This is a genomic window from Variovorax sp. WDL1 (assembly GCF_001541225.1).
In the GTDB taxonomy this organism is placed as follows: Bacteria; Pseudomonadota; Gammaproteobacteria; order Burkholderiales; family Burkholderiaceae_C; genus Variovorax.
The window spans coordinates 27,824-73,481 of sequence record NZ_LMTS01000271.1 but is presented as its reverse complement, the minus strand read 5'-3'; the positions used below and the strand labels follow the sequence as shown (position 1 = coordinate 73,481).

The 45,658-nt window shown below is 63.9% G+C and carries 46 protein-coding genes; 25 read left to right on the top strand and 21 right to left on the bottom strand.

Annotated elements, in window-relative coordinates:
* From APY03_RS44910 to APY03_RS42910, 6 genes are all read right to left on the bottom strand, one after another.
* On the bottom strand, positions 1–1,225 hold a 1,225-nt coding region (locus tag APY03_RS44910; protein ID WP_269747413.1), incomplete at its 3' end, for an HAD-IC family P-type ATPase.
* A gap of 206 nt (positions 1,226–1,431) precedes the next feature.
* Complete coding sequence (locus APY03_RS33455) at positions 1,432–4,596, bottom strand: efflux RND transporter permease subunit (RefSeq protein WP_068684083.1); 3,165 nt, start codon at positions 4,594–4,596, stop codon at positions 1,432–1,434.
* Complete coding sequence (locus tag APY03_RS33450) at positions 4,593–6,251, bottom strand: efflux RND transporter periplasmic adaptor subunit (protein ID WP_068684081.1); 1,659 nt, start codon at positions 6,249–6,251, stop codon at positions 4,593–4,595. Before APY03_RS33450 ends, APY03_RS33455 begins: the two co-directional genes overlap by 4 nt.
* Before the next feature lie 2 nt (positions 6,252–6,253).
* On the bottom strand, positions 6,254–7,579 hold the full coding sequence (locus APY03_RS33445; protein ID WP_068684079.1) for a TolC family protein: 1,326 nt from the start codon (positions 7,577–7,579) through the stop codon (positions 6,254–6,256).
* 142 nt (positions 7,580–7,721) lie between these two features.
* A complete protein-coding gene (locus APY03_RS33440; protein WP_083944733.1) occupies positions 7,722–8,162 on the bottom strand; it encodes a hypothetical protein in 441 nt (146 codons plus the stop codon).
* A 136-nt stretch (positions 8,163–8,298) separates the two neighbouring features.
* Positions 8,299–9,135 carry a hypothetical protein gene (locus APY03_RS42910; protein WP_068684075.1) on the bottom strand — a complete coding sequence of 279 codons (837 nt, stop codon included), beginning with the start codon at positions 9,133–9,135 and terminating at the stop codon, positions 8,299–8,301.
* A 114-nt stretch (positions 9,136–9,249) separates the two neighbouring features.
* Here APY03_RS42910 and APY03_RS33430 point away from each other — a divergent pair, with 114 nt between their 5' ends.
* Positions 9,250–9,933: a TetR/AcrR family transcriptional regulator gene (locus APY03_RS33430; RefSeq protein WP_198161346.1), complete on the top strand. Its 684-nt coding sequence runs from the start codon at positions 9,250–9,252 to the stop codon at positions 9,931–9,933.
* A 492-nt stretch (positions 9,934–10,425) separates the two neighbouring features.
* On the opposite strand, the gene APY03_RS33425 is transcribed toward APY03_RS33430, so the two are convergent.
* Positions 10,426–11,163 carry a DUF305 domain-containing protein gene (locus tag APY03_RS33425; RefSeq protein WP_068684073.1) on the bottom strand — a complete coding sequence of 246 codons (738 nt, stop codon included), beginning with the start codon at positions 11,161–11,163 and terminating at the stop codon, positions 10,426–10,428.
* 628 nt (positions 11,164–11,791) lie between these two features.
* Here APY03_RS33425 and APY03_RS33420 point away from each other — a divergent pair.
* The 6 genes from APY03_RS33420 (at position 11,792) to APY03_RS33400 (ending at position 14,705) form a co-directional block, all read left to right on the top strand.
* Positions 11,792–11,998 (top strand): type II toxin-antitoxin system VapB family antitoxin, encoded by a 207-nt coding sequence (locus APY03_RS33420; RefSeq protein WP_068684153.1) that lies wholly within the window; start codon positions 11,792–11,794, stop codon positions 11,996–11,998.
* Positions 11,995–12,369: a type II toxin-antitoxin system VapC family toxin gene (locus tag APY03_RS33415; protein ID WP_068684071.1), complete on the top strand. Its 375-nt coding sequence runs from the start codon at positions 11,995–11,997 to the stop codon at positions 12,367–12,369. Before APY03_RS33420 ends, APY03_RS33415 begins: the two co-directional genes overlap by 4 nt.
* Positions 12,370–12,379: 10 nt before the next feature.
* On the top strand, positions 12,380–12,667 hold the full coding sequence (locus tag APY03_RS33410) for a hypothetical protein (RefSeq protein ID WP_198161345.1): 288 nt from the start codon (positions 12,380–12,382) through the stop codon (positions 12,665–12,667).
* A 23-nt stretch (positions 12,668–12,690) separates the two neighbouring features.
* Positions 12,691–13,821 carry a site-specific integrase gene (locus APY03_RS33405; RefSeq protein WP_083944732.1) on the top strand — a complete coding sequence of 377 codons (1,131 nt, stop codon included), beginning with the start codon at positions 12,691–12,693 and terminating at the stop codon, positions 13,819–13,821.
* A 26-nt stretch (positions 13,822–13,847) separates the two neighbouring features.
* Complete coding sequence (locus tag APY03_RS42025) at positions 13,848–14,240, top strand: hypothetical protein (protein WP_146039621.1); 393 nt, start codon at positions 13,848–13,850, stop codon at positions 14,238–14,240.
* A gap of 219 nt (positions 14,241–14,459) precedes the next feature.
* On the top strand, positions 14,460–14,705 hold the full coding sequence (locus APY03_RS33400; RefSeq protein ID WP_068684067.1) for a hypothetical protein: 246 nt from the start codon (positions 14,460–14,462) through the stop codon (positions 14,703–14,705).
* Between the two features lie 734 nt (positions 14,706–15,439).
* On the opposite strand, the gene APY03_RS33395 is transcribed toward APY03_RS33400, so the two are convergent.
* Complete coding sequence (locus APY03_RS33395; protein ID WP_068684065.1) at positions 15,440–15,619, bottom strand: DUF3606 domain-containing protein; 180 nt, start codon at positions 15,617–15,619, stop codon at positions 15,440–15,442.
* A 239-nt stretch (positions 15,620–15,858) separates the two neighbouring features.
* Positions 15,859–16,581 (bottom strand): hypothetical protein, encoded by a 723-nt coding sequence (locus APY03_RS33390; RefSeq protein ID WP_068684063.1) that lies wholly within the window; start codon positions 16,579–16,581, stop codon positions 15,859–15,861.
* A gap of 310 nt (positions 16,582–16,891) precedes the next feature.
* On the opposite strand from APY03_RS33390, the gene APY03_RS33385 reads away from it, so the two are divergent.
* The 8 genes from APY03_RS33385 (at position 16,892) to APY03_RS42010 (ending at position 24,828) form a co-directional block, all read left to right on the top strand.
* A complete protein-coding gene (locus APY03_RS33385; RefSeq protein ID WP_146039619.1) occupies positions 16,892–17,644 on the top strand; it encodes a helix-turn-helix domain-containing protein in 753 nt (250 codons plus the stop codon).
* Between the two features lie 182 nt (positions 17,645–17,826).
* A complete protein-coding gene (locus tag APY03_RS33380) occupies positions 17,827–18,579 on the top strand; it encodes a hypothetical protein (protein ID WP_068684054.1) in 753 nt (250 codons plus the stop codon).
* 216 nt (positions 18,580–18,795) lie between these two features.
* Positions 18,796–19,842 carry a hypothetical protein gene (locus APY03_RS33375; RefSeq protein ID WP_068684052.1) on the top strand — a complete coding sequence of 349 codons (1,047 nt, stop codon included), beginning with the start codon at positions 18,796–18,798 and terminating at the stop codon, positions 19,840–19,842.
* Between the two features lie 42 nt (positions 19,843–19,884).
* Positions 19,885–20,175, top strand: coding sequence for a nucleotidyltransferase family protein (locus tag APY03_RS33370; protein ID WP_068684149.1), 291 nt, complete (start codon positions 19,885–19,887; stop codon positions 20,173–20,175).
* Positions 20,176–20,398: 223 nt separating this feature from the next.
* On the top strand, positions 20,399–21,745 hold the full coding sequence (locus APY03_RS33365; RefSeq protein WP_068684050.1) for a hypothetical protein: 1,347 nt from the start codon (positions 20,399–20,401) through the stop codon (positions 21,743–21,745).
* Between the two features lie 71 nt (positions 21,746–21,816).
* A complete protein-coding gene (locus tag APY03_RS33360; protein WP_068684049.1) occupies positions 21,817–23,520 on the top strand; it encodes a hypothetical protein in 1,704 nt (567 codons plus the stop codon).
* A complete protein-coding gene (locus tag APY03_RS42015) occupies positions 23,517–24,410 on the top strand; it encodes a hypothetical protein (protein ID WP_146039617.1) in 894 nt (297 codons plus the stop codon). The genes APY03_RS33360 and APY03_RS42015 overlap by 4 nt, the downstream gene beginning before the upstream one ends.
* A gap of 250 nt (positions 24,411–24,660) precedes the next feature.
* Complete coding sequence (locus tag APY03_RS42010) at positions 24,661–24,828, top strand: hypothetical protein (RefSeq protein ID WP_157103494.1); 168 nt, start codon at positions 24,661–24,663, stop codon at positions 24,826–24,828.
* Between the two features lie 187 nt (positions 24,829–25,015).
* Here the strand turns inward: APY03_RS42010 and APY03_RS33345 are convergent, their stop codons facing one another.
* Both APY03_RS33345 and APY03_RS33340 read right to left on the bottom strand, forming a co-directional pair.
* The gene (locus APY03_RS33345) at positions 25,016–26,068 is read right to left on the bottom strand and encodes a competence protein CoiA family protein (protein WP_146039616.1); all 1,053 of its coding nucleotides are present in this window, start codon (positions 26,066–26,068) and stop codon (positions 25,016–25,018) included.
* A 136-nt stretch (positions 26,069–26,204) separates the two neighbouring features.
* On the bottom strand, positions 26,205–27,332 hold the full coding sequence (locus APY03_RS33340; RefSeq protein WP_083944731.1) for a DNA cytosine methyltransferase: 1,128 nt from the start codon (positions 27,330–27,332) through the stop codon (positions 26,205–26,207).
* Between the two features lie 737 nt (positions 27,333–28,069).
* Between APY03_RS33340 and ku the strand changes: the two genes are divergently transcribed.
* The 3 genes from ku to APY03_RS33325 are packed head-to-tail and all read left to right on the top strand — an operon-like array spanning position 28,070 to position 30,300.
* A complete protein-coding gene (gene ku / locus APY03_RS33335) occupies positions 28,070–29,008 on the top strand; it encodes a non-homologous end joining protein Ku (protein ID WP_068684040.1) in 939 nt (312 codons plus the stop codon).
* Positions 29,009–29,041: 33 nt separating this feature from the next.
* Complete coding sequence (locus tag APY03_RS33330) at positions 29,042–29,881, top strand: tetratricopeptide repeat protein (RefSeq protein ID WP_332112736.1); 840 nt, start codon at positions 29,042–29,044, stop codon at positions 29,879–29,881.
* Complete coding sequence (locus APY03_RS33325; RefSeq protein ID WP_146039614.1) at positions 29,878–30,300, top strand: hypothetical protein; 423 nt, start codon at positions 29,878–29,880, stop codon at positions 30,298–30,300. The genes APY03_RS33330 and APY03_RS33325 overlap by 4 nt, the downstream gene beginning before the upstream one ends.
* 21 nt (positions 30,301–30,321) lie before the next feature.
* Here the strand turns inward: APY03_RS33325 and APY03_RS33320 are convergent, their stop codons facing one another.
* The 4 genes from APY03_RS33320 to APY03_RS45770 all read right to left on the bottom strand — a co-directional run bounded on the left by APY03_RS33320 (position 30,322) and on the right by APY03_RS45770 (position 31,514).
* Positions 30,322–30,591: a hypothetical protein gene (locus APY03_RS33320; protein WP_068684034.1), complete on the bottom strand. Its 270-nt coding sequence runs from the start codon at positions 30,589–30,591 to the stop codon at positions 30,322–30,324.
* Positions 30,592–30,795: 204 nt separating this feature from the next.
* Positions 30,796–31,170 carry a hypothetical protein gene (locus APY03_RS33315; RefSeq protein WP_068684032.1) on the bottom strand — a complete coding sequence of 125 codons (375 nt, stop codon included), beginning with the start codon at positions 31,168–31,170 and terminating at the stop codon, positions 30,796–30,798.
* Entirely contained in the window at positions 31,167–31,286 is a 120-nt protein-coding gene (locus APY03_RS45775) for an H-NS family nucleoid-associated regulatory protein (protein ID WP_102906051.1), read from the bottom strand. Before APY03_RS45775 ends, APY03_RS33315 begins: the two co-directional genes overlap by 4 nt.
* 18 nt (positions 31,287–31,304) lie before the next feature.
* Complete coding sequence (locus APY03_RS45770) at positions 31,305–31,514, bottom strand: H-NS family nucleoid-associated regulatory protein (RefSeq protein ID WP_162487249.1); 210 nt, start codon at positions 31,512–31,514, stop codon at positions 31,305–31,307.
* Positions 31,515–31,651: 137 nt separating this feature from the next.
* Between APY03_RS45770 and ligD the strand changes: the two genes are divergently transcribed.
* The 4 genes from ligD to APY03_RS33290 all read left to right on the top strand — a co-directional run bounded on the left by ligD (position 31,652) and on the right by APY03_RS33290 (position 37,199).
* On the top strand, positions 31,652–34,129 hold the full coding sequence (ligD, locus tag APY03_RS33305; RefSeq protein WP_068684028.1) for a DNA ligase D: 2,478 nt from the start codon (positions 31,652–31,654) through the stop codon (positions 34,127–34,129).
* Positions 34,130–34,206: 77 nt separating this feature from the next.
* Positions 34,207–35,172, top strand: a complete 966-nt coding sequence (locus APY03_RS33300; RefSeq protein WP_162487250.1) for a helix-hairpin-helix domain-containing protein — start codon at positions 34,207–34,209, stop codon at positions 35,170–35,172.
* 173 nt (positions 35,173–35,345) lie between these two features.
* Complete coding sequence (locus APY03_RS33295; protein ID WP_083944729.1) at positions 35,346–35,597, top strand: hypothetical protein; 252 nt, start codon at positions 35,346–35,348, stop codon at positions 35,595–35,597.
* A 135-nt stretch (positions 35,598–35,732) separates the two neighbouring features.
* Positions 35,733–37,199, top strand: coding sequence for a S8 family peptidase (locus APY03_RS33290; protein ID WP_068684024.1), 1,467 nt, complete (start codon positions 35,733–35,735; stop codon positions 37,197–37,199).
* 348 nt (positions 37,200–37,547) lie between these two features.
* Here the strand turns inward: APY03_RS33290 and APY03_RS33280 are convergent, their stop codons facing one another.
* The 3 genes from APY03_RS33280 to APY03_RS33270 are packed head-to-tail and all read right to left on the bottom strand — an operon-like array spanning position 37,548 to position 38,844.
* Positions 37,548–37,775, bottom strand: a complete 228-nt coding sequence (locus tag APY03_RS33280) for a hypothetical protein (RefSeq protein ID WP_068684020.1) — start codon at positions 37,773–37,775, stop codon at positions 37,548–37,550.
* A gap of 3 nt (positions 37,776–37,778) precedes the next feature.
* Complete coding sequence (locus APY03_RS33275; RefSeq protein ID WP_068684018.1) at positions 37,779–38,126, bottom strand: hypothetical protein; 348 nt, start codon at positions 38,124–38,126, stop codon at positions 37,779–37,781.
* 16 nt (positions 38,127–38,142) lie between these two features.
* Positions 38,143–38,844, bottom strand: coding sequence for a hypothetical protein (locus APY03_RS33270; protein ID WP_068684017.1), 702 nt, complete (start codon positions 38,842–38,844; stop codon positions 38,143–38,145).
* A 137-nt stretch (positions 38,845–38,981) separates the two neighbouring features.
* On the opposite strand from APY03_RS33270, the gene APY03_RS33265 reads away from it, so the two are divergent.
* Together APY03_RS33265 and APY03_RS33260 are read left to right on the top strand one after the other, a co-directional pair.
* Complete coding sequence (locus APY03_RS33265) at positions 38,982–39,434, top strand: hypothetical protein (protein ID WP_232324507.1); 453 nt, start codon at positions 38,982–38,984, stop codon at positions 39,432–39,434.
* Between the two features lie 29 nt (positions 39,435–39,463).
* On the top strand, positions 39,464–40,423 hold the full coding sequence (locus tag APY03_RS33260; RefSeq protein WP_162487251.1) for an HNH endonuclease: 960 nt from the start codon (positions 39,464–39,466) through the stop codon (positions 40,421–40,423).
* A gap of 22 nt (positions 40,424–40,445) precedes the next feature.
* Here APY03_RS33260 and APY03_RS33255 read toward each other — a convergent pair whose 3' ends face one another.
* A complete protein-coding gene (locus APY03_RS33255; RefSeq protein ID WP_083944727.1) occupies positions 40,446–40,868 on the bottom strand; it encodes an FHA domain-containing protein in 423 nt (140 codons plus the stop codon).
* 192 nt (positions 40,869–41,060) lie between these two features.
* On the opposite strand from APY03_RS33255, the gene APY03_RS33250 reads away from it, so the two are divergent.
* Positions 41,061–41,618, top strand: a complete 558-nt coding sequence (locus tag APY03_RS33250; protein WP_068684004.1) for a hypothetical protein — start codon at positions 41,061–41,063, stop codon at positions 41,616–41,618.
* 19 nt (positions 41,619–41,637) lie between these two features.
* Here the strand turns inward: APY03_RS33250 and APY03_RS33245 are convergent, their stop codons facing one another.
* Both APY03_RS33245 and APY03_RS33240 read right to left on the bottom strand, forming a co-directional pair.
* A complete protein-coding gene (locus APY03_RS33245) occupies positions 41,638–41,961 on the bottom strand; it encodes a hypothetical protein (RefSeq protein ID WP_068683998.1) in 324 nt (107 codons plus the stop codon).
* A gap of 223 nt (positions 41,962–42,184) precedes the next feature.
* Complete coding sequence (locus tag APY03_RS33240; RefSeq protein WP_068683996.1) at positions 42,185–45,367, bottom strand: error-prone DNA polymerase; 3,183 nt, start codon at positions 45,365–45,367, stop codon at positions 42,185–42,187.
* Positions 45,368–45,658: the final 291 nt, after the last annotated feature.

Genomic DNA, 45,658 nt, shown 5'->3' with positions numbered 1-45,658 from the left:
TGGCCAGGCCGAGCGCACAGGGGCAGGCGATGATGAGGACTGCAACGGCGGAGATGAGTGCATACGACAAGGCCGGACTCGGCCCCCAAATGAACCAGGCAACGAATGTCAGGGCCGCAACCACGATCACCACCGGAACGAACCAGCCGGCAACCTGGTCTGCCATGCGCTGAATCGGCGCGCGGCTGCGCTGCGCCGACGCGACCATATGGACGATCTGCGCCAGCAGGGTGTCCGCTCCCACCTTTTCGGCGCGCATCACGAAGCCGCCAGTCTGGTTCAGGGTTCCTGCCGTGACCTTGGAGCCCGGCGCCTTGGCCACCGGAATCGGTTCGCCGGTGACCATCGACTCGTCGACCGTTCCCCTGCCCTCTACTACTTCGCCATCCACGGGCACCTTTTCGCCCGGTCGAACCCGCAAGTGCTCGCCCACGGCGATGGTGTCGATCTCGACCGTTTCATCGGACCCGTCGCTCTTCACGCGTACCGCCGTTTTCGGCGCGAGGTCGAGCAATGCGCGTATCGCTCCGGATGTCTTTTCACGCGCTCGCAGTTCCAGCACCTGCCCGAGGAGAACCAGGACGGTGATGACTGCCGCGGCCTCGAAGTAGATCGGGACCGCGCCATCCATGGTGCGCAGTTCCGCCGGGAACAGCGTGGGCGCCACGGTGCCGACAACGCTGTACATCCACGCGACGCCGGTGCCCAGCGCAATCAGGCTGAACATGTTGAGATTGCGGCTTTTCACCGACGCCCAGCCTCGCACAAAAAACGGCCAGCCGGCCCAGAGGACCACCGGGGTGCCGAAGAGCATCTGCAACCAATTGGACGTTTGCTGGCTCAGCAAACGATGCAGGTCGATGAGGTGTCCACCCATCTCGAGCACGACCACGGGCAGGCTGAGCGCCAATCCGATCCAGAACCGGCGGTTCATGTCCCGCAACTCCGCGCTTTCCCCGGTCGCCTCGGTCGCGACGACCGGCTCCAGCGCCATTCCACAGATGGGGCAGCTGCCGGGGCCCATCTGGCGCACCTGAGGGTGCATGGGACAGGTGTACTCGACATCGGCGACGCTGCCCGGCTCGATAGCTGCGCCACGCTGATGGTGATGATGCCCACGCTCTGAGCGATCTCCTTCAGCAACTGGGTGCCGATGGTCGTGCTGGTGCGGTCCGTGCTCAGAAGGTGCAGACGGGGCGGTGGACTGAGGGGGCTGTGGATTCATGGAGACCTCGTGTTCATGCGAGTCTTGACCTTCCCAGCATGGGAAGGTCAATAGGTTGGCGTTTTACAGTGCGTGACAGTCCGCATCGGTACCAGCCTCATGGCTGGATCCCCCCAGCCAGCCTCCGCATCATGGAGGCTGGCACCGGCAAGCGGCAGACACAAGGAAGATCAGAGCAACGAGCACAGACCGGCCGCTGGAGGCATTCAGGTAGTTCCATGGCGCCTTCTCCAAAACCTCGGCGCGCGTCGCTCGCGCGGCCGATGCATCAGCAAATACGCCGCAGGAATGACGAACATCGACAGCAGCGGCGCGGTGATCATACCGCCCACCATCGGCGCGGCGATGCGCTGCATGACCTCCGAGCCGGTGCCGCTGCCCCACATGATCGGGAACAGGCCGGCCAGGATGACGGCGACCGTCATCGCCTTGGGGCGCACGCGCAGCACCGCGCCTTCGCGGATGGCTTCCAGCAGGTCGGCGTGTGCGGTGCGCCCCTCGTCGATGCGGTCCTGCCAGGCGTGCTTGAGGTACAGCAGCATGATCACACCGAACTCGGCGGACACCCCCGCGAGCGCGATGAATCCGACCGCGCCGGCGACGGACAGGTTGTAGCTGAGCAGGTACAGCAGCCAGATGCCACCCACCAGGGCAAAGGGCAGGGCGGCCATGATCAGCAGCGCCTCGTCGAAGCGCTTGAACGTCAGGTACAGCAGCACGAAGATGATTAGCAGCGTGAAGGGCACGACCACCTTCAGCTTCGCGGTAGCGCGCTCCAGGAATTCGAACTGCCCCGACCAGGAGATCGAATAGCCCGGCGGCAGCTTCACCTCTTTCGCGACCACGCGCTGCATGTCCTGCACGGCCGAGCGAAGGTCTCGACCGCGGATGTCCACATACACCCAGCCGGACAGCCGCGCGTTCTCGCTGCGCAGCATCGGCGGGCCATCGGTGATGCGGACATCCGCCACGTCGGACAGCACCAGCCGCGCGCCGCGTTCGGTGACGATCGGCAGCGTCCGCAGCTTCTCCAGCGAATCGCGGATCTCACGCGGGTAGCGCATGTTGATCGGGAAGCGTTGCAGGCCTTCGACCGTCTCGCCGATGTTCTCGCCACCCACTGCCGAGGCGATCACCGACTGCACGTCTGCGATGTTCATGCCGAAGCGCGCGGCCTCATCGCGTTTGATGTTCACGTCCACGTAGCGGCCGCCGGTGAGGCGCTCGGCCAATGCGCTCGATACGCCTGGCACATCCTTGAGCGCGCGTTCGATCTCGCCCGTCAGACGGTCGATGGTGACGAGGTCGGTGCCTGCGACCTTCACGCCGACAGGGCTCTTGATGCCGGTGGCCAGCATGTCGATGCGGTTGCGGATCGGCGGCACCCAGATGTTGGTCAGGCCCGGCACCTTGACGATGCGGTCGAGTTCCTCGACCAGCTTGTCCTGCGTCATGCCCGCCCGCCATTCGTTCTGCGGCTTGAACTGGATCGTGGTCTCGAACATCTCCATCGGCGCCGGATCGGTGGCCGTCTCTGCCCGCCCGGCCTTTCCGTACACGCTGGCCACCTCGGGCACGGTCTTGATCAGGCGATCGGTCTGCTGCAAGAGTTCGCCGGCTTTCCCGACTGATAGACCCGGAAGTGCCGACGGCATGTAGAGCAGATCGCCTTCGTCCAGCCGCGGCATGAATTCGCCGCCGATGTGCTGCAGCGGCCAGAGGCTCAGCACCAGCACGATGGCGGCGCCCAACAGCGTCAGCTTCGGCCAGCGAAGCACCACGTCCAGCAACGGGCGGTAGGCCGCGATCAGAAGTCGGTTGAGCGGATTCCTCTTCTCTTCGGGAATCCTTCCCCGGATCAGGTAGCCCATTAGCACGGGGATCAAGGTCACTGCGAGGCCGGCCGCTGCCGCCATCGCGTAGGTCTTGGTAAAGGCCAGCGGCGAGAACAGCCGCCCCTCCTGCGCCTCCAGCGTGAACACCGGAATGAAGGACAGCGTGATGATGAGCAGCGAGAAGAACAGCGCCGGACCCACCTCGGCCGCCGAATCGGCGATCACGCGCCAGTGCGGCTCGCCGCGCAATGTCTGGCCCGGATGCTCGTGGTTCCACTGCTCGATGTGCTTGTGGGCGTTCTCGATCATCACGACCGCAGCATCGACCATCGCGCCGATGGCGATCGCGATGCCGCCGAGCGACATGATGTTGGCGTTGACGCCCTGGTAGTGCATCACGATGAAGGCGGCCAAGATGCCGATCGGGAGCGACACGATCGCAACGAAGGCCGATCGCAGGTGGAACAGGAAAATGAAACACACCACCGCGACGACGAGGAACTCCTCCAGCAGCTTGCGACTCAGGTTCTCCACCGCGCGCTCGATCAGGCTCGACCGGTCGTAGGTCGGCACGATCTCCACGCCCCGAGGCAGGCTTGCCTGCAGCGTCTTCAGCTTTTCCTTCACCGCGGAAATGGTCTCCAGCGCGTTCTTGCCCGATCGCATCACGATCACGCCGCCTGCTGCTTCGCCCTCGCCGTCGAGCTCGCCGATGCCGCGGCGCATCTCGGGGCCGACCTGAATGCGCGCCACATCGCCCAGGCGCACCGACACGCCGGCGTCGGTCGTCATGAGCGGCACCTTGCGGAAATCATCCAGGCTCTGGAGGTAGCCCGAGGCGCGGACCATGTACTCGGCCTCGCCGAGCTCGAGCACCGACCCGCCCGTCTCCTGGTTGGCCTTCTGGATCGCTTCGACCACTTTGGTGTGCGGAATCCTGTAGGCCGCGAGCTTGTCGGGGTCGAGCACGACCTGGTATTGCCGCACCATGCCGCCCACCGAGGCCACCTCGGCGACGTTGGGCACGGTCTTCAACTCGTACTTCAGGAACCAGTCCTGCAGGGCGCGCAGCTGCGAGGCGTCCTGCGTGCCGCTGCGGTCGACCAGGGCGTACTGGTAAATCCAGCCCACGCCGGTGGCGTCGGGGCCAAGCGCGGCCTTGGCGCCGGCCGGCAGGCGCGACTGCACCTGGTTCAGGTATTCGAGCACGCGCGAGCGCGCCCAGTACAGGTCGGTGCCGTCCTCGAACAGCACGTACACGAACGAGTCGCCGAAGAACGAATAGCCGCGCACCGTCTTCGCGCCCGGCACCGACAGCATCGTCGTCGTCAGCGGATAGGTGATCTGGTTCTCGACGATGCGCGGTGCCTGCCCCGGATAGGTCGTGCGGATGATGACCTGCACGTCCGACAGATCCGGCAGCGCGTCGAGCGGCGCCTTCGACACCGAGTACACGCCCCAGGCGCTGATCATCAGCGCGCCCAGCAACACCAGGAAGCGGTTGGCGATCGACCATCGGATGAGCCTCGCGATCATTGCTTGCTTCCCGTTGCAGCGGGCGCCGCCGCCTTGGGCCCGGGCGCCATCGGCGTCACGCGGGTGAGCTGCGGCAGGTCGTCCTTGTCCATGAAGAACTCGAAGGTCACCCGGTCGCCGTTCTGGACATTGCGCGGTGCGCCGCCTGTGGGCAGCTTGAAGTCCATGGTCATCGGGCCCCACTTCATCGTCGGGATCGGGCCGTGCGACAAGGTCATCGCATCCTTGCTCAGGCTTTCCACCTTGCCTTCGCCCACATGCTTCGGAGCGCTCGTTGCCGAGGCACTGGAAGGCGTAGCGCCGGATGCCGGCACGCTGTTCAAGCGCGCCTCGACACCCTTGAGGCTGGCCTCCGAGTCGATCAGGAACTGGGAAGACACCACGACGCGCTGGCCGGCCTGCAGCCCGCGCTTGACCTCAGTCTGGCCGCCGCTCTCGATGCCGATCTCGACATCCACCGGGCTGAAGCGGCCGTTCTCCTCGGCCAGCATGACGACGGTGCGCTTGCCCGTCTGGATGACGGCTTCGGTCGGAATCAGCAGCACCTTGTCGGCGCGCATATCCATGAACTGCATCGACACGAACATGCCCGGTACCAGCCGTGCGCCCGGATTCGCCAGCTCCAGCCGCGCCTTCAAGGTGCGCGTCGCCGGGTTGACGTCGGGGAGGATGGCCTGCACCTTGCCGTCGAAGGTTTCGCCGGGTGCTGCCGGGCTTTTGGCCCGCACCTTGGCGCCTGGTCGCAGCAGTGCTGCCTGGCTCTCCGGGACCTCCGCGTTGGCCCAGACAGTGGAAAGACCGTTGATGCGAAACAGCGTGGCGCCCGGCATCACCGTCATCCCCTCTCGCGTCGTCAGTTCGGTGATGACGCCGCCGATCGGTGCGACCAGCGTGATGCGGGGCTGGGTGCGGCCGCTGCGGGCAACAAGTTCGATCTGCCCCTCGCTCATGCCCACCTGCCGCATGCGCTGGCGAGCGCCATCGACCAAGGGCGCCAGGTCGGTCCCACGCATGCGCTGAACCGACAGGAACTCCTCCTGGGCTGCAATCCAGTCGGGAACGTAGAGTTCGGCGAGCGGCTGCCCCTTGGCCACCCGGTCGAGCGTGGCACGCACATGCAGGCGCTCGACATAGCCGGTCGCCCGCGCCTGCACGATGACCTGGTCGCGCTCGTTGAAGGCGATGCTGCCGACAGCCGCGACTTGAGGCGACAGCGTCCCCTCCGAGACAAGTGCGGTGCGCACACCCAGGTTCTGCTGGACGCGCGGGCTCACGGTCACGTTGTTCTGGTCGCCGTCGCCGCCGGCATAGACCGGCGACATCATCATGTCCATGAAGGGCGACTTGGCCGGCTTGTCGAACTTGTTTCCCGGCACCATGGGATCGTGGTAGTAGAGGATCTTCTTGCCGTTCGCGGGGTCGGTGTCGCCGGCTTTGAGGCCGGTTGCGATGTGGCGCCGAGTGGCATCCTCGCCCGTCTCGTTGGCCGGTGCAGCCGGTGCTGCGGAAGCCGGCGAGGGCGCTGCACCGCCAGATGCGGCTGACGCTCCCGCCAGGCCCATGCCGCGCTGCATGCCCAGGGTGTACAAGCCGAAGCCCGCCGCGGCGAGGACGCCGGCAGCGATCGATCCGATCAAGAGGGGTTTGAGCTTCATGTTCATTTCTCCATCGCTTCAGGCGCGCGATCCGGCAGTGCCGAGCGGCGCTCGATCGGAATCAGGTAGTTGAGCTGCGCCCAGAGGCCAGCTGTCTCCATCTCGAGACGAACCCGTTCCATGCGCGTGTCGATCTCCATGCGCCGGGCCTCAAGCACGCTGCCGAGCAGCCCGCCGCCCCGATAGGCCGCCATCGCGGCACGCGTGCGCTCCGAGGCAAGTGGAATCAAGGTCTTGTCGTAATGGGCCAGGCGTTCCCGGTTGCTCTGCCACTCCTGCAGCCAGCTGCGCGCCTCTGCCAGGCGCTCGCGAATGGCTTCCGCGCGTTGGTCGTGTGCCTGATCCGCCAGGGCCAGCTTGGCGGCAAGCTCGCGGTCCTGGCGTTTCGCCGGGTCGACTTGCAGCGGAATCGAGACATTGACGGAGACCATGTTCGAGTACGCCGGTCCGCGCTGGCTGTACATCAGCTCCACGCTCCAGTCGGAGCGCTTGTTGCTCCGGGCCACCTCGGCCTCGGCGCGAGCGACTTCTTCTTGCCTAGCCAACATGGCGATCTGCGGGTGATCCGCAATCTCGGCGTCCAGATTGCGTTCATCGAGGGGGAGATTGGCCAAGTTCGGTGGTGCAGCCAATGCCCGATGAGCGTCGTCACCGACCCAACGCGCAAGCTTCGTCTTGGCCGTCGCGATCTGCCTGTCGGCCTGCCGTATGCGGTCGTCGATCAGGGCAACAGCGGAACGCGCGGCGAACGCATCGGCCTGCGAGCCTCGGCCGCCCCGGTAGGCGGCGTCGGCGGCGTCGATCTGGAGGCCGGCCTCGTCACGCTGAGCGACCAGAATGGCACGCACACGTTCCCGGTAGTGGCGCTCCAGCCAGGCGGCTGCGGTGTCGCGCAGCAGACTGGCGAGTGCCACAGCACGGCCTGCCTCGGCCGCCTCTGCCTCGCGCTCGAAGCGGGTCGCCCTGGCCTGGCGCTTGTCTGCGCGAGTCAATTCCTGCATCACGCCAATGGAGCGCATGGTCATGAAGTCGCGCGTCAAGCTGAAGCGGTCGGCGCCGTTGACGGGCAGGTTGTTGATTCCGGCCTTGAGCGTTGGATCGGGCAATTGCCCGGCGGCGACGGCCATCTCGCGCGAGGCTGACGCGGCCGCATCCTGCGCAGGGAGCTGGCGCGAGCGTTGCTGCGCCAGCTCCACTGCGCGCTCTAGCGTCAGCGCGGGCTCCGCGTGCACGCTCAGGGTCGCGAGCGTCAGGCACAACGCGGCTGCCGCGAGCGACAGGCGAGCTCGCCTTCCTCGTGGTGCGGCCAGGAATGAAACGATGAACATGAAATCTCCAGACAACGAACAACGGCTTCGTGTAGCGCGCCCAGTGCGTCGGCGCGAGCAGGAGCTCATCGGCGCAGGCGAGCACGACCGATGCGCCGAACCGACCCTGTCGAGGGTCGTCAGCGCAGCGTCGTCTGGGAGATCAAGTTCGGAAACAGCAGTGCAGGATGGCGTGCGGCGGATCCACCGAAGCCAATGCACTCGAGACAGTGGCCGCAGGGCGCGGCCGCATCGCGACATCCGTCGCGTAGGGCGTGATGTAGAGAGTTGTGAGCAGCACAGGCGGCACCGTCAGCGTCGAAGCGTGATCGCTTTGCTGACCGGTGCGGCAATGCTCCGCACAGAGATTCGGAGAGGAAGTGTCGGACGCTCCGGCCATGTCGCCGCAGTCCATGACCTGAGCTCCCGCCTGCTGCGGGTTGCCGCTCGGCTCGCGCAGCGCCTCGCGGCTCGGAGACATTTCCATCGTGGTTACGGCGCTGGACAAAAGCGTGGGGCATGCATAGGCGGCGATCGCCATCTGCGCGAAAACCAGAACGCCAATCAGCGCGCGACCTATTGTCTTGAGGAGTTGGCGCTTCACGGAAGCACCTCCGCGTCCGTCGAGCAGTCAAGTGACGAGGTCATTCCCCAAGCCAGACAACGAGTCATCGTTGGCAACCGCGCACCTGCACCATGACGTGCATCGTTGCAGGCGTGAGCAATGATCAGGTTGTCGCTCATGTAAGGTCAACGTCTGAGCGGAGGATGCCCGGACGTCGATCGATTCTAGTACGCCATGCCGCGCATAAGGAAGCGCGGGGCCTCTTCCCGTAGCAGCCCGACAGTCGGAACGGACTTTCACGGGAGCGAGAACGCAGCACTCCGGCGCAACGGTCGCTACAGTGCCTGGCGACCGGGCCGTGACCAGCGCCGATGTGCATCAGGATGACAAACAGCATGATCAGGACGAGCACGGCGGTCCCAACCACGTACGCCCAGCGTGCTGTCCTGATTCTTGGCTCGCGGTCGGGTTCTGCGTAGGCGCTGCCAGGCTGCGACAGCATGCGCCGCTCGTACTGCTTGCGCTTCCCATACCGGGTCATGCCCCATGGCTTGTACAGCGACAGTGCCACGGGCGCTAGCAAAACCAGCAAGCCCCCACCGGCATGAACCACGAGCTCCATCCTCGCCGCGCGAAGATCCGCATCGGACAACGTCACCTGTGCCGCTATACCCGCCACATGACCAATCAGCTCCATCTTCAACAACAAGACGAAGGTGACAAGGACGGTGAGCAGGAGCTTCACCAGCACCCAATAGTGCCGAAACAAACCCCATGTGGTGCCCAGTGACTGGACAAGCCCTGTGAGCACCGAAGCGAAGGCCAACGGAACGATAACGAGCCAGGCGGTCAAGTCCATCGCGAGATAGGCGGCACGGACGATCTGAGCATTCCGACTGGTCAGACCCGTGACGGCGAGCGCCAAGAAGCAAGCGACCGCCCCGAGCAGACCAACCGAGGAAGTGACGTGTGCGCCGAGCGCGAACTTGCGCAGGCTCGGGGGCATGGTCATCGCCGCCCGCCCCCTTGCAGTGCCCAGGCCCCCACCGTCACCAGGCTTCGAGCAGGGCGTGTGCTGGAAGATGGTATTTGGCGCTGCACTGATTGCACCGTCATCAGAGTTCTCATGCAGACACTTTATCGATACACGCTGTTCATATCAAGTCATGTCGTCTCCTTCTTCGACACTCGCTGTTGCGGCACCTATACTGGTGTAGTGCCAAAACTGTGGAACGAGACGATCGAGATACACCGCCGTGCCGTACACGATGCGATCTTGGATACGGCCGCGACGCTGGTAGCTGGGGACGGCCTGCTCTCGGTAACGATGTCCCAGATTGCCGAGAAGACCGGGATCGGGCGAGCGACGCTGTACAAATACTTCCCGAGCGTCGAAGCGATCCTCTTCGCCTGGCACAGGCGTCAGATCGCTCAGCATCTCGTGCATCTCGCGACGGTGCGAGACCAAGCAGGCGGCGCTCGCGAGCGGCTTGAAGCCGTACTCGAGGCCTATGCGCTGATTACCCGCGAGCGCCATGGCCACCACGACTGCGACTTGGTTGCACTCCTGCATCGAGACAAGGAGGTGGCCCGCGCACAGCAGCAGCTGCGCGACATGATCAGAGACCTGCTAGCGGAGGCCGCGAGGGCCGGCGAGCTCCGCAATGATGTCTCGCCTGACGAGCTCGCGAGCTACTGTCTGCACGCTCTTACGGCGGCAAGCAGCATGCGCTCCAAGGCTGCAGTTCACCGGCTTGTCGCGGTCACTCTGGCTGGACTCCGCCCTCTGCAGCCGTTTCAAGTCCGGTGAATTTGACCCTTCACTTCAACGCGATTCGAACCCAAACGTTCGATGACATGTATATTGATACCGGTTTGAAGCTCCGGGCCGATGGATTGGGGGGAGCAGAGAGAGGTTAGGCGATCAACGCAACCTAACAAGCCAGGCCAAGCCCAGCAGGCATGCCACCGAAGCCAAGGCGGTGGCTACTAGCCCAGCCGGCCCCTGGGCGAGAGCGGCAGGCCGCGAAGGGTGAACCTTCGTCGTCTGGTCGCCTGGCACAGCCGCAAATGGCGAGTAGATAGCCCCACCTACTTCGACGGCACTCGTGCAGGAGATTGAAGTGGCCTCCGTCAAGCCCTCACCAGAGCATCCTTGCGTCTGCGCACGAACGTGCGCCGACGCAACAAGGGCCGAGATCAGCAGTAAAGAGAATCCGAGAAAGCGAAGCATGACAGAACTGGCTGGTGCCGGACGGGTGAGGCCACAACACGTCGCTCACCAGTTCGGCTTGCATATCCGTTAGTCGGCATCGGCCGCCGCCTCGCTGTTGCTCCCGGTATGGCGCCCCTTGAGCCCGCGCAACGGCTGATAGTCGCAGATGTTCCTTGTCTTGCAGAGCATCTCCCGCATGTCGTTGATGCCCTCGATCTGCGCCTGCTGAATGCCGCGGCAGTAGCGCTGGAGGGCCGCATGCTTGAGGTCTGAGGCAACAAGACAGTCGGTGGCCATCGTGACTGCGAGGTAGTGGTGACGGCTCAAAGTTTCCATCCAAAGATGGTCGAAGTCAGCACCTGGCCGTGCTTCCTCGAGCAGGCGGACCTGCCGGCGGCCCTGCGGCGTCAACGCCGGCTCGTGGTTCATCCCGTACCACTCCTTCAAAAATCGCTGGGCCGTCATGATTTCTTCTCGCTGCATCCGATTCTCCCGCCTCGCCATGGACTTGATTTCATCCATCTGTGCCTTGGCCTGAGTGGGCTGAAAGCCTGGGGTTCCGGAGGTGCCCTCCGCCGGATTGGGAAGCGTTGGATCACGCGTAGGGTCCGTCCCAGCAGCCAACTCCGTGATCCGGAGTGCCGAGAAGTGATGGTCGATGATCGACGTGAGGAACTCTCGTTCGAACTGAGAGGTCAACCCCACGCCCGGCGCATCGGCATGTGAGATCGCAGCTGCTCCTGCTAAGGCGAGCGCGATGGCAGGCCATCTCAACCTTGAGAAGAGGGATCGCGGCGGCATGACAGTGGCGGACTGCTGGCTCATATCACTTCTCCTTGGAGTGAGGGTGGACCGATGAATGGTCGGCCGGCCGAAGATGGGGCTTGCCCTGCCGGGCGCGATAGATCAGGCAATCGCTCGCGATGCGTTCTTGTGGGACGGGAACGCTTCGTGTCGTCCGAGTCGAGCCGATCTCCTGCTGAGCTGGCGCTCCCAGCCAATTAATTCATTGCACCAGTCCTGCGAACGCAGCAGCCGAGTTTTGAGGAAGTTGATATCAACCAACGCGCTCCGACTTCGCGCGGCCCTCGCAACGATCGCGCAGCGAAGCCACTCTGGTCCCTCGACCCCCGAGACAGGGCCTCTTGGCTTTCGCATTTGGCGGCACAGTTAGTTGCCAGCGCTCGCTCGACCTTCTTCGCGTGTGCGCGCCTTGCCTTTCCAACGGCCGCCGGCCGCCCCACCTCAACACCCCTCAGGGGGTTCAAGATCTCATGTGTCTATCGGAGATGAGATGCATCGCGATCGTCTTCCACCGAAGCAGGGCCAAGATTCCGCTCAGCTTGAACGTGCATTGGCCGCGGCCCTTCCTGCCCGGCATCTCGACGACATCCGGATGACGTTGATGCGCAATTTGATGCAAAATGGAAGCGACATTGATTCAGAACTAGCCATGCGTACCACTGTCACCATCGAAGACTCTCTTTTCGAGAAGGCGCTCGAAATGGCCGATCCCGAAATGGACAAGGCGGAGATCTTTCGCGAAGCGATCCGCACGTTCGTGCGTGTTCAGGCGGGAAAGCGCCTCATAGCGCTCGGAGGGACGGCCCCCGATATCCAGGACGTGCCGCGTCGTCGAGGCGAGCCGGTCTCGGGATGAGCGTGCTCGTCGACACCTCTGTTTGGATCGACCATTTCCGCAGCGGCAACGCCGCCCTCGCAAACCTGGTCGGCTTGGACCTCGCCTTGACCCATCCGATGGTGATCGTTGAGCTGGCCTGTGGCACTCCGCCTTCTCCGCGGGAGCGCACGCTTGGCAGTCTGAGCCTGCTGAGGACATGCAATCAGGCCACGTTGGACGAGGTGCTGGAATTGATCGAACGCGAAAGGCTGGACGGACTCGGGTGTGGATTGGTCGACATGGCACTTCTTGCATCGACCCTCATCACCCCTGGCGCACGCCTATGGACCCTGGACCGGCGCCTGTTTGAGCTGGCGCAGCGGTTCGACGTTGCACATGGCCTCCACTGAAAGCGCAGTCATGGAGCGCAAAAAAACTGCTTGGGCCGCATCGCCGCTTCCTTTGAAGACCACATCCAGAATGTCAAACGAATCGCAAGAGCCGCATCCCTCGCAGCTCGATCTGCTGCTGGCGCAGTACGCTGGCGGGACCATGACCTCGCGGGAGCTCTCTTGCGCGACGGGTCTCGCCTTTGGGGAGATCCTGGTTGAGCTGGGCAAGCGCAACCTGGCACTGCCGCGTGTGAGCGCGGAGCGCACGCCTGCGCAGGATTCATTGCTGGAACGTGCGCTGCGAGACGGCGAATGAGTTCCGACGGCAAAGGAAGCCAAATGGGCCAACCTACAGTGCAAGCCGCCTCCGGCTCGTCGGCGGTCAATCTGACGCCTCTGAAGCGCAACCACGCCCTCCTCGACCCAGCCCAACTGTCCGACATGGCCGAGGAGGCCGCTCACGACCTGATGTCAGAGGGCGAGTCCAGCAACACGCGGGCGTCGTACCGGACGGCGATGCGCTACTGGGCCGCCTGGTTCGGCGCACGCTACGGCCGCCAGATGGACCTGCCGGTGCCGGTACCGGTGGTAGTCCAGTTCATCGTCGACCATGCCGAGCGCTCCACCAAGGCTGGCCTGGTGTGCCAGCTTCCAGCCGAGATCGATGCGGCACTGGTCGAGGGCGGCTTCAAAGGCAGGCTCGGCGCGCCGGCGCTGAACACGCTGATGCACCGGATCTCGGTGCTGTCGATGGCCCACCACCTCGCCAAGCAGCCCAATCCTTGTACCGACTCCGCGGTGAAGGCGCTCCTGAGCAAGACCCGCAAGGCCTACGCCAAGCGCAACGCCACTCCCCACAAGCAGCGCGCGCTGACCAAGGAGCCGCTCGAGGCTGTGCTGGACACCTGTGACGACTCGCTCAAGGGCAAGCGTGATCGCGCCCTCCTCCTTTTCGCCTGGTCATCTGGCGGCCGCCGGCGATCAGAGGTCTCGGAGGCCGTGTTCGAGAACCTGCGCCGCGTCGATGAAGGCGGCTACCTCTACACGGTGGCCAACTCCAAGACGAACCACACCGGCAAAGTGAAGCCCGAAGACGTGAAGCCAGTCGTCGGCATGGCGGCCGAAGCGATGGACGCCTGGCTGAAGGCCAGTGGGATCACCTCAGGCCCCCTCTTCCGACGGATCAACAAGGCCGGGAGGCTGGGCGAAGACGCCCTCACCGGCACGGCGATCCGTGACATCGTGAAGGCGCGCTGCTCGCTCGCCGGCGTGGGCGACGACTTCTCGGCCCACTCGCTGCGGTCGGGCTTCGTCACCGAGGCCGGGCGGCAGAACATGCCGCTGCAGGAAACCATGGCCATGACTGGCCACCGCAGCATGGACGTCGTAACAGGCTACTTCCGCGCCGGCGCGGCGCAGGTGAGCGCTGTGGCGCGGATGATGGATCGAACGAAGCCGACCGGTCGCTGAAGGAACCAGCCCGACAACCCCGAGACATGAGCAAGCACTTCTTCACGACTCTCTTGATCGTTCTGACCGCGGGCACCGCCCACGCGCAGGCGCCCGATTGCACCCCTGACGAAGCTGATCGTCCAGGATGCCAGTGGCCCAATCGGCGGTCCCTCAACGAACAGCTGGAACGAAGCAAGCGGGTGGCCCCGCAAGTGGAAGAGTCCGTAGCCAAAGCGTTGCGGAATGGACCTGCGCCGAGAGCGCTCGATTTGTCATTCGCCCATGCTGCAGAGGAGCAGTCCGCCGCTGAACTGGCCTGCCATACACGCCTTTCCAAAAGGCCTACCAACGCCGATATCGAGCGATGCAAGGAAGTTGGCCGCGCTGCAGCCGCGAGCTATCTGCAAGGGCACAAATTGCACCGCGCAGATGAGTAGCTGGCGCAGGCCGCGATTCAAGGGCCCGTGTGACGCACGAACCGAAGGACTTTGCGCGGCGGGTTGCTTGCCACCCGTTTCCCCGTTCGATTCCTTCGACGTCGCCAATCAACGAGCAAACGGGCGGTCTCGGCCGAAAGCTTCAACCGCTCGGGTGCTTCGTGAAAATACCGGCCCGTATCGGGGTATCTTGCAGAAAGACTCGAAGGAGAATGACCGATGAGCTTCGACAGCCCGCCATACAACCCATTCCCGGAGCCAGCGCCCGACACGGCCGAGCCGCTGGAGGTCTTCCGCGCGATCGCGACGGAGCACGGCCTGATCCGGCCCGGTGATCCGCTGGATCAGAATCTCGTCGATGCCTTCACTGCGCTGGTCGAGCGGGCGGCCACGATCGCAGAAGAGTACGAGACGGAAAACGGCAACACGGGCCAGCACATCCGCGCCGTGCTCTACCCGAACTGACGGCGCCCGGTTGCGCACAGGTGGGTCACAAGGCGCGTGACGGTCGGCTGCGCCGGATGCGTTTCCACGCACGCCGGCCGACAGCGGCTGCAATGCTTGGAAGGTTCCCACGTGATTGGTGTAAGCCCGGCCGGCTTCGTCGATCACGCGCAGCTCGCTCGCAGTCGCGCTGGGTTCGCTCAGGGCCGCTCCATCCTCCGTGGTGGTGGACCTGCAGTTGTGCTGCACGGTGCCCCATGACGAAGGGCCCTCCGTCAACTTTCGTTCGTCCGGAGGGCCCTCGCAGTCTCGGATTGCCGCGGAGGGTTTTGCCGAAACCGTATTGTCATTGTCTTCTGCTTCCTGGCCCTCGCCATACGTCTGGCGCCATACTCGATGTGAGAAGTGTCTTGCGGGTGGAGGAACATTCCGACTGCGCAATCAGTGCACCCAGTCCTTGACCGACTCCGGATCTACGGCTGCGAACACAGCTGCAAAGTCATAGACCGCGTCTGGGTTGCACTTGCAAGGTGCTGCGGCTCCCCCGCAGGAACAGCCGCCCTCGGTGGCGACCTCCGAAGGGCGGTCGGTGTGGACTTCACAGACCCAGCCTGACCAGGCGCAGACCGGACAGCTGACGGACTTCATCGTTTACCCCCTCGCGCGGAATCCGCAGCTGATATCTGCGCCGGCTTCGTGTCGCCTTTGTTCAGCGAAGCGCGAGCCACTGTCGTTCCTGCTTGCCACGGCGCGCCTTACTTCTTCTTCAGATACTCCCGGACCTTGTCCGCCTGATTTCCCACTGCGGCGACTGCCTTGCGCAACTCGTCTTCAGTGACACCGAGCGACTTGGACCAATCCCTGACCTCGTAGTCCTCGTTCAGGTTGATGCGGCTGCGGTCTTGTCCGCCCACCTTGCTCTTGTCGTCTGCCATGTGGTTCTCCTATTTGAGCCAACCAGCGTGCCGAATTCGAGTTCGAGCGGTGTAGGTGACCGTCCTTCGTGACCGTGGGATCAGCCGAACGGCGGCGTCAACTTTCTACGAAAGAGCACGAGCCATCGCGCTCATCTAGGCGCGGCCTGCCCCACGCTCGGGCGGCAGGGGCGCAGTCGGGCCGTCATCAAGCAACCGGGCTGCCCGCGCGAGGGATCCGTGTTTGGCGAGCGGCTCGGTCACGCCTCGCTTCTCGGCCAAATTTCTGCCCAATCTAGAGGAGCGGGGTACTTCGCTTGATAGGCCTGAAGCACGCCCGTCGGCTGCCGCGCGAGCCAACTATCAAACTCCTCTGCATACGCTTCGCCCGCTCCCATTCGCCATCCCATTGACGTCCTTGGCAGGTTGGGGTACCTGAGCCATGGCGGATACGGGTAACCGTCTAGGTCGGTACCGCCGATATAGGGTGACCACAGCGGGTCCACCGGAATGTTTACGTGGTTTCGTACTTGACTGTCGAGCAAGTTCGACACATCGAGCGCTGCATCTTCCAACGTCAGAAGGATCTCGAGTGGTTGCCTCTTGCTCCTGGTGTCCTTCGCTGCGATGAGGAAGCGTGGCTCTATGCGCAAGCTCTGCACCACGTCCGACAGCCTGAAAAACTCGAAGCTCGGACTGCCCGTTCCCACATCGGAGATGAGGGCGACGATCAGATCCTTGCCGATCGACTTCGTCACGGTTTGATGGGTGAAGCGAATGTTGTGGTCGATTTTGTTGGAACTGGCCTTAATCTCGATGTGATACGTGCGGCCTTCATGCTCTAGGACCGCGTCCGCTAGTTGGGGGTTGGCTGTTCCTCGGCCCTTGTTCATGGTTGGCCGCAGGCTGCACCCCGGAAGCCGTTCCTGGAGGTAGACCTGGAGGTAATCGAAGGCTTGGAGCTCTAGATCTTTGGGCAACATGTTTGAATGACGGGCGGTGAAAGGAAAGCGGAAGAGATTAGCGGAGCCGCCCTTGCGTAGCAACTAACCTGGTCGACCTGCTGCACCGTGTGTGTCCGAGGCCAATGCCTTCGACGTCGACTTCGAACCATTCCGCGTCAGCAGCAAGGACATCGCCGCGAAGCTCGCACCAGTCCGCTGGTAGTAGGATTGGCGCAGCCGACAGGAGGTTTGTAGTGCTGCCTTCCGCGCGTGCCGAATTTGAATCCAGCTCCTTTGGCGCCGGCGAGAACCGCGCGGCGTTGTCGTCGCCTGTCGACCGGGCGCTATCGTGACCAAGCTGAAGGCCGCACGGACGCGGATGAAGCTCACACAGGCAGAACTGGCGCAGAAGCTCGACATACCGCTGCCCGAGTACAGGCGCCTAGAGCATGGCGATGATGAGCTCTCAGTTCGATACGTGATGAGGTTGCTTCTTCTTGCGCAAATGAACGGTTGGGAGGACGTAATGCCCGAGGACCTTTGCGACGACGAGACGGCGGCCCAGGTGCAAGAGGAGCTCAACGAGTTCAATTTCGTGGGGCGACTTATGGCCCTATGCGACTCGATCGACGTGCTGCCAGTGATGTGCGAAGTTCATGGCTGGCATGAGGCTCCTCACGCCCATATGGACGCAGATTCCTTTCTTGAGACGCTCGCGCGCGAGGCGGAAATGGTCACCGCAGTGTTCATTGATGTCGAAGAGATCGACATGGATGCGCCACTTGCGGAGATCATGGGAACGATCGGATTGCCATGGCCGGATTTCGATGAAGTTCCTGAGAAGCATCAGGAGGCGTTCAGGCACGTAGAGGCAGAACTTCGAGCTGCCTTTCTGGAGGAACGCCCTACATCTGATTGGATCCGCACCGAGGCGGTCTACGACACGGGAGGCGGACTTCTGAGAGCGACCTCGGTCATGGCCCCTTGGTATGACGACCTTCGCGACTCCGTCCTATCGTGGCTTGACGAGCATCGTGATCAATTCCTGGCGATGGGGGTTGATGTGGACACGGATCCAGAAGAGCCGATTACCCGCCACTGACGAAGGCCTGGCGAGCCCGGATCGACGTCAGGCTATCGACGACATGATGAGGTGTGATCTCTCCCGGCGATCTAAGCAAGAGCCCTGCAAATCCTCGGGCTACCACCGATAATCCCGAGAGCCAATGTCGTCGGCCGTTGCTGCTTAGTTTTGCAGCGTCTCCTGCAACTTCACAGCATGCAATGATCCTCTTTCCTCGCCCTCGAGTCCTTTTCCTCGTCGCACTTGCCCTGGCCATTCCGAGTTGGGGCGCCTCCCTCTTCGTCTTCTACCTCGCATTCAAGCGCCCCTATGACAAGGTGGCCCGCAATGCCATCCTGGCATTGGCCAAGAGCTCCATGGAGAAGCGGCGGGCAGGGCAGCTAGTGAAGGTCAATCGAGCCGCGATCGAAGGGGTGTTCTCTAAGTTCTCGGACCCCGCCATGACCTTGAAGTACGGCATCGGGGTGCCTTTCGTGAGATGGGGCATCCTGACGCATCCAATGCTCAATGACGGCAAGCCCTTTACCCTGCGCATTGACAGCAATGGTGGGGCCATCAACGTTGAAGCCAGCCCTGGGGAGGCCTGGTGGCTCCTGACCGATCAACTTTGGCTCGGCAGACGCGGAACCGCGCCTGGGCTTCCGGCAAACGTGCGCATCAAGACTGGTGAAGAAGTCGAAGACCAAACCTTCGAGGACCCGGAGAACGCTGCTTTCTGCATGTTGTTCATGGAGCTGGCACATCGAGGCGAAAAGATCGAAGTGCCGTCCCTGAGCTACGGCCGCCTATCGGACTTTGCGTTCGACCACAAACTGGGCGCGGAGTGGTTTCCAGACCACATGGGCATGCGCTTCTATGTGAACCTGAACGGACGCGACTACTGGGCCTGCGCCGACAACCTTGACCCTTCCAAAATGGACGCCGGGGGAGTTCGACTGTCCGCCGGGCATTAGTCGTGGGGCCCAGTGAGGTCGCTCAGTACATGACGCCAAGCCTGTTGGCGCTCGCGCGGTCGTTTACCTCAGTTCCTCCATCGACGTCGTGATGAGGGCGCTTCAGGGCGAAATCCAAGCCTAGATAGTGCACGGAATCAGAGGCTTGGGCACCATTCGCGCGCAGTCGAATATTTCGCGCGAATGCTGTGTCGCGGTGTTTAAATTCGGGTCACCATGCATCCGAACGACTTTCCCGTCCTCTGCGCTGCTGCGCGCAGCCTCTCCAGGCTTGAAGCCGCCTTGAAGACCATCGCTGCCGCCGTGGAGGCGGGCGAGATCCGCAACGCCGTCCTCCAGGAAGCGAAGTCTGTCCTCTCGAATGCCGTGAGCGAGGCCTGGAGCCGAAGCGTCGCCGATCGCCACTTCTCCGGCGAGGTCTGGCGCAACGGCAGCATGTCCGAGGAGCTTCAGGACCTCTACTACAAGGTGAACGTCTACGGCCTGCACGATGTGCACGCCGCGGCAAAGCGCGTTGCGGCGACGAAGGTAGAAGGCCCAGCCGTCGATGCGATGCGGGCCGTGCTGCAGGAACTGCTGCCCCTCGCCCAGGCGGTGACGGGGCTCAAAGACAAGATCGTCAAGGGCCGTGCGCCCACGCCGCCGCGCGCGCCGGCGAACCCCGACCAGCTGCGCATGTCCTGCGGCTGCTGCCAACGCCCGATCGCGGTTATGGGGGGCGAGCCCACAGGCCGGATGGCCCACCACGGATACACCCGCCCCGGCCACGGCTGGCAGACGGCCAGCTGCCCGGGCACCAAGTTTATGCCGCTGGAGACGACGGACGACGGCCCGCGCTACATGCTCTCCATGCGCGTCGACCAGCTGCGACGCGAGGAGGCCGTGCTGGCGCGCTGCCCAGAGCTGACGGAGCTTTCGGTGCTCGTGCGCGAGAAAGGCGTGAAGCGCCTAAAGAAGATCACGCGCGACATGCCCGGGTGGAAGAAGGTCTACGACGCCCACGTTTGGGACATCGAGCGGGACATCGCCGGCCTCAAGCGCGAGATCCCCCGCCTGAAGAAGATCATCGACAGCTGGCGACCAGAGACAGAGGCAGCCACTGCTGTCTTGACTCAACGGCATGGCGCGATCCCCGACAAGTACCGCCCTGCAGATGCCAATGCGGCGGCGGAACGGGTGGCGGATGATGCCGCGGGCTCAGGTGAGGAAGCCCCCGAGGACGCCGGCGAAGAAGACCAGCAACCGGAGCGCATCAGCGGCTGAAAGGCGCTGCTCTACCATCGCCACGAGATTGGAAAGGTGCCTGTGCGACCCTCACTGGTGCTTGATCTGAAGCGGGCTGCCGTGCGGGAGGCGGCGGGCCGCTTTCCCGTGACGAACCTGCGCGTGTTTGGATCGGTCCTGCGCGGCGCCGACCAGGTCGGCAGCGATCTCGATCTGCTGGTCGATGCGCTGCCCGGCGCGACGCTGTTCGACCTGGGCGGCCTGCAAGTCGAGCTCGAGACACTGCTGGGCGTTCCCGTCGATCTGCGCACCCCCGCCGACTTGCCTCCCGCAATCCGTGCGAGGGTGCTCGCCGAGGCCACTCCTGTCTGAGATTCAGTTCACGTTTCTGATCGCGCGATCGGATTCGGCTCACCAGACGTAATCTTGGTCCTGGGGCGGCTCGGGCTCGATGACGAATAGAGGCGCGGGATGGATTCTCAGTTTCAAGTTGATTCCTCGATCTCAGCTCCGGAGCGCATTGATCTCGTGCCGCGCCAAATTTATTTCGAGTTGTCCTTGCGGGTTCAGTAGTCGGCTCCGTAAGCTGATTTGCATGAACGAGCTGGCCACGATCACCCTTTCCTCCGACGACACTTACTCCAGCGAAGACTTCCGCCTCGTAGAGCGATTCCAGACTCTTGAGCCTGGGCACTACTGGCGCCGCAAAGCGGAAAGCAAGCGAGGTCTTCCCCAAGGCGTCGTGCTGCTGTTGCTGGACGTGGTTGAGTTCGACGGCAAGCCGCATACCGTGAAGCTGGCCACGCATCCCTTGGAGGGCGGCGACGGCCGGTATGAGTTCCTCGTGGGCGAGTTCCTGGATGACTGGGAATATGCACCAGACGGCGCGGAGGTGCGCGAGCGCGAGCTGCGCCATCTCCAGACCGAGATCGCCGCAGCGAACACCGAGCTGCTCGAAGGCCAGATCAACCCGGCCCTGATCGCTCCTGCGATTCAGAAGGACCTCGACGCGTGGGAGGCAAAGCGAGCAGAGGAAGCGAAGCGTGCGGCGAGCGAGAGAGGTGAGGAGCCTGCTTCCCTGGTCAACCCCACCGCCAGTTCCGAACTGATGGTTCGGGGCGGCAACGTGCGCACCGACCTCGCATTCGTTGCAGAGCACCGGCTAACGCAGGAGGACGTCTCCGCGATCCGCGTGACGGTCGAGCGTGAGGCGGTGATTGCCGAATCGAAGGTGCGGTGGCTGACGACGCGTACTGACGCGATCGCTTCAAAGGTCCGGGCCATGACGCCGTTCTTCAAAGAGAAGGCTGCCGTGGCGCTGGCGCAGACCTCCCACGTGCGCAAATTCACGGACGAGCTCATGAAGGGGCTCGCCTCGCTCGACCTCTACACCGGCAAGAACGTCGAGGTCGTGACGATCAAGGAAGGCGCGCCCGCGCCGGCCGAGGAGTTGCTGACCCTGATGCAGCGCAAGCTCTTCATCGAAGAGGAACTGGCGGTCTGGGCAGATCTCGAAGCGGACTTCGATTACTCGAGCATCGAGCTTTTCGACGAGCACATTGCCAAGTCGCCCGCCTTGCTTCAGCAGATCTGCCCAACCGCGCGCTGTGTGGTGGCGGTGTCCATGCGCCGGCGCACGGTGGACTACGAGAACATCGATCCTCAGGAATGGATGCGCCGCAATCACCAGAACAGGGCCGTGTTCCTGCTGGTGCGCAATGGCGAGAACCTGCATCGTGTCTACAGCGGAGAGCCCACCCACGAGCTGGTGGCCCGGCTGTTCCCTGCGCGGCAGGAGAACGAGGAGAACTTCAAGGGCGTTGACGGCGAGAAGATCTCGTTCAACCACATCGAGTTCACCCGCCGCATGGCGAAGCCCGATGCGGAAGCGCTGGCCTACAAGCGCATCCTGATCTGCTGTGTGGGCTGGATCACCGCCTGAAGCTCTTCGGCGACTGGTACGCCGAAGCCCAAGGCCTGGGCTTCATCTCGCAAGGCTTCCAGCAGCGCTGGATGCGGTTCATCGGCGACGATGAGGAAGGAACGTTGATCGGCGAATCGCGCCCGCCCTTCCACGAATGGCTCAAGTCACGCAACGACTACCTGCAAAGCGGTTCGCGCGTGCTCGCCTTCTATCCGAACCTGCTCACGGCGAAGACCGCCCCATCGTGCAGGAAGCTCCACTACGGATCGTCGCGGGACTGGGAGGAAAGCCTCGCGGAGCCGCTCGTGGACTCCGAGACCAAGATCGTCTTCAAGGACGGCAAGGATCTGTGCATCGAGGTCACCGTCAATCGGAAGACTTGGCGCGACGTGAAGCGGCCCCAGTTCAACGCCCGCATCAACCTGCTCGCATCGGAATCGAGCTTCGGCTATCTTTGCTTGGACGCGGTCTCGGCGGACGACCTGGAGTGGTACATCCAAAACCGTGCGTCCCGCGTGCATAGCGTGGCGTTCCTGCGCCTTTTCAAGCGCGCAGCAGTCGCAATCCGCGCCGAGGAGCAACTCGAGGGGCCGGCCCGCGCATGGATGCAGGCGGCCGTGGTTGACGCCGGGCTGGCCAATGCCGCCGGCGCCGCTTCCCTCGTTGGCGAGGCCGTGCGGTCGTGGCGTTGCGCGAATCGCGGCAAGCCGCTGCCGTCGCTGGGAGAGAAGAAGGCCTTCGACACGATCCTGAGCCTCGCCCATTCGCTCAGACGCACGGAGACGGACTTTGTCGAAATGGTGGAGGCTTACGCCGTCGAACACGGATTGCGGCCTCTACGGGCCGTCCTGACGGGAAAGAACCGCCTTGCGCTGTACGTCGAGGTTCCGGCCGCCGAGCGCAACGAAGACATCATGGAATGGCGCTGGGTGCGCCGTCTGAGCATCTCGATGAAGCCCAAGCTGCACGAGACCTCCCGCAAGTTCGTCTGGCTCAGCGAGAAGGGTGATGCCAAGGAAGTCGAGATCAAGAGCTGGCCCGAGCTCGACGCCTGGATCAACGCCTACCCCGAGCCTTTCCGTGTTGACCACCTGTTGTCCGTCGTGGACATGGTCGAGCGCGGCATGCCCACGCTATCGGAGGTGTTCAAGGGGGCCGGTCAGGGCGTGGATGAGGAAGCCTTCCCGCTCATGCACCGTGAGTTCAAGCATCGCCTGTGGAATTCCAAGTCGAAGACTGTCCCGTCCGTCACGATCAGCGTGCCGATTGCAGCCTATGCGAAGTACAGCCTTCGAAATCGCAACACCGGCGAGCGCCAGGTCGAGTCGCTGCGCGTGGTGGCCGTTCGTGCGCTGGCCTGCAAGTGGCTCCACCACTTCGGCGACGCGGCTCAGCGCGAGGCCACTGCGCGCACCTTCGCTGGCATCCATAAGAACAAAGAGCACGCCCGGAAGACGCTCGCCCTCCCCTTCGATCCGGGCCTTGACTCGGTTGACGGACGGTCCATCGACAGCATCGTCGCATTCGATGCGGCGTGGATAGAAGACGACAGCATCCGGGTGGCGCAGTCCTACGTGCGTGAAACGAAGCCGAGCAACAGTTTCGCGACCCTCACACGGGTAGAACGGTCAATCGACGAGGCGCTCTCGTTCTGGATGAACGACATCCGCCCGGAAGTCGCGCAAGGAAACAGCTACAGGCCGGAGAAGGTACTCGTGAATCCAGCCGCCTGGGACGGCGAGAAAGCGCTCTTGATCGCTGCTCTTGATCTTCAGACAAAGGAATCTGCATGACCACGACGTCCACACGCACGCTGAGCCCCATCATTCGGGACCGGGCTGGCGCTGTGCAGCCGATCCCCGCGGCGATCGCCGCGATCACTGGGCAACCGCTGACGGAAGTCGGTCGCATGCTGTGGCAGTGCATTCACGCGCTGAACGGGTTGGCGGGCGTCGACGGCGAAGTCTCTCCTGAGGACGCGAGTCATGCTGCGCTGCACCGATTCGGCTATCAGCCGCAACGCCTGTACGTCGACATGCGCCGGCACCCTTTGATGGGTGAGCTTCTCCGCGCCTATGCTGCTTCGCCGGGCCCGTGCGAGCGGCTCTTCGTGATCTGCGAGTCCGGTGATGCGTTCGCATTTATGGGCAACCAGGCATCGGCCTGGACCAGCAGCGCGCCGACCACCCTCACCGCACTGGTTCGAGCTGGAACGGTGGATCTGGATGTGCCGGTGCGCTTCGCCTTCACCGTCACGGCGCATCGCCTGGTGCCCATCGCCTCACCCGATCACAAGTTCCTCGAATCCATGGCCATCCCGGCCTTCGCGCTGGCCGACGCCTACAACATCGAAGTGCTGCCGGTCGGCTGGCCCTACTGGAACCTCAGCTTCCCAGGCGAGATGACCGACGGCGGGCCGGGCTCCGGGGCCACGATGGTCTGCGGCGAGCATGAGATGCTGAGCGTCATCAATGATCGCGTACGCCTGCACAAGCAGGCCGACGAGTCGGTTATGGCGCTGATGGATCGAGTAACGCACGCATGTCCCGCTCGTAGCGCGCCAAGTCGACCCAATCGAGCAGATAGATCATGTTGTTCGCAAGGCTCTCGCCACGATGCCGCTCCAGGTCCAGTTCGGGCGACTTCACGTCGGAATGTCCGTATCGCGCCATCTGATCGATGATCTCTCGACTCAGCCGACCGAGGTCGGGGTCGTTGTAATGCACATGCTGGTTGCGGGCGGCGTAGATAACGAGGCCGATTGGAACGCCCCTGATCTCCCGGCCTAGCGCGAACTTAGCGCCCGTCTTGCTATCCCCGATGATCCCTCGGACCGATTCGGGCGTCCGCGTATTCGTGGAATAGAGTTCGATCGCCTTGCAAGCGAGCTCAAGCACTGCGCCGGCGAGCGTCGCGCGTGCGAAGCGCTCGCCATGGAACTCCGTCTGAGCGGCGATGGATCGCTCAACAATCTCCGGATTGTTCTGGCGCCACTGCCGGTAGCGAGCGTCGAAATCTTCCATGCTCGATCCGTCGGAGACGAACGTAGAACCCTCGATGCCCTTCCCGAAGGCCCGGCGATAGTCATCGATCCCCTCTAACAACTTGGCGACGGCCGATCGGGTACTTGCAAGGAAAGTGGTTGGGGATTGCATCTCTCAATTATTCACCGGGCCTATTGCGTAGCTTTGCGGTGGTTCCGGTCACAAAAGAGAGGATCTGATCGTTGAACTCGATCGACCGAAGTTCGATTCCGCGTAGGTTTCTGGGGAGCTTGATGCGTGGACGCTAGGCGGATGACCGAATGGCGACAAGCTCCGCCCAGTTGCTTGCGGTCCGGACCTTCGGGCGCATTCGCCCCAGGTAGAGCATGGCTTGGGTCTGGTCCTTGAGCACGTAGACGCCGAGTTGAAGATCGGGCTCCCCGAGCCGCGCAGGCAGCGCCTCGTCCCAGCCATCCTCGGGGTTCGGCCACGGCGCCATGACGTGACGGCCGTCCCCGTGGGTGAACATGACCCAGGCCGAGCCGTCCTGGAGTCCGTAGTAGACGAAGGCCGACCGTGGCTTCCTCCAGGCAGCCCATGGGGATTGATCCACCTCCTCAGCTGAGGCGGGCAGCGTGCCTGGTGAAAAGGGCTGCATAGCGGCCGACTGCAGGGGTCGTGCCGTCTGTTCGCGTTCGTACTGAAGTCGCTTCGCACGCTCTTTCACCTGTTCGGTGACCTCCGCGATTTTGGCGTTCGCATCTGGCAGCCGAATCCACTGGAGCGTCGCAGCGGTGTCGATGTGTTGGACCGCTGAAGACAGGTCCTTCAGGGCCTCTCCGTCTGGCGGCAGAGGGACGTTGACGAGAAGGATGCCTTCATCTGGCGGCGACGGCCTCAAGCTGGCTGTCGAGGCCGTATCCACCTCGACGTACAGGCGCACAGCGGTCCCGCTTGAAAGGCGCAGGATCCCGACCGGCGCATGCTGCGGGAGGCGCGGCTCCCACATCTCAACCTTTCCCTCCCCGACTGCCCATGTGACCGTCTCCTGCAACTGCGGCAGCGGAGCAGGGGTGGTCACGGTCGACCTGTAGATCGGCAGTGCGGGAAACTCATGTTGCTGGAGCCGTTCGATTGCGATTCTTCGGAGCAGATTGACCGCACCTGCGAAGCAGTCGGGGCGCTCCTGGTTAGCTTCGTGAGCGAAGTGCCACGTGCGCACATCGCCTCGCTTTGCCACCAAGGCCGAGCCGCATGCGACGCAGCGACAGCCGCATTCGGCCCCACGTGGTACATCGCCCACGAAGCGGATGGCGCCCGTAGCATCAACACCGGCGAAGATCGGTAGGGAGTTCATCTGAGGGACCTCACGGGCCCGAGTTTGCCAGCCGGAGGGCCACACCTGCCTGTGCCCTAGCGACCCCGGGGCCGATGCCCGGACGGACTGTTAGGCGCTGGCGTGCCAGCGTCCTAGTCGAACCGGGCTGGCGACGTCAGGCCACGGCCAAGCCTTCCAACACCTCGTGGACCCATTCGAGATCCGAGTCGTAGAACGCATCTTCGATCTGGTTGCGGATCTGCTCCTCGGTGTTGCCCGCGCCCGCGGCGGCGCGCAAGAGGGCCACGTTGACGCCAGGGAACTCGCGCGCCATGCGCTCGATCGGGTCGAACGACTCCGCGTTGTTGGCCATGAAGAAGGCGTAGGCGAAGCCCTCGGGCGTCAGGCTGCGCTCGAACTTTGCGCTGCTCGACAGCCTGTGCATCTTCGATCCCTCAATAGGCTCCACCGGTGCGAGCGGCAATTCGTTGTTGAAGTTGCCGTACAGCTCGGTGCGCTTTGTATAGCTGTCGCCGAAGTGCCAGGGGTCGAACTTCAGCAGGGGCGCAGGGAGCTTGTTCTGCTCGCGGATACGCCCCACGGGGTTCTCCATCACCCAGACCGGCGGCCGGAACAGCTCGATCGTGCGCAGCGTCTGGCGCACGAGTTCGATGCTGGCCTCCGTGCGGCCGTCCTCGTCCTTCTCTTTCCACCATTGGGCGCCGCTGCTTGCGAAGTCGGTGCAGGGGGGTTGAGCGAGGATGGCCCAGACGTCGTCGTTTCCGTGCTGCTCAAGCAAGTTCTCCGCGTCGAACTGGCTGATGTCGCCCCCGGTCTGCAAGTCGTACGTGATCACGTTGTAGCCGGCGTCGACCCAGGGTTGCGCGAGCACGCCAGATGCGTCGAAGAGGCTGATGACGGTGCGGCATGCGTTGCGTCCTGCGACCTCGCCGCATCCCTGCCGGGCCGCTTCTGCCTTCCACGCCGCCAACTGAGCAGCGGCGGTCGCCGGTGATATGAAGGGTAGCCCCTTGGGGATAGGGCTCTTCGAACTCGTGCGCGGCAGCGAGACTTGCTTGATGCGAGGCCGGAAGGTCCCTTCGTGACGCATGGAGTCGCCGCGGGCCTGGCCATTTGCGGCAGCCTTGTCGTGGAGGCTCGGTCTCAGCGCATCGGGAAAGCCGTCATCGTCTACCAGGATGGCGACGTCAGCCTCGGGAAACAGGTTCTTGGTGGCGCAGGCGCCGCTGGTGCGGAACGATGCCAGGGATGGAACGGCGAGTTCGTCAGATGCGAGATACATGCAGAACAAAATAGCAAGTGCACGAACGATCCCGCAAGGACAGAGCTGGGAAAGCGCGAACGGGCGGTGATCGTGAAGTTCTGCTCGGAAGCGCTCTGGCGACGGCGTGTCCCATGCGCCCGCGCGATGACTAATGGACGTCTAACCCGTATGCTGCGCACCATCGAGGCTCTATCGGCGGGAACGAATGGCGCGTGCGTGGGTTGGAAACTTTGCGATGGCGGTCGCGCTCACCGCTCTTTCGGTCGGCGCATCGGCGCAGGCCTGGCGCAATTGCGTACCGGGATCGATCGGGCCGGGCGGCTGTGACTCCATCGGCCCCGGCGGTGGTCAATCCATCGGCCCGGGCGGCGGGATGTCGATAGGGCCTGGCGGCGGACTCTCTATCGGTCCTGGCGGGGGCCAGTCGATCGGCCCCGGCGGCGGGCAGTCCATCGGCCCGGGCGGCGGTCAGGATCTGAACCGCGACCGCAACCGAGGCCTGGATCCAGACACCATGCGGCCCTATCCCGGCGGCGGGTTGGCACCGCTTCCTGGGCTGCGACCGCTCGGTGGGTGACCAAAGCGGAACGCTGCTTGCCGATTAACGACATTGGCGTCGGCGTCGCCCTGTATTCCGGCCAAGCGGCAGATCCTGACGTCGCGCGTACGCCGCGCACCTCTTCCGTAGCGCCTCCAAACGTGGCAAGTTTCCTCCTTCCAGCGGCCGGACCTGGCCGCACAGAGACGGGGAAACCATGGCCGCACGATCCATCGCATCGCTCTCCCTCAGCTTCGGGCTCGTCTCGATCCCTGTGAAGCTTTACTCGGCGACCGAGTCGTCCGAGACCATTCGCTTCAACATGCTGGCCAAGGATGGCAGCCGGGTGAAGCAGCAGTACGTGTCCGAGAAGGACATGAAGACGGTCGTGCCGCGCAGCGAGATGGTCAAGGGCTACGAGTTTGAGAAGGACCAGTTCGTGCTGTTCCAGCCGGAGGAGCTGAAAGCGCTCGAGGAAGGCACGAGCCACGTCATCGAGATCGTGTCGTTCATACCCGAGAAGGAAGTCGATCCGATCTACTACGACAAGGCCTACTTCCTGGCGCCCGACAAGCGCGGCGCCAAGCCATACAGCCTGCTGCGCGCGGCAATGCGCGAGAGCGGCCGATGCGCGCTGGCCAAGTGGGCGTGGAAGGGCAAGCAGTACGTGGTTCAGGTTCGGGCCGCCGAGGACGGCCTGGTGCTTCAGCAGCTCCTGTACGCCAACGAGGTTCGCTCACTCGCGGATCTCGACATCGAGAACGTCCAGCCCACGCCGGCGGAGCTGAAGCTGGCCCTTCAGCTCATCGACCAGATCTCTGAGGACACGTACGACCCGACCATGTTCGAGGACGAGGAAAAGAAGCGGATCTTGGCCGCGATCGACGCGAAGATCGCCGGCAAGGAGGTAGTCGCCTCGGCGCACACGGACGAGCAAGCCGGCGCCCAGGTGATCGACCTCACCGAGGCGCTGATGGCCAGCCTGAAGCGCAAGCCCGCGGCGGCCGCGGCGCCAGTAAAAGCACCGCCAGCGGCCAAGCTCGCAGCAGCCGCCGACAACATCGAGGAAATGGGAGCCAAGCGCAAGGGTGCCCGGCGTGCATCAAAAGCCGAGGAGCCAGCGGAGACGCCCGCGCGCAGCCGCGCCAGGAAGTAAGCTGGCGCACCACAAAGCTCGCGGGAGGTAGCTCTGGAGTCGCACACGCTTCGCAGCGTTCAGGAGATGCTCGGCCTCTCCCGAAGCGCCATCGTTCGCTTGGTTGAGCTCGGCTTCGTGAAGCCCAAGAGAGGACCGCGCCAGGCCTACCTGTTCTCGTTCCAGGACGTCGTGCTGCTGCGCACCGCCCACGAGCTCCGCGCGGCGAGCATTCCGAGCGCCAAGATCCTCCGCTCCCTGCGACGCCTGAAGGACGAGCTGCCAGCCGACGCGCCCCTATCGGGCCTGCGGATCACCGCCGTCGGCAAGGACATCGTTGTGCGCACTCGGGACTCGCAATGGGCCGCCGACACCGGGCAGCTTCTGATGGACTTCGATTTGGGCATGCAGGCGCAGGTCGACGCCACTCCGGTGATCCGGCACCTGGCCACGGCCCGGCGCGGCGTGGCTGCCAAGGAGCCCAATGCATCGCCAGAGGATCTATTCGCCCAGGCCGAGGCGCTGGAAGGGGTAGACGACGCCCGTGCCAAGCGGGCCTACGCCCAGGCGATCGCCGTCGCGCCGGATTTCACGAACGCCTACCTGAATCTCGGGGCGATGCTCTGCGAAGGCGGTGACTGTGACGATGCGGTGCGGCTGTTCTCCAAGGGCATCGAGCATCGTCCGAACGAACCGCTCCTCTATTTCAACCGGGCGGTGGCGCTTGAGGATCTGAACCGATTCGAGGAGGCGCTGGCCAGCTACGACATGGCGCTTCAGCTCGATCCCGACCTCGCTGACGCGCATTTCAATGCGGGCCGGCTCTACGACGAGCTTGGCAACAGCCAGAGGGCGATACGGCACTGGAGCGCGTACCGGAGGCTGTCACGATGAGTCGTGAAGCACAAGTCCAGCGCGCAGTATTAGCGCTAGCTGCCCCATGCCCATTCGATGAATGGCTGCTTCTCCGTCTTCCCGGCGATATGCACGGCGCCTTTTGGCATGCAGGGCTCGACGACGACGAGCGATGCCTCGCCATCCTCAGTGGTCGAGCGCGCGACGTATGCGCGTACCTATCGCGCGACGTCGAGAAAGTCCTCGGGTATATGGCGCGGAATCGAAACCGCGATGAAGACAGCACACCGCTGGACGGCGCTGGGCCGCATGTGGCAGAGAGCGCCGACTTCGATTTGGCGCTCTGCGACGATTCGGGATTGAAGCTTGACTTCGAAACGCTCGTTCGAGCGCTAGGCAAGGAGCCCGAGCAAGTGATCGCCGAGTTGATGCGCGAGTACATCCGACGCAGCGGCTGAACCAGGCCGGGTGGCGCGCGCTCAAGGGGAGACGGCAGCTCCGCGTACCGGATCAGCATCCTCGTCCTCGCCACTCGCGCGCGGACCCGCCATGGGGGACTCTTTGGCGAGCGCCATCAGTCGCTCGGTCCCTTGACGAAGCGCATGCGTCCAGCTGTCGTAGCTGCCCTCAGAGGCTTCGAGTTCCTGGTAGACCGACGCATCTTCTGTGCTCTCGATCAGGACCCAATGAAAGACGCCCGGATCCGGTTCGTCTACGGTTACTGCGATCGAGCGGAGGTGGTCAGTCATGAAGGGTGATCTTCCTCGGTAGGATGGCGATGAGGCCGCCATCCTACTTCCCAGGGCTGTCCAGCTGCTGTCCGACGCCGCTGGCGCTGCGGCCTGGTTCGGCTGAGATCTGGAGGTCCAGGAGAGCATGTTCCAGCAGCTTCGCACCTCCTCGATCATCAGTGCCGCCACGTGTCGCGGCACGGCGAAGTGCGGTGACCTTCGTCACTTCTCTTCGTCTTGCTTGTCATTCTTCCCGACCACGCGCAGCTCGGGCGTCTTGCGCTCCGGTGGCGGCTTCTCGCGATGCCGCGTCTTCAAGGTGAAGGAGAGGCCGCGCGCCGATCTTGGTACCGGTTCTGCTTCGGGGAAGTCGTTGGCATCGATGACGGGTTTGCCGCACGCCTCCGCCATGGCCTGCACCTGTGCGAGCACCGTTGCCGGATCGTCACCGGCCACCGTAATGAGCGGCATATGCAGGCGCAGCGACCCGTCCTCGTTGTAGTAGACGCGGTGCAGCTCGAGCGGTGGATCGCCCTCGACGTACAGGTTGACGTGTACCAGGCGGTACTCCCAAGCCCCCGCTGTTCGATCGGTCAAACCAGGAACTCGTCCGGGTTGCGACCAGCGGCGATGGCCTCGCGCAGCCACATGGGGCGCGGACCACGGCCCGGCCACTCGGCGCCGGTCTCAGGGTGGCGGTAGAGCTTGCCGATGGGCCCGAATTTGCCCCTTCACTTCTGCTTCCTGCTCGCCGAAACCCTTCGCTTAGAGGCCACCTTCGCGGCGCGAGGCCCGAAAAGCATCTCCGGTGTCAGATCGTAGGCCTTCACCGCTTCACGAATCTTGCTGACGACGTCGTCCAATTCCCGCGCACGTAGTTTTTCGGCTTGGGCCTGTAGCTTTTCGATTTGGGCCTGAATCTGCTCGTAAGTCTGTGCCAATAGTCTCTCCTGCTTGTGAACCAAGTCTGTGGATTTTATGGGGTCCACACTTGCAGCCCCGCCCTGGGTCAGGGCGGCAGCTTCGATGCGGGCAGAGCTGCGATGATGTTCCTCTTTTGCAGGCTTAATTTCTGCACATGGCTGCCTCACCCCCACTGGCGACGTACAAAGCGAAGCGCAACTTCGCCGTCACCCCAGAGCCGGCGGAGGGCGGCGAGTCGGCGGCTGCCGGCCTCCAGTTCGTGATCCAGAAGCACTGGGCGAGCCGACTGCACTATGACTTCCGCCTCGAGCTGGAGGGCGTGATGCTCAGCTGGGCGATACCGAAGGGGCCGAGCTACGACACGGCCGACAAACGCATGGCGGTGCAGACCGAGGACCACCCCATCTCGTACAACCAGTTCGAGGGGACCATTCCCCCGAAGCAGTACGGGGCGGGCAAGGTGGTGATCTGGGACAAGGGCATCTGGGTGCCGGTCGGCGACCCGCACAAGGGGCTGAGGGGCGGTGACCTGAAGTTCGAGCTCTATGGCCACAAGCTGCGCGGCAGATGGGTCCTCGTGAAGATCAAGAGCCGTGAGGAGAAGCAGAATGCCTGGCTGCTCATCAAGGAGCGCGACGAGTTCGTGCGGCCCGCCAGCGAGTTCAGCGTGGTCGACGAGATGCCCGACAGCGTGGCCGGCCTGCCGCTGCCCGCCGGCGCCGCGGCTCCTACCGAATCCTCGGGCAGCCTGGCTGGGGCGAAGAAGAGCGCCCTGCCCGCGAAGCTTGCGCCCGAGCTCGCCACTCTTGTCGACGCGCCGCCAAGCAACGGCGATGACTGGGTGCTGGAGATCAAGTTCGACGGGTACCGGATGCTGGCGCGGGTGAACGACGCCGGCGTGCGGCTCTTCACCCGCAACGGGCACGACTGGACAAAGAGGCTGCCGCACCTGGCGCGCGACCTGGCCGCCATGAAGCTGCCGCCCTGCTGGCTCGACGGCGAAATCGTGATCCTGAACGACCAGGCACTCCCCGATTTCGGGGCTCTGCAGAACGCCTTCGACAACTCGCGCACGCAGGACATCACGTTCCATCTCTTCGACCTGATGCATTGCGGCGGCCTCGATCTGCGCCAAGTGCCGCTCGTCGAGCGCCGCGCGCAGCTGAAGCGGCTCCTTGAAGACGCGCCTGACTCGCTTCGGTTCAGCGGGGCCTTCGCCGGCGCGCCGCGCGATGTCGTCGCCTCGGCCTGCAAGCTGGGCCTGGAGGGGATCATCGGGAAGCGCAAGGACAGCCCGTACACATCGAGCCGAAGCACCGACTGGATCAAGTTGAAGTGCAGGCAACGCCAGGAGTTCGTTGTTGCCGGCTGGACGCACGTGCGCGGCACGAAATCCGGGATCGGCGCCCTCCTTCTCGCGGCGCATGACGACGCGGGCAATCTGGTCTACGCGGGTAGCGTCGGGTCTGGCGTCAGCGGCAAGGTCGTGCCAACGCTCCAGGAAAAGCTGGCTCCCCTGGCGTCCGAGACCAGTCCATTGCACGGCGCGACGGACGCGGCCGCCCGCGGCGCCCAATGGGTTCGGCCCGAGCTGGTTGTCGAGGTGAGCTTCACCGAATGGACGAAGAGTGGCCACGTCCGGCACCCCGTCTTCCACGGGATTAGGACGGACAAGCCGGCCGAGGCAATCGTCCGTGAAGTGCCGCTACACCTTCGGCCTGCCGCCGGCGCCGAGGTGCAACACACGCTGCCGGCCAAGTTCCGGATCTCGAACCCCGACCGGGTGATCGACCCATCCACCGGCGTCACCAAGATCGAGCTGGTGCGCTTCTACGGGCTGGTGGGGCCGTTGATCCTCGAACACCTGAAAAGCCGCCCTGTGTCGCTCGTACGCGCCCCAGAGGGCATTACCGGCGAGCTGTTCTTCCAGAAGCACTTGGACAAGGGCGAGATCACGGGCGTGCGACAGCTCGACCCGGCGCTGAACCCTGGCCACGCCCAGCTGCTCGAGGTGGCCACCGCGCAAGGTCTGCTCTCGGCCGCACAGCTCAACGTGATCGAGTTCCACACCTGGAATGCCGTCAGGACCGCGATCGGAAAGCCCGATCGGATGACATTCGACCTCGACCCCGGCGAAGGAGTGAAGTGGCCGCAGATGCAACAGGCCGCCGAGCTCGTGCGCGTCTTCCTGGAGCAGCTCGAGCTCGCGTCGTTCGTGAAGACCAGCGGCGGCAAGGGCCTGCACGTTGTGGTGCCGGTGAAGCGCCTCTACGACTGGGACACGGTGAAGGACTTCTCCCAGGCGATCGTTGTGCACCTCGCGCGCACGCTCCCCCAGATCTTCGTGGCCAAGAGCGGGCCGAAGAACCGCGTGGGCAAGATCTTCATCGACTACCTGCGCAACGGCTTCGGCGCCACGACCGCCTCTGCCTGGTCGGCGCGCGCGCGGCCGGGGCTGGGCGTGTCGGTGCCGATCGATTGGGATGAGCTGGCGAAGGTGACCAGCGGAGCTCACTGGAACGTGCGGAACATCCACACCAGGTTGGACAAGGGAAACGAGCCATGGAGCGACTACAACAAGAGCGCACACAGCCTCGGCGGAGCCATGAGCGTGCTCGGATTTCGTTCGTGAGACCTTCGAGAAGGAATTGCGATGGGCGATCATTGGGGATCGCAGTTCTTGAGACCCGGCTAGGGGCACGCGCAGCCATGGAAAAAGTACAGACCATCCGAACGATTGCCGAGTTGGCCAGCATCCCTGAGGGAGATCTCCCATCGTGCTTGGCCGCATTGCACCGCGGAATCGTCGAAGCCAGGCGCCAGCATGCGGTTGCCTTGTGCGAAGGCCTGATCGCGTCCGAGGTGGCTTTCGAGTTCTCAACATTCATTTGGAGGCCGACAGGAAAGCGCGAAGCCTTTTCGGCCTTGGCTGCGAAACTTGGTCCCGAGACACCCGTCGGTGAACTGCCTGTTCGGCCGAGCGTCCGCTTCGTTCTCCATCAGAAGAACGTCTTCTGCTTGGAGGACCTGTCTGCAATCAGCGAGAACGAGCTGCTCCGAGGTGATGGCGTTGGCGTCAAGACTGTCGGGCGTTTGCGGGAGCTGTTGCAGAGCATCGGACTGGACCTTCTTCCGAACCCGGACCAGAGAGGCCGTGAGTTCGACGAGAGCCGAGCGCTCAGGCGCCTTCCCGATGAGGCGCGAGCCTCGTCGCTCAAGGGGCTCAGCGACACCAATTCGATCTCCCATCTGGGACTCCGCGGTGGCACCCTCCGCAGGGCTCTACGCGCCGGTTTCAGGATTATTGGTGAACTCCGCGCCACAAGCCCGAGGGTCCTTGCTACGCGGTTCGGCCGTTCCGAGCGGCGTGAGATCTACGCAAGGCTCCTCGAGACGGGGATTGCGTTTTCGGAAACGCCCTCGCCCACTGAGCTCTGGAAGAATGGGCTGGTCGCTCGCGATGAGCTGCAGTTCCCGGATGAGCCCGAAACGCCGCTGGCGGACCTTCAGCCATGGCTCGGTGCCGCCTTCAAGCCCCTGCAAAAGCGCGGAATGAAAGATCTAGGCGCACTGCTTGCTGCAGCCGATCGAAATGAGCTGGCGAGCATCAGTGGAATCGGCAAAAGCACCGCGGACAAGCTTGTCGAGCTGATCGAGACCCATCGCACTGTCTAGTTTTTACAGGTTGGCGCCCTTGAACGGGAGTGCCGACTCTACCCGAGAAGAATATGGACTCACCTCTACCATGCCTTGTCTTCTGTGCTGCGGCCGCTTTAATCCCATTACCCGCGCACGCCAACGATTCCGAGCCTTCGATAGCGCACTTCGAGAGGCTCGAGCGCGCAGCCATGACAGGTGATTACCAAGCGCAGCGCAACGTTGCGTATTGGCTGAGCGGTGGCAATGCCGGTGCGCCGCCCCTCGACCCGATTCGCGCTTGTGCCTGGCGCTACGTGATCCTTGCCTCAGGCAATCGGCAAGTCGATGACAGCGATGTGAGCAACAAACAGCTTTACTGCGACAAGAGACTTGATGCGCCCTCGCGGCAGGATGCAAAGGTGCAATCCGAAATGCTGCTGAAGCGAATCAGAGTCAAGTAGCGACCGCATTAGTGGCTATCCTCTCCCGCGAAGGCTTCCGCGCAATGCAGGAATGCTCTCGCATCCTCCTTGAGGAGGATGACTCCAGCAAGCGGCGCTGAACAATGTTGCTCCTTTGTCCTGAAGGAGCGACCCATGGCCACTGTTCAGCGCTTCATCTTGCTGCCACCGCGCGGCACCACAACCGCCGCTTTCCCAGGGAACGCGCACGTCAGCACGTTCATGCGCACGCTGACTGTCGCACCCCGACGTAGTGCTGCGAACAAGAACCTGCGTGTCATCGACTCGACCCATGAGAACGGCATCAAGCTGGTCGAGATGACGCCGGAAGGCGTGATGGCTCTGCGCCAGGAAGAACCTGGCGTGCGGATCGTTCCCGAGGTGTTTTACGACGTAGCCCGCGCCCCAAGGCCGCAACTGCTCAGCAGGGCGAAAACAAGCTCAGGCGCCGCTCCGGCGCTCTCGCAGCTGTCCCTTGTTGTCGAGCGCAGTGGCTCGCCCGTCGCTGGCGCTCTCGTCGTGGCGTTCACCGACTACGCGAATCAGATCGGGGATCAGGGGACCACCCGCGCGAATGGCAGTGTCTCGCTGAAGGTCGGTGCGAGAGCACGCATCGAGCGCTTGTATGTGTATCCGCTGCAGGGCTGCTGGCCCATGGTGTTTCGCAACGTGCAGTTGCCCTCCTCGACGCCGTTTGAGTTGCCAGCCATCGATTTCAACAAGCCCGACGCGTTGCAGCACTTCCGCGGCAGCAACCCGGGGGGAGATGGGGCTCAGGTGGTCGTGGGCATTGTGGACACGGGCTGCGGACCCCATCCTGATTTAGCGGTGGCCGGTGGACTCAACACAGTGATCGGCGAGAACCCGGCGGATTTCGGGGACAACGGCGATCAGCATGGCACGCATGTAGCAGGCATTGTCGCGTCGAGCGGTGCCGCGCCCTCCGCGATGGCAGGCATCGCACCCACTGTATCGCTTCGCTCTTATCGCGTATTCCCCCGCGGGCGGTCGGCGTCCAACTATTCCATCGCCAAGGCCATCGATGCGGCTGTTTCCGATGGCTGTGATTTGATCAACCTTAGTCTGGGTTCACAAGGCCTTGCCGACCCGGCGACCAGCTCAGCGATTGCCGATGCTCGCGGTGCCGGCGTCGCGGTGTTCTGCGCGTCCGGCAACGACGGGCTACCCAGTGTCAGTCAACCGGCGGCTGATCAACGGGCCGTGGCGGTGGGGTGCTTCGGACGAAAGGGCTCGTCACCAAGGAATTCGGTGGCGGATGGCAGTCTGGGCAGGGCAAGCACACTGGACAAGGCGAACAGGATGGCAACCTTCTCCAACCATGGCGTCGAAATCGACATGGCCGGTCCCGGCGTCGGCATCATTTCGACCGTGCCTGGCGGCAACTGGGCCGTCATGGACGGCACTTCGATGGCGTGCCCGGCGGTCGTCGGCATGGTTTCGAGGCTGCTTTCGGCCAATGCCGCCGTCCGCACCATGGCGCGCGACCAGGCGCGCTCTGACGCGATCCTGAAATTGGCCTTTCAAGCGGCAAGGAAGCTGGGCTTCGGTCCACAATATGAGGGAAATGGCTGGATCGCATAGTGCTCGGCAACGCTTCGTCCTTCGCAGGACGGCGGGCGACCCATCGCCTGTCGATTTGCCTGCCCGGCTGCAGCAAACGCCTGGCGTCACGGTGATCGACGCTTCCCCTCGCATGATGTTGGTGGATGCTGCTCAGACGACGCTTGAGCGCGTCGTCCGTAGCTGCGCCGGCTGGGAGATCGTGCCGGAGAGCTACAGCCCGCTGCCGGACACACGCAATAAGCTTCGCGGTGGCTGACCGCCTCGAAGACGACTCGCGAGGCAGGGTGATCGTCCTTTTCCTGTAGTTTGATACGGTTTGCTCCGGAAGCCTTTGCTGGCGCGGGTTTTCGGGTGCCGGAGCGGCGCTCAGGCGCTCTCGGACTCTCGCTCAGCGAGGATAGCTTCTGCCTGAGCAACCATGCCCATGAAGTCGTCACGCTCCTTCTGGCGCAGAGCTTCACCGCGCAGGTCACTGAAGCGCATGTGGAATGCATGGCCTGTCAGGGTGACGGATCCGTCCGCCACGGTGCGGCGGTTCGGCGTGTTGCCGCTCATATCGAGGCCGGTCTTGCTGCTGATCGCGATGGCGCGCACGCACTACTCCGACATGGATGGATCACCTTCGTTCTCAACCCGCACGCTCGGCACGCCGATGATGCGGAACTTCGTGGCATTGCGAGCGTTGCCCGAGCCAACGCGGACCGACCACAGGCAGCGGGGCAGCTTCCCCGTGCGGGCTTGGGTGTCGATGACGGCACCTGGATAGAGCCACGCTGAGAGCACACGGGCGAAGAGATGAGCGAGTGCCTTGCGCGTCGTGTTCCAGGCTGCATGGGTCTGGTCGTGCGCCTCGAGCGCGCCGAGCATGTCGTCTTCTAGCGGGCCGATCGGCTGCTCCTGATCGAAGTGGCGAGCGGCGGCGCAGACGTTGTGATCGATGGTCATAGAACTCACAGTACTTTCAGCTCGCCGAGGCGCGCTTCTTCTTCATGTAATTGGCGAATGCCCAGCGGTTGCGGATCTTCGGCTTCCGAGCGCGGGAGGTCGACGCCTTGCGAGGTGCGCGTGTCTTCGCGGTGCGCGCGCTGCCTGTCGCCGATCCCCGCCGGGCCTTCGGTGCAGGACCGCCCATCCAGACCAACTCGGCCGGCGCGATGCCGAGCATCTCGCTCTTGAGCGAAGCTGGCGTTAGGGCATCGAACCGTTGCGCGACCTTCTGCGCTGCAGCCGCATAGCCGCTGCGAATCTCCTCAGGCTGTTCGACGAGCCACACCAGGTCGGCGACAGCCGCCGTCGTCGGCACCACAATACTCAACTCGCGCGCCAGCTCGAACGCAGGCCGCTGATCGGGGCCAGAACGCATTGCGTCCAGAAGTTCGTAGGGCATCCGGTCGTCCGAGGCAGAGCACCATGCCATCACGTCCTGAAGGGGCACTCCGGAGAGGGCCAGCGACATGATTTCGACCCACTCCTCTGTGCCAAGCTCGAACTCGAAGGCGCCGATGTCGCTGATTCGCCGCAGGACCGATACCGGCTCGCGCTGCAGCTCTTCCGATGCTTCTTCGATGGTTCGACCGCCATTGATGGCTGCGAGGAGCTTCTTGTCGTCGCTCTTGAGCCAAGCGTTCAGGGTGCGAGCGAATACGAGAGGGGCCGAGGTCATGCGAACTACCTTACGGAGGCGACTCTCGATACGTCAAGGACGGGCGAAAATAATCCGATGCTTCCTTCTGCCGCACAACCATGAACGCCCCATCGTCGTCGCTGGCGCCGCAGGCTGAAGGCGCTCTGGAGGAGGCATTGAACGTGGATGGATCGAGCGTTTTCAATCGGATCGCGCTGGAGGTGGGCATCCCCGATGGCGCGCTCACGCTAAGGAAGATCCAGATCCTCTACTGGCTTCGTTCCCGGCACCCGCCGACCAAGCCGGAGGTGGTCAGGGAGCTGGCGAACTGGCGCGGGTCAGGCCGCAACGACGTCGTTCCACTGGAGGGCGCCGCCTCGGCGCCGGGGCTACTGGATCCGATGGTCAAGAACGATCTGCTGTGGGAGATGGGAGCGCCTGTGAAGCGGCTCGTGGTCTCCCCGAAGGGCATCGCCCTCCTGTCGCGCCTGCACCCGGCCTGTGAGGATCTCGATTTGCCGTGGAGGCTTGCGCGATGGGCCGCTGATTGGCCGGCGGCGAGCTCCGAGGTCGAGCGCTTCGCTCGAACGACGATTTCCAGGCAGCGCGGGTTCGTCGGCCCCGTTTAGGATCGATGATCGAGTTACCCGCGCCGCCAATGTCCATCGAGACCTACCAGCAGAAGTTCGCACGCCTCAACGTCAACGTTGCAGGCGGCCGTGCGAGCCTGCACAAGATTTGCATGCTGTTGGCCGTGCTCGACCTCGCCCGAAGCGGGGGGCTCACCGAGAATCGGATCTACTACGCGCCGCCTCTTCTGGAGCGATACGCCCGGTTCTTCGACGCTGTGCGTAGCCCGACGGACCATCGCAACCCCTACTTTCCGTTCTTCCATTTGTCAGGGCGTCTGCGGGGCGCCGGCGAAAGCTTCTGGCACCTCCACGCAGCGCCCGGGCGGGAGGAGGTCCTGGAGTCGATGGACACCGCACGCAGCAACGCGGCGATCCTGGAGAACGTCGCCTTTGCTTCCCTCGACGAGGAGCTTTTCCAGTTGCTCCAGGCGCCCGAAAACGTCGAAGCGCTGGGCGACGCGTTGTCTACCGCATGGTTCGATCGCGGGCTGAGCGAACTGCGCGTCGTTGTCGCTCAGGCGAGTGAGATCAGCCGCTATGAACACCAGCTCCGAGCAGGGCCGTCGCTCCAGGCGCGGCCGCAGGCGCCGCCTGCGTACGTGCGTGATCCAGCTTTCCGGCGGGTCGTGACAGAACTCTACGACTACAGGTGCGCGGCGACTGGCCTTCGGCTCGTGCTGCTGGACGGCACGGCAATGGTCGAGGCGGCGCATATCCATCCCTTCAGCGAAGCGCAGGACGATGATCCGCGCAACGGGCTCGCGCTCACGCCGAACATGCACTGGGCGATGGATCACGATCTCATCGCGCCTGGCCCAGATTTCAAGTGGCACGTCGCATCTCGACTGGACAGCCGCATAGCAGATCACAGGCCGCTGATCGAGCTGGCGGGGAAGGATCTGATCCCGCCAAGGGAGCCTCGGATGTACCCGAAGCTCGAAGCGCTTCAGTGGCGTCTGGCGAGGCTCGAGGCGGCCGGAAGGTAACCCCGTTTGCAACGGAGCTTAGCTACAGCCGCGTCCTGCGGGGCGGCGCTACGGGGGCGGGCGTTGTGTCCTGCTCCGGGGAGGCCCGAGGCGGCAGGTCGACGATCAGCCCATGCGTGTTGAGCAGCTCGAGCGCTTCGATCTTGCTGAACTCCTGGCTGGCAACGACGAACTTCATCTCGTACGAGCCCAACACGATTACGTCGCCGTGGGCCAGCACCTGGTCCTTGACCTTGTGGCCGTTCACGAATGTGCCGTTGCGGCTGCCGAGGTCCTGGATCGTGACGAAGGCCTGCTCGACCGTGATGACGGCATGTGCGCGGCTTGCGTCCGCGGCCTCAATCACGATCTGGTTCTCGGGGCCTCTGCCGATTGTGTTCTCGTGGGGCTGGAGCGCCACTTGACGAACCCCGCCGTCGGCCTCGCGCATCAACAATCTCGGCATCAGGCACCCCGGCCAACGTGAGTGATGGCTCTGGGAGCGCCGTGGCTCGGTCCCTCTGGCCCTTGGTTCGTGTGCGACATGCGAGTTTTTCCCTGGACTGGCTGTGCAGTAATCGATTTTCGCGGCGGACGCTTTCCGTAGTGAGGAGGTCTAGCTTGGTGGTGTGTAGGCGAGAATCCGGCCTGGAGGACAGTGGAGCTGAACCAGCAGATCAAGATCGTCGGTCCGGAGGGGGGCGTCTATCGCTTGGCTGAAGCGATGCATGTGTTCGACCATGACCGCCTGCTCGGGACTGTTGATCCGGTCCTGGTGAGCGACGACCTCTCCGAGGTGCACTTGGAGCATTTCCACCCTTCCGAGTTCGTGCTCGCTGCGGACTTCAACATAGGAGGCCTGGTCTTCCTGGAGATCTGCGCGTTCCTGTGCCACAAGTTCGATAGCGTTGGAGTGATCTCCTTCGTTCTCTCGCGTCCGTTCCCCGGCCTAGGCCCTGGAACGAAGCAGGCTCTACTTCGCGCGGACCTGATGACGCGCATCGGGGCCGCGGACATTCAGATCGGTCCGAAACCGGACCGACTGCCTGGGCACTTCGCCGTTTCTGGCATCTGGAGATACGGGGACCAGACGGTTGCCGCGCTGATGGACGTGCTCGAGGACGAGCGGCGGAAGTATGCGGAATGGAAGACGCGGTCCAAACTCACCTTGCTTGGGCGACTGCGCAATGCCCTGCTGCGTCAGCGCGAGCGATAGGCGCCAAGCACTCGGAGCATCACATGGCGAACCGATGCGCGTCCGCCGACTGTTCGTCTTCATGAGCGCCCTCGTCCGGCTCATCTAGAAGCGCCTTGATCCGCATGGCGTAGGTCTGCCCGATCGTCTTCTCGGCCTCGGCCGCAAAGCGCTCGATCTCGCTGGCAATGGTCGCTTCGTCTGTCCCCGGCCGGAACAGGGCCCAGCAAGTCGAGAGCGCATTACGACCCTCGCTCCAGTAGGCGCCGGTGAGCACGTGGTTGCCGTCGCTGTTCTGGCGGCAGTACACGAACGCAGTCCTGCCGCCCGCTGCGGTGTCGTAGTCCTTGCTCGCCACGTCCACGCGCGCGCGATGGTGGACCAGCCGCGTGCCACCAGTGCCTTGGCGAACTGGGCTTGGATGGGTGTTGCCGTCGAATTCATTCTCAAGGTCTCTGTCGCTGAAACCGTTGACGATGCCACGCGGGCGCGATATCCGGCGATATTTTTTCAGGCGCGCTCTACGCGGGAGTCACTGCACCGTGCCGTCGGCGCCCGGGATCGAAGTAGAGCCATGTGGAACGTCCTCAGCGGAAGTCACGGCTGGACGTGCGCAATGTGCCCAGGAGAGGCGTGTGGTCGACCAGCTTCGCCGCCACCAGGGACTGGACGCCCTTCTCGCTCTGCCAGGTCCCCTCCACACTCAGCAGCTTGGCGCCCAGCAGGACCGTGCGCTGTTCCTCCGCGACCTGGGGCCACACGATGATGTTGACCGTGCCGGTCTCGTCCTCAAGGGTCGCGAAGATGACGCCCTTTGCAGTGCTCGGGCGTTGCCGATGCGTCACGATCCCGCTCGCGCGCACCGTCTGCCGATCCTTCGCGCGGACGCGCAGATCCTCGGAGGTCTTGATGCCCCACTCGGCGAGTTGCGGCCGGATGATGGCGAGCGGATGGCGGCGCAGGCTCAGCCCGATCGAGCCGTAGTCATCGGCGATCTCGGACCCCTCCTCCGGCGTCGCGAACTGGATCTCGTCCTCGAAGGTGCGTGCCTGGCGCAGCATCTTCGTCGGGCGTGTGTCCACGCCCTTGGCGGCCCACACCGCATCGGGCCGGCGCCCGGCCAGGCCGAGCAGCGCATCGGCGCTCGACAGGCACTTGAGATCGTGCGCGTCGAGCTGCGCGCGCATCGCCAAGTCCTCCACGCTAGCGAAAGGTTTCTCCGCGCGCGCTGCGACGATGCGCTTCGTCGCTTCCTCGCGCATGCCGTTGATTCGGCCCAGGCCCAGGCGAACCGCGCGCAGCGGCTGCTCGTAGGTCGTGTCCCAGCGTTTGGAAGCCGGGCCTTGCACGGCCTCCTCAAGCGTCGAGTCCCACACGCTGATCGTCACGTCGACCGGGCGCACAACGACGCCGTGCTCGCGCGCATCGCGCACCAACTGGGCAGGTGCGTAGAAGCCCATGGGCTGGGAGTTGAGCAGGCCGGCGAGCATCGCGTCGGGATGGTGGCGCTTTAGCCAGCAGCTCACGTACACCAAGTGCGCGAAGCTGGCGGCGTGCGACTCGGGGAAGCCGTAGCTGCCGAAGCCTTCAACTTGCTTGGCAAGGCGCTGCGCGAATTCTTCGGTGTAGCCCTTCTTCAGCATCCGTTCGGTGAGCTTGCGCTGGTGCACTTCCAGGCCGCCGCGCTTGCGCCAGGCACCCATCGCTCGCCGCAGCTGATCAGCCTCGCCGGCGGTGAAGTCGGCGGCAACCATAGCGATCGCCATGACCTGCTCCTGGAAGAGCGGGATGCCCAGCGTGCGTTCCGTTGCCTGCTTGATTTCCTCGCTCGGGTAGGTCACCGCCTCTTCGCCCATGCGACGACGCAGGTACGGGTGAACCATGCCGCCCTGAATCGGACCCGGTCGCACGATCGCGACCTGGATGACGAGGTCGTAGAAGGTGCGCGGCTGCATGCGGGGAAGCATGCTCATCTGCGCTCGGCTCTCGATCTGGAACACACCCACGGTGTCGGCCTTGCAGATCATGTCGTAGGTGGCCGGGTCCTCGGCGGGCACGTCCTGCATGCGCATGGGCGGGCCGCCCGCCTTCTCGCCGGCCAGGTCGAGCGCGCGGTGGATCGCCGTGAGCATGCCCAACGCCAGGATGTCGACCTTGATGAGCCCGGTCGAGTCGAGATCGTCCTTGTCCCACTGGATGATGGAGCGGTTGTCCATCGCCGCGTTCTCGACCGGTACCAGCCGGCTGATCTTGTCACGGCCGATCACGAAGCCGCCAGGGTGCTGGCTCAGATGCCGCGGGAAGCCGCGGATGGTGTCGGCCAGCGTCAGCCAGTGCACGACCGTCGAATCCGTGGGGTCGATCTCGTTTTCGAGCAGGCACGCCTCGCTGATCCACTTCTCATCGGTCCCGTACGCGGTCTTCGCCAGCCGATCGACTTTGTCGTCGTCGATGCCCATCGCCTTGCCGACATCACGCAGTGCCGATTTCGTGCGGTACGTCGTGGCCACGGCGGTGAGCGCCGCGCGATCGCGCCCGTACTTTTCGTAGATGTACTGCATCGCTTCCTCGCGCCGCTGATGCTCGAAGTCGACGTCGATGTCGGGCGGTTCCCTGCGCTCCACGGAAATGAAGCGCTCGAAGAGCACGCTCATGCGATCGGGATCCACATTGGTCACCTCAAGGCAATAGCAGACCGCGCTATTGGCGGCCGAGCCGCGTCCTTGGCAGAGGATGTTCCGGTCACGCGCCCAATGCACGATGTCAGCAACTGTCAGGAAGTAGCTCTCGTATTCCAACTGCGCGATGATCTTGAGCTCGTGCTCGATCTGCTGGCGGACCTTGTCGGGCAGGCCATTCGGGTACCGGCGGCGCGCGCCCTCGTAGGTGAGCTTGCGCAGGTGCGATGCGGGCGTCTCGCCTTCAGGCACGACCTCGCGCGGGTATTCGTACTTCAGCTCCTCGAGTGAGAACGTGCACAGGCTCGCGACGCGCACGGTCTCTTCTATCCATTCGGCCGGCACCTGGTCCATCAGCGCCGCGCGACCGCGCAAGTACGCCTCGGCGTTGACCTGCAGCGCGTAGCCCGCGGCCTCCACGGTCTTACCGATGCGCACCGAGGTGAGCACGTCCTGCACCTTCTTGCGCTTGCTCGTGTGCATCACCGGGCTCGAGCTGGCCAGGATCCGCAGGCCGGTGCGCTCGGCGACCTGCTCGACGGTCCAGAGGCGCAGCTCGTCGTCCATCAGGAGCGGGCGCGGTGCCACGAGCCAGGCTCGCCCAGGGAACCAGGTCTTCATCCACATCGCCTGGGCGAAGAGCGACTCGACGGTGGCGTCCGGCTCGGGCAACAGGAGCGCCAGGCAGCCCGGCATGCCGGCCAAGTGGGGCGCTTGGATGTTTTTGCCCTCAACGTCCGTCACCAGGGCGCTGTACGTGCCCTTGGCAGCCCGCCGGCGCGCAAGCGTGATGCACTCGCAGAGGTTCCCCCACCCCAGCTTGTTCTGGGCCAGGAACACGATCCTGGCATGCGGGTGGCCGCTCTGGGTGGTCAGGAGGATCTCGCTGCCGCAGATAAAGTGCAGACTGGCCTCCCGGGCGGCGAGGTGGGCGCGAACGACGCCCGAGACCGAGCATTCATCGGTCAGGGCTATGGCCGAGTAGAGCTTGGCCGCGGCGCGCTCCACCAACTCCTCGGGCTGTGACGCACCGATAAGGAAGGTGAAGGTCGAGCGGCAGTGCAGCTCGGCGAATGGCGGGGGCTCGTACATACTGGATATAAAACCAGTATCTCCGATCGCGTCGGACTGCTGTGTCGGGTTTTTTCGCCGTGGGAGCCCTTCAGCGCATCTGTTTGTCGTAAAAAATTGCCCCGTTCGCTGTCGGTGTCGGGAAATCCTAAAACCTAGGATCGGCAGAGTGGGCGCCAGTCCAGGAACGTTGGGGCAAAAAAGGCGACAAAGTTGCTTATCGGCCTTAATATTTCCGACAGATCTGCCCACTGGGGGCGGAACGGGCCAAGAAAATGCGACAAGACGACCTCCTCTACCTCAATGCAGAGC

Excerpts from the sequence above, each read along its gene's own strand:
- APY03_RS33455 (WP_068684083.1), bottom strand. The coding sequence starts at position 4,596 with ATGATCGCGAGGCTCATCCGATGGTCGATCGCCAACCGCTTCCTGGTG.
- APY03_RS33450 (WP_068684081.1), bottom strand. The coding sequence starts at position 6,251 with ATGAAGCTCAAACCCCTCTTGATCGGATCGATCGCTGCCGGCGTCCTC.
- APY03_RS33445 (WP_068684079.1), bottom strand. The coding sequence starts at position 7,579 with ATGTTCATCGTTTCATTCCTGGCCGCACCACGAGGAAGGCGAGCTCGC.
- APY03_RS42910 (WP_068684075.1), bottom strand. The coding sequence starts at position 9,135 with ATGACCATGCCCCCGAGCCTGCGCAAGTTCGCGCTCGGCGCACACGTC.
- APY03_RS33430 (WP_198161346.1), top strand. The coding sequence starts at position 9,250 with ATGCAGACACTTTATCGATACACGCTGTTCATATCAAGTCATGTCGTC.
- APY03_RS33425 (WP_068684073.1), bottom strand. The coding sequence starts at position 11,163 with ATGAGCCAGCAGTCCGCCACTGTCATGCCGCCGCGATCCCTCTTCTCA.
- APY03_RS33420 (WP_068684153.1), top strand. The coding sequence starts at position 11,792 with ATGCGTACCACTGTCACCATCGAAGACTCTCTTTTCGAGAAGGCGCTC.
- APY03_RS33415 (WP_068684071.1), top strand. The coding sequence starts at position 11,995 with ATGAGCGTGCTCGTCGACACCTCTGTTTGGATCGACCATTTCCGCAGC.
- APY03_RS33410 (WP_198161345.1), top strand. The coding sequence starts at position 12,380 with ATGGAGCGCAAAAAAACTGCTTGGGCCGCATCGCCGCTTCCTTTGAAG.
- APY03_RS33405 (WP_083944732.1), top strand. The coding sequence starts at position 12,691 with ATGGGCCAACCTACAGTGCAAGCCGCCTCCGGCTCGTCGGCGGTCAAT.
- APY03_RS42025 (WP_146039621.1), top strand. The coding sequence starts at position 13,848 with ATGAGCAAGCACTTCTTCACGACTCTCTTGATCGTTCTGACCGCGGGC.
- APY03_RS33400 (WP_068684067.1), top strand. The coding sequence starts at position 14,460 with ATGAGCTTCGACAGCCCGCCATACAACCCATTCCCGGAGCCAGCGCCC.
- APY03_RS33395 (WP_068684065.1), bottom strand. The coding sequence starts at position 15,619 with ATGGCAGACGACAAGAGCAAGGTGGGCGGACAAGACCGCAGCCGCATC.
- APY03_RS33390 (WP_068684063.1), bottom strand. The coding sequence starts at position 16,581 with ATGTTGCCCAAAGATCTAGAGCTCCAAGCCTTCGATTACCTCCAGGTC.
- APY03_RS33380 (WP_068684054.1), top strand. The coding sequence starts at position 17,827 with ATGATCCTCTTTCCTCGCCCTCGAGTCCTTTTCCTCGTCGCACTTGCC.
- APY03_RS33375 (WP_068684052.1), top strand. The coding sequence starts at position 18,796 with ATGCATCCGAACGACTTTCCCGTCCTCTGCGCTGCTGCGCGCAGCCTC.
- APY03_RS33365 (WP_068684050.1), top strand. The coding sequence starts at position 20,399 with ATGAACGAGCTGGCCACGATCACCCTTTCCTCCGACGACACTTACTCC.
- APY03_RS33360 (WP_068684049.1), top strand. The coding sequence starts at position 21,817 with ATGCGGTTCATCGGCGACGATGAGGAAGGAACGTTGATCGGCGAATCG.
- APY03_RS42015 (WP_146039617.1), top strand. The coding sequence starts at position 23,517 with ATGACCACGACGTCCACACGCACGCTGAGCCCCATCATTCGGGACCGG.
- APY03_RS42010 (WP_157103494.1), top strand. The coding sequence starts at position 24,661 with ATGGAACTCCGTCTGAGCGGCGATGGATCGCTCAACAATCTCCGGATT.
- APY03_RS33345 (WP_146039616.1), bottom strand. The coding sequence starts at position 26,068 with ATGAACTCCCTACCGATCTTCGCCGGTGTTGATGCTACGGGCGCCATC.
- APY03_RS33340 (WP_083944731.1), bottom strand. The coding sequence starts at position 27,332 with ATGTATCTCGCATCTGACGAACTCGCCGTTCCATCCCTGGCATCGTTC.
- ku (WP_068684040.1), top strand. The coding sequence starts at position 28,070 with ATGGCCGCACGATCCATCGCATCGCTCTCCCTCAGCTTCGGGCTCGTC.
- APY03_RS33325 (WP_146039614.1), top strand. The coding sequence starts at position 29,878 with ATGAGTCGTGAAGCACAAGTCCAGCGCGCAGTATTAGCGCTAGCTGCC.
- APY03_RS33320 (WP_068684034.1), bottom strand. The coding sequence starts at position 30,591 with ATGACTGACCACCTCCGCTCGATCGCAGTAACCGTAGACGAACCGGAT.
- ligD (WP_068684028.1), top strand. The coding sequence starts at position 31,652 with ATGGCTGCCTCACCCCCACTGGCGACGTACAAAGCGAAGCGCAACTTC.
- APY03_RS33300 (WP_162487250.1), top strand. The coding sequence starts at position 34,207 with ATGGAAAAAGTACAGACCATCCGAACGATTGCCGAGTTGGCCAGCATC.
- APY03_RS33295 (WP_083944729.1), top strand. The coding sequence starts at position 35,346 with ATGACAGGTGATTACCAAGCGCAGCGCAACGTTGCGTATTGGCTGAGC.
- APY03_RS33290 (WP_068684024.1), top strand. The coding sequence starts at position 35,733 with ATGGCCACTGTTCAGCGCTTCATCTTGCTGCCACCGCGCGGCACCACA.
- APY03_RS33275 (WP_068684018.1), bottom strand. The coding sequence starts at position 38,126 with ATGACCATCGATCACAACGTCTGCGCCGCCGCTCGCCACTTCGATCAG.
- APY03_RS33270 (WP_068684017.1), bottom strand. The coding sequence starts at position 38,844 with ATGACCTCGGCCCCTCTCGTATTCGCTCGCACCCTGAACGCTTGGCTC.
- APY03_RS33260 (WP_162487251.1), top strand. The coding sequence starts at position 39,464 with ATGTCCATCGAGACCTACCAGCAGAAGTTCGCACGCCTCAACGTCAAC.
- APY03_RS33255 (WP_083944727.1), bottom strand. The coding sequence starts at position 40,868 with ATGCCGAGATTGTTGATGCGCGAGGCCGACGGCGGGGTTCGTCAAGTG.
- APY03_RS33240 (WP_068683996.1), bottom strand. The coding sequence starts at position 45,367 with ATGTACGAGCCCCCGCCATTCGCCGAGCTGCACTGCCGCTCGACCTTC.